Genomic DNA, 57,671 nt, shown 5'->3' with positions numbered 1-57,671 from the left:
TCGCGATTGAGCTGACGAGTCGCTTCGATTTCGTCATACGCCGACTCGATGGCTTCGTTGGAGCGTTCCAGCAACGTTTCCGATTGTGCGAGCTTTTCTTTCAAACGCTTGTTTTCAGCGTCCATCATGGCCAACTTGGCTTTCAGGTCACCGTTCTCTTCGATCAGGCGCAACGCATGTTGTGTCGCCGTGATCTGGTTGTCGCCCAGAACACTGCCGCGCGCCAGCGGAGCATTACTGTTGACGGCCGAGGCGGCATAGCGTGCCTCGGGTTGGCCGGCGTATCGTGGATCGGGGTAGCCCTGGCCGTGAATCTGCGCCGGAGGATTCCACCGGTTGCCACCAGTGGAGGGTTCGTGACGCTCCCCGGCGTACGGGCTGTTCGGCGGGGGCGACCCATCCCAACGCGGATACAGTTCTCCGCCGCCGTCTTGCAGGTGCGGCGCGGGCAGTTCGCCGGTCACCAATTCGGCAACCGGCTGCGGCAACGGTGTCTGAATCTGGTTGTACGCCGCCGGCCCGACCGCGTGCTGCTGGGACCGCCCGTCGACGTGCATCGGGTTTTGGACCGCCGGTGGCTGTTGGCTGTACTGCGCCGGAGGTTGGTATGGCTGCTGCGGTTCGTATTGCGTCTGCGGGTGGTACTGCGGCTGGTACTGTGGCTGCGGTTGATATTGCGGCTGCCGTTGATACTGCGGCGCTGCGGTGACTTCGTTGGGAGTCCAATTCGGTGGCGTGGTCCCCGCATCGATTTGTCCGCGCGGGGCGTCGGCGCCGCCGGCTACACGCTCATCCGTGCGAGCGTATGAATCGCGCGGGGCTTGGTCGTGGCCGCCGGTCGTGACACTGCCCGACTCTGACGAGGGCTGGGACACGCCCAGAGCAGTTTTCAGCCGGCGTTTGACACTCTGCTGCAGCAGATCGAGTTTCCGCAGCGTCGAATTCGGGTTTTGTTCGCGCTGCACACGCTGCCGCTCTTGGGCCGGGGCCGGCGTTGCGGCCCAGCATCCAAGTACCATTAGCAGCACCGCAACAGCGATCGGGCGCTTCGTCGGCGCGCATCGGCAGCCATCGGCGGGCGGGCCGTCGATCGCCGCGGCGTCTTGGTCGCGTGTTCGTTCGTTGCTGCGAGTCTTAATCACGTAGTCTGATTCTCGTCATAGCCGCAAACCACCGTGATCTCTTCGCCACAGGCGCAAGCGATCACGATCGATTCGATTCGATTCCCGTCTTTGACCACTCGAACTTCCGGTTCGGTGTTGCAGTGTTTGGTGGGGCCGACTCGGACACGTGGTCCGCCGACTCGTACGGTGCGTTCTTTCAAACCGATCCCTAGCTTGTCTTCCATCGAATGGCCTCTTTGAGTCGGAAGCGTGCTGCAGCCAACAGGCGTGAGGTACGCGATTCGGACAACCCCATCGCGGCGCCGATTTCAGCCAGGTTCAACTCTTCGGCGTAGTACAGCGTCATCACCAAGCGTTCCTTCTCTGGCAATTGCTCAATCAATTCTGCGAGCAGCTCTCCGATTTCTTCTTTTTCGGCCAAATCTTCCGGAGAATCGATACTGGTCCGCCAAGTTTTATGAACTACGTCCGAAAGATCGTTCCAGTCATCGGGCTTGATGAACCGCATCGCTTCCAGGCATTCCAGCACGACTTCGATCGACAGGCTGGATCGCTGGGCAAGTTGTTCGGGGGTGATCGGGGGCTCGAGTGTCTCGCACAGCCGTTTGATCGTGCCGACGTGCCGCATCATGCGCGGCGAGACGGGCGATTGTTTGCGCAATTCATCAACGATTGCGCCACGGATACGCGGGTAGGCGAAGGTGCGAAACGCGACCCCCTGGTCGGGGTCAAAACTGGCGGCGGCTTGCACGAGCCCCAGGATCCCGGCCGAGTGGAGGTTTTCCCGATGATCGTCGTTCTTGCTGAAGAACGTCATCGTGCTGAGGATCCGCCCGACGTAATCAATATTGTCCAGCACAAGCCGATCGCGATCGGATTGCGTCGAAGGGGATGCCTTGTACGTCGTTTCGAGCGTCGCTTTCATGAGTTAGCTGTTCAGTCCTTGTAGTCTGCGTCAGCGAGTCGAATCACGCCCACCCCGATCGAGACGACCGATCCGACCATCAACGCGGAAACGGCGGCACGTGTCAGGATCGTGGTCGATTCCACCCCCATGATGATTCCGGTCAACGTGACGGCGACCGCCGTCAACAACGCAACCAACGTTCCTACCGGAAACGCTTTTTGCATCCGCTGCGATGCCCGCCTGGTGGTTGGCTTTCGGCTCATTTCGTCTCTTCTTGATTACCTTCTTTCCCCTGAAGCCCGAGCACGAAGGGGTCCGGTGTGGCCGCGTCGCCCTCGCCCAAGACATCTTCGTATCGGATCATCCCCACCGATTCGATCCGCAAATCGGATGGCACCTCGCTGTAAGCGACCACACTGACCTCGGGCAACGATCGGAAGATCGTCCGATGAAGCGGAAAACGAACCGACGAATCTACCAGCACCGTGGCCATTTGATTCTTCAGTCGCGATGCTTCCCACTTTGCCTGCAGTTCCATGATCAATCGCTCCAGCTGGTCCGGTCGCAAAACGATCGCGTCTCCGTTTAAGTGTTCTCGAAAATAGTGTTCCAGCCGCGGTTCCAGAATGATCACCCTCACGTTGCCATTACTGTCTCGGAATCGATCACAAATGATGTGTCCGATCCCGCCTCTGATCTTTTCGGTCAACTGAATGGGGTCTTTGATTTGGGGACCGAACTGGACCGCGGATTCGACGATTTTTTCCAGTGCGGTGATGGAGATACGTTCGCGGAGCAGATTCAGCAGCACTTGGTGCAGGGTGGCGGGGCGGACGGTGTCCGGTTTGATTTCTTCGACGGTTGTCGGCGCGATCTCCTTCAGTTTTTCTAGCATGGACTGGAGGTCTTGGCGGCTCAAAAGTTCGTGGGCATGCTTGCGCAGACACTCACTGAGGTGCGTGATCAACACTGTCGGCGCGTCGACGACGGTAAACCCTAACACCTCGGCCCGGCGACGCTGTGATTCGGGGATCCACTTGGCCGGCAAATCGAATGCGGGGTCCCGAATCGGCTCGCCCTCCAGCTCCGCCTTGATACTGCCGGGGTTGATCGCCAAATAGTCGTTGACGAACACCTGGCCCCGTGCGATCTCACGACCGCAGATCAGGAAGCGATACTCGTTGACACCGATCTGCAAGTTGTCACGAATCCGCGCCGCGGGAACCCAAAACCCGTGCTCGATCGCCACGTCTTCGCGCAACGTCGAGATTCGTTCGGCGATGCCCTTGCCACGTTTGGGTTCGGCAAGCGCGATCAGCCCGGCACCGATTTCGATGATGATCCGCTCGGACTGGACGAACTTCTGCAACCCTTTCTCTTCGGGAGTTTGCGTCGGCTCGGCGACCTGAGGTTCTTCGGCGACCTCCGCCTCCTTGGCCAGTTCACGTTGCTTGGCAAAGAACACGAACGCGAACACCACGCCGGCCAGCAGGATGAAGGGCAATTTGGGGAACCCGGGCGTGAATCCGATCATCAGCAAGATCAGCGGGCCCAGGTACAGCGACCGATAGGCGCCGGAGACTTGGTTATTGATTTCATCGCCGAGGTTGGATTCCGACGCCGACTTGGTGACCAGGATGCCCGCACTGGTCGCGATGATCAGGGCCGGGATTTGCGAAACCAATCCGTCGCCGATCGTCAAAATGGAATAGATTTGAACAGCGTCGGTGATGGCTTGTCCGTCGCTGACGCCCAGGACCACACCGCCCAGGATGTTGACGACCATGATGATCAAGCCCGCGATCGCGTCGCCGCGGACGTACTTGCTGGCACCGTCCATGGCACCGTAGAACTCGGCTTCCTGGGTCAACCCCTTACGCCGATCCCGAGCCTCTTTCTCGTCGATCGCGCCGCTGTTGAGTTCGGCGTCGATCGCCATCTGTTTTCCGGGCATCGCATCGAGCGTGAACCGGGCGTTGACTTCGGAAATCCGCGTCGCACCCTTGGTGATCACGATGAATTGAATGGTGACCAAGATCAAAAAGATCACCAGACCGACGACCAGGTTTCCGCCGACGACAAAATCGCCGAACGTCAACACGATCTTGCCCGCATTGCCGTCCAACAGAATCAAACGCGTCGTGGCGACGTTGAGCGACAATCGAAACAGGGTCAGCAACAACAACAGCGACGGAAACGACGCGATGTCCAGCGGGCGTTTGGCACCCAGCGTGACCAACAACAACAGGATCGCCGCGGCGATGTTGCACGCCAGAAACATGTCCAGCAGGAACGTCGGCAAGGGGATGATCAGGACGATCAGCATCGCGAGGAACGAGGCCGAAAGCCACAGCTCACTCCGCTGAAGAAATCCGAAATTCGAATCCGTCTCTTTCATCTTGATTTGGTACGCCGGTTGACCCTTAGGCAAAACTTGCGACAAGTGCTTTGGAAATCAATTGCCAGCCGTCCACCAGCACGAACAACAGCAATTTGCAGGGCGTCGAAACGACGACCGGCGGCATCATCATCATTCCCAACGCCATCAAGATCGTTGAAATGACCAAGTCGATCAGCAGGAAGGGGATGTAGATGCAAAACCCCATGATGAACGCGGTTTTCAGTTCGCTGATGATGAACGCCGGCACCGCGATCTTCAGCGGCGTGTCCATCCGCTGTGACGGCGGAGCGGTTTCGGAAAGTTCATAGAACAACGCCAAGTCGTTCGTCCGTGTGTTGTGCAACATGAACACCTTCAGCTCTTCCGATGCAATTTTCCACGCATCGACGAAGCCGAATTCGGGTTCCTCGTCCGGCCCGGCCGCTTCCTGTGCCTCCAACAACGGGATCACCGCGTTGTCGTGAATTTTTTCAAACGTCGGGGCCATGACGAACAGCGTCAGAAACAGACTCAGCCCCATCATCACCTGGTTCGGCGGGATCTCTTGGGTGGACAGCGCCCGGCGGACGAAGGACAGAACGATGATGATTCGTGTGAACGCCGTGACACAGACCAACATGGCCGTGGCAAAGCTGAGCGCGCCGAGCAGCACCGCGACCTGCAACGGCGGCGCAAGATCCGAAAACAGCTGCGACGGGTCGCTGGCTGGGTCGGCGGACAACTGGGCGATCAACGCGAATTCCATTTCGGTTCCCAATTCGATCAGGCCGCTTCTTTCGATTTACTCAGAAGCAGCCGGATCAGGTTCTCATCGATCTCGGAGCTGGACGTCTTGTTGACGCTGCGGCGAGAGGCTTGACGGGTCGCGTTAGTCCCCCCGGCTCGCGCGGCCAATGCATCCGGCTCCTTGGGTCGGCTGAACGCTTCGGGGTCATCCAGTTCGTCCTCGAATCGCGAGGGAAGCACGCTGACGGATTTGATCCCTCCGCCGTCGACCGCCACCAGGATTTTGCTAGCCATCGAATCGACCAGGTACAAACTGACGCCGCGGGTGACTTGCAGGACCTGATCGATTTTCAGCCCGGCCAGATCGGTGGGCGTTGTCGCTTTGGAACCTTGCTTGCCCTTTTGAAGTTGTCGCACGAACAAAATCCCGCCGACGGCCAGTGCGAGGACGAAAACCAAGTTGATCCCGATCCGGCTGAGCATCTCCGTCGCGTCCGCTTTCTCTGACGGCGCTGCGGCCTGCTCGCGCTCGATGAACGATTGATAGTGTTCTTGCGCATTCAGCCGATCCAATTGCTGCCGCGACTGAAGTTGTGCTTGTTCGTCGGAATAGAGGCCGCCAAGCTGGTCGCTGGATTCAAAATTCGCCTGACGCACGGACATCGGTTGCGGTCGCAGCGCGACCACCGGCTCGCCGCCAGCGGACGGTCGAAGCGGGCTTTCCGGGATCACCGATCGGGTGTCGCGTTCGACGGTGCCGATATCGCCCGAGAGCACCGGTCGGCGGATGCTGACGGTCGACTCGCCACGCGAAAGTTGGTCGACCATGCCGCTGTGACGCGAGCTGCGCGACTCGATCCGATTGAGCCCCCGGTTATCAGCGTAAGGCTGGCCATCAGCGTAGCCTCGGCTATCCGCGTAACCTTGGCCGTGGGCCAGCGTCCCGAGGGTCGACGAAACCAGCAGTGCGTAAAAAACGCACTTCGTTTTTTGGGTGAAGCGGAAAGGCATGTTGACGTCCATGTGAATGCCGATTCGTTGGTGCTAGGAGGGATAGATTTCTTTGATTCGAATCGCGAATTGATTGTCAATCACGACCACCTCGCCGTTACCCATGGGAACGCCTTGGGCAACCAACTCGACCGGCGCGCTGATGGCCCGGTTTAATTCAACGACCGATCCTTCCGCCAGCCCGATTAATTCTTGAATCGTCAATTGGGTGCGTCCCAGCTCGGCCGCCAGGGTGACCTGGACTCCTCCGAAGCGGGAGAAATCGAGGTCCTTGGAGGCTTTGGGCGGATTCGGTTTTAATTGTTCGAATTCTGGAATCGTGTCATCGACCTGATCTTCCGCCGCATTCGCCGCGGCGTCTTGAGCGGTTTGCGGGTCGTCCGACACGGGCGTTTCTGTCTTGGCTTCAGCCATGAATCACTTTCCTCGGTTCTACTCGTTCAAACACTTCGAAACTTGGACCGCTTGCTTTTTTCCCAATCGGCCAGGCCAACACTCGAAAGCCGGCTCGCCGTCGACGTGGGAAACCATCGGTTGGTCGATGCGTTGATCCAGAACGATCAATTCGCCGGGTTTCAGCTTGCTCAGCTCGGACATGGGAATGCTTGCGGTCCCCAGCATCGTCACGACTTCCAAGGGCAACTGACCGATCAGTTCCTTGGACGGCGAGGCCGGTGCGCCGCCGTCGCGATTGTCGACGGTTTCGTCCAGCAATGCGGGCAATTTTTGTTTGGGCAACAACCAGTTCAATGTGGCCTTGCCGCCCTTGCACTCGACTTCGATACAGACCTTGGTGACTAGATCCTTGCCCCGGAACAGTCGCAGTTTTCGGGCGTCTTTTTCCAGATCCGTGACTTCGATTTCCAGGTCACCCTGGCCCATCCAACCGCGGCTGATCGAATCAGCAACACGTGCGATGAAGTAATTCGCCAGATCCGTCTCGATCGCACTGAGGTCCTTGTCGCTGCCCTCGTCGGAGGGAGTCAAACACAGCAGATCAGACAGGATGATGCGAAACTGATCACTCGACCCGTACCAGACCGACGACGATCGCTCCTTGATTTCAGCGACGCAACACAGGTCGTGCCTCGGGATTTCACTGAGAACCTTCTCGTACGACTCGGTGGTGATCGCCCCCAGTTCCAATTTGGCACTGAATCCGGTCGCCTCGACCCAATAGTCCGAGAAGAACGACGTCGACTTCGAAATCCAAGTTCGAATGGCAACGGCAGTGTCATCCAGGGCAGCAATGTCACGAAAATCGAACGGGCGAACGTTCATTGAACCTTGAAATCCTGGAAGAGGACGTCTTGAATTCGCTCGATGCCGTCGGTGAACAACATCGCGTTGAATTTGTCGTGAATCTCGCGGCGGAGCAGGTTGTGCCCCAGTTTTCCGCGGACATCTTCCAGCTTCTTGTCTCGCAGATGCGCAATCAACCAGTTCTTCAAGACAACGTTCTTGTCTTCCACCAGCTTGGTGATCGCCTCTTGCTGCGACGCGGCGATTTGCAGCGAAAACGTGCAGGTCAGATAGCGTGAATAACGGTCATCGTTCAGATTGACCACGACTTCGTCAAAATCGACGAACGCCAGTTGGTCATCCGCTTCGGGGATGTCCATGCGGTCTTCATCAACCGCCGCGGATTGACTGGCGTTTGAATCCGAGGGCAGAACAAACATCGGGACCGCAACACCGGTTCCGGCGCCCATCACAAAGACCGCCCCCCAAATCACCAGCTTGGAAAGCATGCCGGATTTCTTTTTGTCGTCCGCTCCGGACTCGTTGTCGTCTGCCATGAATCGGTTGAATTGTTGCGAGAGGGGAGGATCACGCGGCGCCGAGCCCGACGTCGCGTGTTGGTCGAGGGCCGAGCACTAGCCGCCGGCGGTCATCTTTGCGTGACCGGTTTATCTTTCCGTGTCGTTACAGCTTATCGTCCGGCCCGGGTGACGGAATTCAGTCGGGACTGCTCTTTCATTAGCCGATGAGGGCAAACCCTCACAATCTCATTACCCATGGGTACCTGCCCCCTTTTCTCCGCCGGTGTGGGTTAACCCTCGGGCGTTCTTGCCCAAGGCGACCCAATTCTCTCACCGCCAGACGCCGGATATTCGACACAACCAGTACCGCAGGATTGCTTTTGGTTTCCGTGTCTCCCAGCCATCGGTGATCCCCCCACGGACAGGAAGGTCGAATGATCAACGGACTCTACAGCGGCGCCGCCGCGATGCAGACATTGGCAAAGCACCAGGAGCTGATCAGCAGCAATCTGATGCATGTCAATTCCAGCGGGCACCGCCGCGTCCAGCCGGCCGTGAAACAGCGTTTCGAAGAAACATCCCCCAACACCACGATCGACCTCGGACCGGAAGTCGAAAAACTGACCTCCGACTTCACCCCCGGGCGGCTCACACCGACCGAGCGGCCTCTGGACCTGTCGATCGCCGGCGATGGCTTCTTCGTGTTCGAAGACGACGGCGGCCAGCCCTATCTGACGCGTAACGGCAGGTTGTTTCGCGACCCCCAGAGCAACATCCTGGTCAACGAGGACGGAATCCCGATCCGCGGTGAAACCGGTCCCATCACCATCGAACCAAACATTTCCGATCGCGAGATCACCGTCTCGGCCGACGGCACGGTGTCCGCCGGCGACCGCGAGGTCGGCCGGATTCAGCCGGTCGCCTATGAAAACAACGGAACCCTGATCCCGGTCGGCGCCCTCGGCTTTACCCCCGGTCCCGATGCGATCGAAAGCGACGTGCCGGTCAAGATCAACCAGTTCACCCACGAACTGTCAAACGTCCACCCGGTCACCGAACTGATCGCATTGATCGTCAACACGCGACAACACGAAGCGGTCGAGAAAGCAACCCGAACACTTTCCGATTCGCTGAAAGAATACATCCGCTCCTAGACCCGAATCGACAGCAGCATAGGTTCATCATGTTAAAAGCATTCTATTCCAGCGCGACCGGCATGCGCGCCCAGGAATTGATGATTGACAACACCGCCAACAACCTGGCCAACGTCAATACCACCGGTTTCAAGAAGAAACACATCAACTTTGCCGACTTGCTGTACGACACCAAGACGCCCCCCGGAGCCGCATCGGCCAACGGCGAGATCAAACCGATCGGATTGCAGATCGGAAGCGGCGTTCGCGCCGTCGGCACGACCAGCTTGTTCGCCCAAGGGACGCCCACCGAAACGGGTATCGACACCCACATGGCGATCGAAGGCGACGGCTTTTTCAAAGTCACCCAGGGAAACACGATCGCCTACACACGCGACGGTTCCTTCACGCTGAATGACCAAGGCCAGATGGTCAACGCGGACGGCTACCTGCTGGATCCCCAAGTCCAGGTCCCCCAGCAAGCCACCAACCTGTCGATTTCCTCGACCGGCGTGGTCAGCTACCAAATCGACGGCGTGTCGACCGTCGGCCCGACCATTCAATTGGCGCGTTTCGCCAACCCCGCCGGATTGCAAAACATCGGCAGCAACCTGTACGTCGAAACCGCAGCCTCCGGCCCGGAGATCCTCGGCGAACCAGGACAAGATGGCAACGGACAAATCCGCCAACAGTTCTTGGAAGGCTCCAACGTCGAAGTCGTTTCGGAGTTGGTGTCGCTGATCACCGCCCAACGCGCCTACGAAATCAACTCGCGGGCCATCCGCGCCGGCGACGAAATGCTGTCCTCCGCTAGTGATCTGGTTCGGTAAACGATGAATTCTGTTCGGATCTCAACGTTGTTGTTCGGCCTGCTGATCGGTTTGCCCGGCGGACTGATCGGCTTGGACGACCACCGCGCCGCGGTGGCGGGGGACGTCGTCGTTGCGCTGCACCAGACCTCATCGGCGGTCGCCGACACGACGGTGCGGATCGGCGACGTAGCCAACGTGCTGGGCGCCACCCCGTCGGACCGGCGTGCCATCGAACAGTTGGACCTGGAATCGCTGCGTGACCAGGACGATTGCTCGATCTCACGCAAGCAGATCGAAATGCGTCTGCTGTTGGCCGGGTTCCAGAGAGATGCGTTCAAGATCGTTGGGCCGTCGACGGTCTCGGCCCGACGTTCCTCGCCGGCCAAACTGCGGAGCAAATTGGAGCGGCTGCTGGAAACGAAACTCGCCCAACAATTTGCCATCGGCCTCGAACGGGTCGACATTCGGCTGACGCAAACGCCGCAGTTCGAAGCTCTGGAAACGCGTCTTGCCGCCGGTGACTTTTCCGTCGATCTGGTCCCCCACAATGAGTTCCCGATCGGCCGGACGCGGTTGGCGGTCGCGATCACCGATTCGTCGGGCAATCAATACTCGCATTCGTTCGATGCCCTGGTCAGCCTTTCCATGCGGGTCGCGATCGCACGAGCGCCGATCGCTCAAGGAGCCGTTTTGAAACCGGAGATGTTTCAAGCGGTCGATCGATTGATCACCGAAAAGTCGGACTATGCGAATCCGGACACCGCCGTGGGACGGACGGCCAGTCGCTATATCGCCAGCAATTCGATTCTATTGACCAATCATTTTCTCAGCACCCGCGGGCGGGCGTCCCAGACGGTCAAACGAAATGATCTGGTCGATGTGGTGATCAGTGTCGGTCGGGGCGAGATCCGATTGAAGAACGCCAGGGCAATGGAATCGGGCGACATCGGAGACACGATCGAGGTGCTCAACCCGCAAACCAACCGGCGCTTCAACGCCTCCATCCTGGGAAAGAACCTGGCAACCGTTTCAACGAACCTAAGGAGGCGCTAACGATGCACCATCACCTGACGCTGCGGCGAATCGTTCCGTTGCTGGTTGTCCTGGCCACTGCGGTGAGCGCGCAACCATCGAGCGGCCAAAGCTTGTTCGAGAGACGCAGTCACAATCAGATCGACCAGTACCGCGACTATGCGGCCCGCAACCGTGGGGACACGCTGTCGATCCTGATTGCCGAAAGCACGGACGTCGAAAACCGCGACGAACGGTCGATGGACAAGACGGGAAATTCCTCGTCCAGCCAAGGATTCGACTATGGCATCGGCGGCACGATCGGCAGCGGCAGCGGCAATGCCGCACTGGGCACCAACACCGCCAACCAACGCGCGTTCACCGGCGATGCGGAATTCCGCAGCGAACGACAGATCACCGACCGATTCAGCGTGATGGTGGTCGACGTGCTGCCCAACGGAAACCTGGTGGTCGAGGGCACGCGTAAGATTTCCGTCCAAGGCGATGAGCGTGATTTGAAACTGACGGGCATCGTCCGCCAGTACGACATCTTGCCCGGAAATACCGTTCCGTCGTATTTGGTGGCCGATTTGCGATTGACGCTCGATGCCGAGGGCGCCGAACAGTCGTTTACCAGCCAAGGCTGGTTGAGTCGCCGGTTCAATCGTTTCTGGCCTTTTTAACTCTCGCGGTCACTCGCCGATTCATGCAGATTTCTCAAACGCATTCACGACTCGCCTGCACCGCACTTTGCGTCGCCATGCTGTGGATCCACAGCGGCGGTGCGGTGGCGCATGCGCAGACGCTCCAGGACCCGCTGCCCCCGCCACCAACGTCGACCGCTCCGGTGCCCCCGACACTGCAGCCGCTCGCCCCGATGGGACAAGACCCCAGCGTCCGCATCAAAGACATTGCGTTCGTCGAGGGCGACCGCGTCAATCATGTTTCCGGCGAAGGGTTGGTGTTCGGTTTAAGCGGGACCGGTGGCAAGTCGCAACAAACGCGGCAAATGCTGACCAACTATTACCTGCGTCGCGGTGTTCGCGTCGGTCAAGTCGACACCAAAAACATTTCGGCGGTGATGGTTTCGGGGAAAATCCCCGCCTACGCGCGGCCCGGCGAGACGATTCTCGTGACCGTCTCGGTCGCCGACGACGCGTCCAGTTTGCGTGGCGGAACGCTGAATCAAACTGCACTGCGCGGCATCGACGACGAGATCTACGCGATCGCCCAAGGCGCGATCATCGGTGGCGGGATCTCGGCCGAAGGCGCCGCTGCCAACGTGCAAAAGAATCATCCGACCGTCGGGGTTTGCGAGGCGATCGTCGAGCGTGAGATTCCCTGCGGAACGATCGTTTCCAACGGCAGCATCAAGCTGATCCTGCGAAACAAGTCCTATGCCACGGCCACCGCGATCGGAAACGCGCTAAACCGGATCTTCCCCGGTCGCGCCCGTGCGCTCGACTCGGGCACCGTCCAGGTCTTCGTTCCGTCGACGTTCCGCAACAGCGTCACCGAATTCATTGCGACGATCGGCAATTTGCGTGTCGAACCGGATACGCCGGCGCGGGTCGTGATCAATCAAAAAACCGGATCGATCGTCTTGGGACACACCGTCAAGATCGCGCCGGTGTTGTTCGCCAGCGAAAACATCGTGATCGCGACGACCGAAACACCGGTCGCGTCCCAGCCCAACCCGCTGGCCGCCGGCGACACCGTCGTCTTGCCGCGGACGGGCATCGAACTGTTCGAATCCGGCGGACGCTACAACGTCTTGCCCGGCGGCATGACGGTCGGGGATCTGGCCACGGCGCTCAATTCCCTGGCCGTTTCACCGACCACGTTGATCAGCATCATGACAACGTTACGCAATCAAGGCGCCCTGAAAGCCGAATTGGTCATCGAGTAACTCGCACGAGGACAGATGCAATGGAATCGATCGGAAGCAACATCAGCGTCTCACTGCCCAGCCAGATCGCGGCGACGGCCAAAGGCGGCGATCCGTCAGCGGCCCAGGTTGAAGAACTGGGGACGGAATTCGAAAGCGTGTTTGTGTCGATGCTGATGAAAGAGCTGCGGAACTCGCTCGAAGACGGTCTGTTCGGGGGTGACGGCAGCGACTCTTTTGGCGGAATGTTCGACCTGTTTATCGGCCAACACCTCGCACAATCCAAAGCGATCGGGGTCAGCGATCTGCTGGTCCAACAGTATTCCAAAACACAAGCCGACGACGGACACGAGCAAACATCCGGCGTTTCGTTCTCGGCTTAATCACTTTCGGACATCTTTCACGGATGGTGAACCAACGATGAATCAACAAAAGGAACGGCTGGGCGTCCTCGTCGAGCGGCAACTGCGATTGGAATCCGGAGTGGTCGACGCGCTCGATGCGCTCAATAACGAAATGTCCGCATTATTGGACAATTCGGGGATCTACGGCCCGAACCCCGCTGACCTCAAAGAACTCTCGCCGCTGATCGAAACGCTGCAAAACCGTCAATCGGACAGCCGCAAGTCGCGTCAAGTCCTGCAGCGGTATGCCGGTACCGAAGCGATGGATGAAAGTGGTGCTTCGATCAAGTCGATTTTGAGCACACTGCCGAAGTCGGAATCGAAACGACTGGAATCCGACCGCCGCCGCATCCACGATCGGCTGAGTGCGGCGAGGCAAAAGCTGACGGCCAATCAAGTGGTCATTTTCTACTCCACCGAGTTTCATCGCCGTTATCTGCTTGGCGTGCTGCAGTGTGACGTCGACGAAGGTAATTACAAGGCCGATGGGCAGCCCTTCAAGCTGCCCCCGGAAAAGATCATCGGAAGGAACTGCTAACGATGCCCAACTTCTCAATCGGCCTGTCGGCCCTGCAGACCAGCCAGTTCGCCTTGGAAATGGTCTCCAACAACATTTCCAATGCCAATACGGACGGATACCACCGACGCAGTCTGACATTGCAAGCGACACACCCGGACATCGTCGGCGGATTTCGTGTCGGCACCGGTGTGACGATCTCGGGGATCAATCGGGTCCGTGATTCGGTCACCGAGGCGTCGTTGACCAGCGTGATCTCGGATTCCAGCGATGTCGAACAATTGTTGAACATCGAGCGAAAAATCGAATCGGCCCTGCTGACCGGAGACAACTCGATCGGCCGACAACTGGATGCGTTTTTTGCCGAATTCACCAATCTGTCGGCGTCCCCGAACGAACCCGCCCAACGATCCGCGCTGCTGGAAACCGGCAAGCAATTGACCGGCGGACTACGTGACGCGGCGCAGCAGTTGACCGAATTGAAAGGCAACATTCGGCTGCAGATCGAACACGAGATCGAATTGCTGAACGGCGATCTGGGGGAATTGCGCGATGTCAGTTTCCAAATCTTCAAATTCGAAGCTCAGGGAATCGAACACAATAACGAACTGGATCAACGCGATGCCGTGCTGAACCGGATCGCCGAGGTCGTCGGCATCCGGCGTAACGAACAACCCGGCGGGCAACTGCACCTGACCATCGGACATCATTCGATCGAGCAAGGCAGCCATCCGAGTTCGCTGTCGGTGATCGAATCGGGACAGCAATTAGAGATCTACCTGGACGACTCCGACAGGCCGCTGGCGATCGAAACCGGCCGACTGTCGGCGTTGGTCGAAGCCTACAACGAGATCATCCCGGCCTATGAAGAAAAGCTAGACCAGATCGCCGGGGAGTTGATTCAAAGTGTCAACCGCGTGCATTCGACGGGGATCGGCAGCGCCGGATCGTTCACCAACCTGGTCGGAAATGTCAGCGTTTCCCAAACCAACATTCCGCTCAACGAGGCGCTGCCCGACGCCGATTTGACGGCCGGTGAGTTGACGCTTTCGGTGACCGATGCCAACGGCGATCGACAGACGCACGTCATCACCATCGATCCCGACGTCGACACGCTGGAAGATGTCGCGGCACAGTTGAGCAGCATCCTGGGGATCACTTCGTCGATCCGGGCGGTCAGCAACCAATTCCAGATCACCACCGGTGCCGATGTGGAGTTTGACTTTGCCGGCGGCGTGGAAACCAATCCCGATCTGTCCCTGTTTACCGGCACCAGTGTTGCCAGCGTGTCCGGGACCTACACCGGAGAGGTCAACGAAGAACTGACCGTTCGAATCGAAGGGTCGGGCCAGGTCGGAAGCGCAGCAAACTTGTTCGCCAACGTGTATTCGTCCAGCGGGGCCTTGCTGTCCCGCGTGAATGTCGGCGACGGCTACGAAGCGGGGTCGCCGATCGAACTGGACGACGGCGTCTCCATCGCTTTCACCGCCGGCACGATGAATGATGCCGACGAGTTTTCGACGCGACTGACGGGAGAGCCCGACCAGACCGGTATCTTGGCCGCACTGGGAATCAATGCGTTTTTCAGCGGAACGGACGCGCATTCGATCGCGGTCGACCGCACCCTCGCGAGTCAGCCGGAGCGAATCGCAACGGGACGATCCGGTGAAGCCGCCGACACCAGCAATCTGTCCCGCTTCATCGCGATCGCCGACACCACGCTGATGCCTAGCAATCGGACGCTCGGCCAATTCGCCAGTGAAATGGGCACCGAGATCGGTTTCGAAATCAGTTCCAACACCTCGTTGAGCGCCAGTTTGACCACGTTCAAGTTGCGGTTGGAAACAGAACGCGATGCAATCTCCGGCGTCGACTTGAACGAAGAATTGGTCTACTTGCAGGAATACCAAAAGTCGTATGAGGCGGCCGTCCGAATCATTCAGGCGACCGATGAAATGCTCAGCGAATTGTTCAGAATCATAGGCTAAGATCGATGAATCCTCGAGTCACCTCCCAAACGTTTACACGAAACGCCATCCATTTCACGTCGCTGCATAGCAGTCGACTGTTGACGGCGCAAAAACAGATCACTTCGGGGATGCAGTTCGAACTGCCTTCGGAGGAACCGGTCGCATATCGACAAGTTCGTTCGTTGGAAACTCGCTACGTCGAATTGCAGGCCGACAAGAAGGTGATCAATCTGGCGACGTCGACGCTCAATGCCAGCGTCGCCCAGTTCCAGGATGTCAGCGATTTGATCACGCTGTCGAAAAACCTGGTGCAGCAGGGGATCCAAGCCTTGGATTCCGACGAGCGTGAGGCGTTGGCGATGGAAATCGACGCCTTGCTCGCCCAGGCTAAACAAATCGGGCTGGCCAAGTTCAACGAAAACTACCTGTACGGCGGCACGCGTTCCGATACGCCCCCATTCACGTTTGGGGAAACGCTGCGTGAAAACGGGATCATGGAAGTCACCTATCAAGGGTCGGGACATCGCAGTCAGACCCATATCGGTGACTCGATTTCGATCGACACCTACTACGACGGTTCGAAAATCTTCGGCGCCTCGGGACGCGAATCCACCGTACTGGTCGGAACGACGGGCGCCAAACATGGCGGCGGAACCGACACGCTGATCGGACGGGCCACGCTGCGTGTCCAGCACGACACGACGACCTACGCGGGAGGATCGGGGGTCGCAGCTGGAACCAGCTCGGCGGCACGGGATACGATTCTCGGTCCTTCCGGCGCCCACCAATTGACCATCGTGGACACCGCCGGTGACGGGTCCGCGGGCACCATCTCGCTCAACGGTGCCGATCCGGTTCCGTTTACAAATACCGACACAAATTTGCGGGTCGACGGTTTTGCCGGCCAAACGGTGTATCTGGATACGACCGCTATCGCGGCCGGTTTCAATGGCACCGTCAACATCACCTCGACCGGAACCCTCAGCGTCGACGACAACGCATCGACCATCCCGATCGACTTTACCACCAATCAAATCGTTTCCGATGTCGACAGCGGCAAATTTGTCACGATCGACTCGAGCAATATTCGTACGACCGGTGACGATTCCCTCGAGTTCCCGGGAACATCGAATCTGTTCCAGATTCTGCACGCCACCGCCGCGGACCTTCGCAACAGCCGCGAGCTAGGGTCGGCCGAATACTCCGCCGCACTCAATCGACGTTTGGACGAATTGGACCGCGCCGCCAGCAAGGTCTTCAGCGTGATGGGGGAGCAATCGAGCTCGCTGCAGACGATGCAAACGATGGAGTATCGCGTCGATGACTTGATGCTTTCGGTCGAATCAAACATCGGAGAAATCCAAGCCACCGACTTTCCCGACGCCGTGCTGAGGTTGGAGAATTCACAGACGCTGTTGCAGTACACGTATGCGGTGACGGCGAACCTGAATTCGCTGGGGCTGCTGGAATTCTTGCGATAAACATCAACACCCGCGAACCATCTCGCAACCCGAACATCGGATTGGAACGCAGCACGAGTAATCTAACGCTACTCAATTTGTGTATCTGACGACACGTTCGGAGTGTCGCCGTGTTCTCCGAACTCGGCGCGCGTCAAAGCGAAGCTTTTCCCCGAGCCGACCTCGGAGAGGACGGCGACTGTCCGACCCAATCGAAAACGGGCGTTCTCCCGTTAGGCGCCCGGCGGTTTGCGAAAACGCAGCAAGTAGTTCTCCTCGAACGCCGGGATCTGCACTTCATCGACAAATTCGAAACCGCCTTTTTCGATCTCGCCTCGAAACACGTCTTTGCCCGCTCGCACGTGACCGAGGATGAACTCCCGCGACTTTCCGGGAATTCGGTCGAAATCGATCACGATCAAGGATCCGCCCGGTTTGATCGCTTTAAAAATCGATTCGATCGTCGCGTACGGGTATTCGAAGTGATGGTAGGTATCGCAGATGAAAGCAACGTCGATCGACTTTGGTGGCAGGTTCACCGATCGGTCTGAACACAGCACTGCGGTCAGATTGTGCACCTGGTCTTGGCGTGCTTTGAAGTTGATGTGTTCGAGAAATCGCGGCGAGATGTCCACCGCGAATACCCAGCCATCGTTTCCGACCGCGTCGGCGAACAGTCGACTGTAAAACCCCGTTCCGGCTCCGATGTCCGCAACGCTGTCACCGGGCTTGATCCCGCACGCCTGCAGCACTTCCCGGCGGGCCGCATAGACCTCGCGACTCTCGATCTCGAATCGCGCCATCCATTCGCTGACGTCCAACTCGGGATCGACAAACTGGTCGTTGATCCCGGGTTTGACGCTCCGGCCAGCCGATCCGGTCGCATCCTGTGCAGACAGCGACGCAACGCAGATCAACAAAGCGCCCAATACCGCCCCGCAACGTTTTGCCGCGATCACGTCCGCGGCAATCCGAAACCACGCCTGAAAGCGCCATCGAATTGAGCCACGTCGATCTGCCTTGGAATCGTTATCGATCAAATCACTCATCGTTGGGATCACAATTGTTCAAAGGAGCGAACGATCCGCTGCGCGAGAGTCCGCTAGCAGGCATCACGTCTGACCTGAGGGAAAACCGTCGCGAATCAATAGCCAATTCAGGAGAAGCCAAAATAGCATCCGCGGATTCGTTTTGCACGCGGTTGTTTGAGGGTTACAGTTCAACGTGACTCGGATCTCCCCACGCGCAGGATACATGGCACGTTTGCACGGGAGTCTTCGAACACAAGGCAGACCGGATCATTCCAGACATTGGTTCCCAATTCATTCGACGAAGACCGCCGCATGATCGATTCGAATTCCCACCCGTTCAGCCACCGCCCCCTACGGGACAGCGCAGGCTCGATCTTCGCGTCGCCGAAGACTGCGATCGCCCAGGAAACGCCGGTCGAATGCCCTGACGGCGGTCTCAGTGTGCTGGTCGTGGAAGACAATGACGTCGATTTCATGCAAGTTGCAAAGAACTTGCGGTACGGCACACGGCGCATCGTCCTGTCCCACGCGACATCCCTGGGCGCGGCATTGCAGGAACTGGGCCTGCGACGATTCGACGTCATTCTGACCGATCTCAGCCTGCCCGATTCGAGCGGACTGGAAACCGTCAAACGCTTGCGAGCGCAGTGCGATGACGTCCCGATTTTGGTTTTGACGGGCTTGGACGATGAAACCGTGGAGAGGGAAATCCTTCAAGCCGGGGCGCAGGACTTTTTGCCCAAGGGGCTTGCAGGGAGCAGTTGGACTCGCAAAGCGATCGAGCATGCCGTCGAGCGTCAACACACCGTCAACGAGATGCATCGGGTCACCGAAGCACTTCAAACCAGCCACCGGTTGCTCCGCGAACAATCTGAGATGCGCAAGCAGGACAACCAAAAACTGGAACGATTGCATCAAACGGCGCACGAATTCCTCGCCAAAGCGTCGCACGACATCCGCAATCCCCTGACCGTCATCAAAGAACACATCTCGATCGTTCGCGAAGGTCTGGCAGGACGAATCAACTACGAACAAGCCGAGATGCTCGAAAAGGCTTTGATTCGAGCCGACGACGTCAACACCAAATTGGACGACTTGCTGGATTCGAGCAAACTGGATTCGGGGTTGCTGGACATCTGTCGCCAGCCATCCCACGTCGGCGAACTGATCGACTCGGTTCGCACGACGCTGGCCCAACGCGCCGCGATGCGAAACGTCGAACTTGAGATTCAAGCCGACGTCGATGTGCCGCTCGCGTACTGCGACGGGCAAAAGGTCTGCCGCGTTCTGATATGCCTGGCCGTCAACGCCATCAATGCCTGCCGGGATTCGGGCCACGTCCGCATCTGGGTTCGCCATGATGAATCGGAGCAACAGATCCGCATCGGAGTGACCGACGACGGCATCGGTATCGCCGCTGAGCAACGTGACCAGCTCGCCGCGCGGTTTGCCCGTCCCGGTCTGACGACCGATCCCGATGACAAGTTTCTTGGGCTCGGACTCTCGATTGCCGCACGGTTCTGCCGGCTGAATCTCGGGCGATTGCACATTGAATCTGAACCCGATTTGGGATCCATCTTTTGGTTCGGCCTCCCCGTCGCCGGAAGCGTCCAAATCTTTCCTCGCTGGCTGGAAATGCAGTCAGCCCCGATGAAATACGTGCAACTGATTTCGTTCCATCTGAACGAGTCCTGCACACCGGCCGAAAAACGCGACGGCGAGCTTTTGCTGACCTACCTGACTGAAAATGACGAACTGCTGATCCAGGCGTCGGATTCACAGTGGTGGCTGGCGACCAGTTCGATTTCTCGCAGCACCGATACGCGGCTCAAAAAGGCGACCGACGAAATCGCCCGATTGACCAAAGCACGCGCGGCCAATCCCGCACTGGACATCGGCATCCAACCGCGAGCGGTCTGGAGTCTGGAAACGCCGACCGCGGAAATCGATCAAGAGTACCAGCGTTTGGTACAACACGCGTGATCGCAAAAGAATGGATCGTCCGTATCCGCACTCGCTAACGGCGCCGCGCGGCCGCGGCAGGATGCCGCAAGCCATGAGGGTCGATTGATTTAGGCTTCGTCCCTCAACCCGTAGCGGAAGCCGCCAAGGCTTTCGACTCGCAGCAGTTCACACGGGAAGAAACGAAATTCTTGGCGAATTCCGCTACCGCAGAGGCCCCTTACTGGTTTAAGGGACGAAGCCTAGTCGTACCGCGGCGTGAGCAATGGACGCAGCAGATCCACTCGCTCACGCATCGGGTGAGTATTCACCTGCTCATTGCAACTATCAGACATTGCAACTATCAGATCACAAGCCGTTTCCGTTATCCGCCGCGATTCATCCGGAGCAGACGACTTCTTGGGGCACGATTTTGGCACGCAGGTCCAGGTCGGTGTACTGCAGCAGGGCGCGTTTCAACTGCTCCCAAGAAACCGGTTTGGTCAAAAACTCGCTCGCCCCGGCAGCCATCATCCGACGCTTCAACGAGGCATCACGCATGCCGGTGACCACGATCACCGGCACCGAATCGGTTGCGTTGGACTCCTTCAAACGACGCAGGATGTATTCGCCATTTCCGTCGGGCATCTGATAATCCAACAGAATCGCCGCGGGACGTCGCTGGAAGGCGCTGCGATAGCCGTCCATGCCGCGATAGGCCCTCACCAGTTGGACGCCGACGCTGAGCAGTCGTTTTTGCAGCCCGATGGAAAAGTCGGGGTCATCATCGATCGCCAACACCCACGGCGTCCCCGCGTCCTGCTCACGCTCTGCGGTCGATGAGGTTGGGTCATCCAACCATCCCCATTCCTGCAGCATCGACAACAGCGATTCTTGATCCCCTGGTTCGCTCGGCGGTGCGCCGTCACGCAACTCGGTTGGCGGCGTGGTGTCGTCCGTTGATTCCTGGGCGATCAGCTCTTTCAACATCGGCTCCAACCGCGTCCAGATCTGTTGGTCCTTTCTGACCAGCCGGGCCCCCATTTCCTGACAGCGTTGCTGGACTTTCTCGTTCGGGTCACCGGTCATCACGATCACCGAGGTCCGGCTGAGCCGCTCGTCGGTGGCCATCATTTCGGAAACACTGATGCCATTTCCCCCGGGCATGCGAACATCCAACAGGGCAATCTCCGGTGCACAGACATCGGCCGTTGATAAAGCATCCATCGCGTTGTCCGCCACGACCACGGCAAGGCCCAATTGCTGACAGCGCAGGCTCAGCAATTCCAACAGGTCTTGATCATCGTCGGCGATCAGGATTTGTTTCTCACTCATGATTGTTCTCCAGGGTCGGTTGATATGTCGGAGGATTCGTTGGTTTTTTGCATTAACGCGATACCCGGTCGACGCGACGCGGCGACTGCAGGCGGCGAAGGCCTGCACACCTAGACGGATGCCGATGTGGGCAGGACCGACGCGATGGCATCGATCAAATCGCTGCTGCGATAGGGTTTGGTCAGGAAATAGTGTGCCCCGGCATCGAGCGCCGTTTGTTGATCTTGCAGACTGGCCGACAGCATGATCACCGGGGGCGTGACCACGTCGGGGTCTTCGCGAAGACACTTCAGCACCGCCAACCCGTCCAGGTTCGGCATCTGGACATCCAGCAGCACCAGGTCGGGGTTCTGTGAGCGGATCAGTTCCAGGCCTTCGGTGCCGTCGTAAGCGACCGAGACGTCGAATCCCGCGTGGCGGAGCCGCATTTGCACGCCCAGAACGATCCCGCGGTCGTCATCGATCACCACAATCTTGGATTCATGCGACACAGTACTGCTCTTGATCGAGTTGTTGATTGACCATCTGGACGACGTCGCGTGGGTGCCGGGAAACGTCCCAGGTTCCCTCCACGTCGATTCGGAAATCCGGCAACGGGCCGCGGGGACGATTGCGATTGATTTGCTGTCGTTCCTTGTCCAGTCGCGCCAAGAACTCCTCCAACGCGATCTCCGGCACAGACACCAACAGCAGCCATTGCCGTTGGGGGAGCGGAAAGATCAAATCGTTTTGTCGAAGGATGTGAACCAGAAACCGCTCGACATCCAAAACCGCCGACTCACTTGCGTCTTCTTGTAACGTGGCACGGATGGCCGTGACACTTTGCGGACCGTCCGGCACTTCGGCCAGGCGATCGACGAATCGCCGCGTCACTTCACCGGGGCAATTCACCGGCAAAGTAAAACTGAACGTACTTCCCACCCCCTCGGTGCTTTCGACATCCATTTTGCCGAAATTGATTTCCACCAACTCCTGTGCGATATTTAATCCCAGTCCGAACCCTTTCGTGCTGTCACGCACCTCGGTTTTGACCTGTGCGAATCGATTGAAGATCTCACGCTGGCGGTCAATCGGGATTCCGACGCCGTTGTCCGTGACGGCGATCGACACATCCGTCTCACCGTGACGCCGGGCGGAGATGCAGACTTGACCGGGATTGCGAGTGAACTTGATCGCGTTGATGGCAAGATTGACGATCACGCGGCCGACCTTGGCTGAATCGCAAAACACGTCGGGCAAGTCGTCGTCGATCTGCAGTTCCAGACGAACATCGCGAACCATTGCTTTGCGTCGAATCGCCGGCAAGACGTGCTCAATGATTTCGGCCACCGTGCACTGGGAACGCGATGCCCCGAGCAGCCCCGATTCCAGCTTGCTGACATCAAGCATGTCGTCGACCATGTTGTTCAGATCACTGGCACGATCATCGATCACGCCCAGCAATTTGGCCTGTTCGTCACTGACCGGCCCGGCGATGCCATCTTCCAGCAGCGAGGCATATTCCATGATCACGGTCAGCGGTGTTCGAAACTCATGCGAGACGTTGTCGACAAACTTCTGCGCCGTCCGGCATGCCTTTTCGAGCTTTTTGTTCTTGGTCTGCAACAACAGATCTCGCTCACGGAGGGTCTGCAACAATTGGTCGTTGTTTCTCGCCATCGCGTGTCGTTGGATCGCATAGCGAATCGAGCGTTGCAGCAGTTCCGGATTGATGCGTCCCTTGACCAGGTAGTCTTGAGCCCCTTCGGCGATTGCCGCGAGCGACAGTTCGTCGTCGGCATGCCCGGTCAACACGATCAAGGGGTTTTGAGGACAGGCCTGGACCATGCTGACCACGGAATCCAGCCCCCGGCTATCGGGCAGCGACAGATCGGCGAGCACGACATCAAATAACGATTCATTGACCGCGGCAAGTGCATCGCCCAGACACGATGCACGGAGGATGCCACAATCCGGAAACGCCTTGTGCAGCGATCGCGTGATCGATTCACCGTCGACCAAATCGTCCTCGATCAACAAGATGCTCAGCTGCGTCTTCTGTTCTGCTATCACCATGGCACTCTCCCATGCTGCGGTTGGCTGTTAAAAAAAAGCGTCCCGCCGCCACGCCCCCGATTCGTGACGGTACGGCCGCATTTGACCGCTAGTGCGACGATGGATCGCGTTTTGAAAGGTCGACAAAGGCCCGCATTTCGCGGAGCAACACATCGAAATGGACCGGTTTGTTCAGGAAACAGTCTGCCCCCAAGGCCATCATTTCCGATCGCAGGTCGGGTGAACGCATGCCGGTAAGCACGATGACCGGAATCCGCCGCGTCGCCTGGTTGTTGCGTAGTGATTCCAGCACGAATCGCCCGTCGCCACTGGGCATCGAGACGTCCATCAAAATCAGATCGGGATGATCGGTGATCGCTTCCCAGAAACCTTGCGTCCCGAAATAGGCGACTTGGACCTCGGCCCGGTAGGTGCTGAGCCGCATTTCCAAGGTTCGGCAAATCTCCGGATCGTCGTCGATGCACAGAATTCGAGGCGTGTGTGCGATTGCCGACGGAGCAAGCAAATCCTTACCGACTTTGCTCTCGATCCGCTTGGACCGGTGTGCCTGCATGACCTGTTGTAGCGGACGTTTGCGAGTCTGTGGGGCTGGGGTGACCACGCTTGTCATTTCGGTTCTCCAGGTGGGTTGACGGGAGGGGGGATTGGAGAGCAATCGGAGCGCGCCCGCGTGGGTGAATCACCGGTGGCACAGGTTGGTGGGATGCCGGGGGGAGTGATCGGGACGCGCAATTGCCGCCTGATTAACAGGTAGATCGTGTCGCGGTCGGATGCGTGTTCGTTCAGCGGAGTTGGCTGAACACCGACAATCAGACCGGTTGCAGAGACACCACAGGAGGGAATTTCACGTGATCGAGATAAATCGCCAGGGTTTCCAACAAACCGTCCACGTTTGATTTCAAGAAGTACCCCGCCACGTTGCGATCGTAGGCGCGTGAGATATCACGAGGGTGATCCGATGTGGTGAGGATGAAAACGATCGTGCGTCTTAGGGTTTCATCAGCCCTGATCGCCTCCAAGAACTGATGCCCGTTCATCCCAGGCATGTTGATGTCCAGCAAGACGATCAATTGTGACCGCTGCTGGTCGGTCAAGCAATCCGACCGCAACAATTCCAGAGCGGAATTCCCGTCGGCGGCGTTGATGATGCCGACCTCCATCTGCTTCTTCGCGACGCCCCGCTTGACGATTTCCAGATCGACGAAGTCGTCTTCGACGACCACCAGGGTTGGAACGACATTGCTCATCACACTGCTCCACAGACGACTTCGGACGGCGTTGTCTGCAATTGACAAGGCCACGTAAAATTGAACCGGGTTCCCTGGCCGATTTGTGACGTCACACGAATCCGGCCGCCAAAGAACTCCACTTGTTTCTTGACGATCGCAAGGCCCATGCCGCTGCCTTCGATCGAGGTATCGCCGACACGTTGATACATCTGAAAGATGCGGTCGAAATTGGCCGCGTCGATTCCGGGACCGTTGTCTTGCACTGCAAACTCATAACGATCCCCCTCGGCGGACCAGGTCACTTCGACCGCCCCGTCGGGGCCTTTGTCGTTGTGTTTGATCGCGTTGCCGATCAAGTTCATAAACACTTGCTCCAGCGGTGCGCGGACGGTTTCGAATTCGGGAAGATCGCCCGGCCAATCGATGCGGATCTCGTTGGGGTTGCTGACCATGTCAACGATGTTTTCCAGCACCGATTCGACGGCAACCGTCTCCGACGCAGGTTCGATGCGTCCGACACGCGAAAAGTCCAGCAAATCCTCCAGCAGAACCTCAAGCTTACCCACCCGGGTTTTCAGATTGTTCAAGTAGACTTCACCTTCGCTGGACAAGTCGCCACGAACATCTTCTTCGATCCATTGTGCCAGGTGCTTGATTCCTCGCAGCGGGGAACGCAGATCGTGAGACGCCACATAGGCGAAGCTGTCGAGTTCTTCGTTGGTCGCCTGGAGCAGGTTTGCCTGTTCGCGAAGCTCGATCCCCAGTTGCTGTGACTGCTCGAGCAATTCTCGCGTCCGTAGGTTCTGGTCGCTAAAGATGCGGGCCGCCGTCGCCATCTTGCCGATCTCGTCCTTGCGCCGTGTCCCCGGCACATCGGACAGCACTTCGCCACTGGACAGGCGCTCGAACGTGTTGGTCAAGTCCGAGATCGGGGTGACGATCGCCAATGCCAGCCGAGTGGCGATCAACAGCGACAATCCGACCGCCGTCACAACGATTGCCCAGGAAAACAGGCCGACGCGATTGGAGGTGGCCGCCAATTCCGATGCGATGAATTCCCGTCGCGATTCGGCGCGCGAACGCAGCTGTGCCGAATAGTACGACACCTCCGATTCCTCGCCGGCGATCACGACGTTTCGAAGGAACAGGTAGCTTCGAGTCGCCTGCACCGCGCGCAATCCGACACTTTCGAACTCTCGGATCGCTCCGACGACGGCATCGACCTCGCGTTGCAGCCCTTCAATTTCCGCCAGTTGCCCCACGGCATCGTTGATCTCTGCCACCGCTGACTCGACCAGTTCGCCGTCTGGATTTTCGAAATACCGCAGCAGAAGTTTTTCGGCCTTGGAAAATGCGGATTGGGATCGCACCAGTGCCAATCGTTGATCGGTCGTCTCCGCCCCGTTCAACCACGTGGACAGACCCGCCATCTGTTGTTCGATCTGTCGCACCAGCACCGGTAACTGCTGTTCGACCAGATCTTGCCGGATTTTCCGCTCGACGATCACGGCGTCAAAGTGTTTGGCATACTCCGTCACGCGCGAATCGATTTGACGGAACAGCGTGACCATTTCAGGATCGGTCTGCTGTCGTGTCGCCGCGTCGATGTTGACCCGCAATCGCTCGAAGATCTCTTTGGCCGCATTGGATTGTGATTCGCGGCCGGAATAAACGAACCGGTCGGCTCGCAATCGCAGCTCTTGTACATCGCGGTCCAATCGCAGCACGACGGCGTTGATCGCCTCGATCTCGCTCATTCGGTCAAAGACTTGGGCGATCCGTTTGGAGCCGAAGTAGACCGCCAGCGCATTGCCGAACACCAGCATCAAAATGATGCCGAATCCGAGGTAGATCTTTCGTTTAAGCGACAGCTGAAACATACTTGTCAAACGCGGGCGATTGATTAAGTCGCGGTCAGAAACTCGTTCCAACCGCTTAACGTGAATTCGTAGTTCTCCATCACGGTGTTCCAGACCGCGACGTTGCTGAATCGTCGCTCGTACGATCCGCCGGTGCGGGTTTCGCCGCGTCGCACGACGGTGCGTCCGTCGGTCCCCGTCAGGTCGGTCACCGCGGTTTTCCCGGCATACCAATAGTCCCACTCCTGGGCGGTCATTTCGCGACGAGATCGCTGGGGGTTGGAGATGTAGTAACCTTGTCGAGCGACAAACGCTCCCGGCCAACCGGACAGCCACCAATTCATGTACTCGTACGCCGCATCCTTGGATGCGTTGGAGGCGGCCGAAGAAAGGCACATCACACCGTGCCAGGCGCGATAGCCTTCTTTCGGTGCCGCGTACACACAGTCAATGTTCTCGGCGCGCAGGGCAGACACGCCCGGCGAAAACATGCTTTCGATGACCGCCTCTCCGCCCCGCATCAATTCCACCGATCGTGGCACGCTGTTCCAAACACCGCGAAAGTGTCCTTCCCGCCTCAATTGGACCAACACGCGAAACAAGGCCGTGATTTCGGACTTGGACATGTTGCCGATGTCCTCGATTTCCACCAACCCTTTCGACTTTGCGGCCAGCGCGATGTCGAACAACCCGATCGTCGGCTCATTGCACAACGCAACTCGTCCCGCCCAGCGAGAATCCAACAACCAACTCCAGCTTTCCGTTTGATAGGCGACACCACGAGGGACGACCGACGCGTCATAGGCAAACGAATCGACGTTGTGGACATACGGCAGAAAACTGATCCGCCGCGTTTCGTCCGCCCCGAGGGCTCCGTTGTTCTGAACGTACAGCAGTTTGTTCGGCGCATCCCCGGCACCGATCCGCCCGTGCGGTGTCAGCTTTCCCGTCTTGGTCAGGCTGTTGATCTCGTCCCAGTAGACCAAACGCGACGTCTCGATCGGCTCAATCGCCCCGGCCTGCCACAGCAAGCGGATGCTATTGGACCATTGTTCGTACAGATCAAACGATTCCGGCCGCGTGGATGCCTGGTGCAAGACCGAGGCGCTGCCTCCGGGCTGGAAGTGGATCTCGATCCCCAAATCCTTTTCCGCTTTCTGGCGAATCGGTTCCTGAAGCGTGACGTGCGTTCCCAGGACGCGCAACGTTCGCTTCTGCCGAACGAAGCCGTAGGGGGCATCGCCGAAAACGCGTTGCGACGCGGCACCTGCGGCAAGCGTGGCCGAGGCGTTGGTCAGGAACGTACGTCGGGATTGCTTCATGGATCTCGCTCGGAACAGAATCGCTCACATCGGGGGAGGGGGCTGAAAAACGTGTCTTGCGGGTACCTCGACGGCCCGCAAGGTCTGTGGAAATCAGCCGGAATGCGGGACAACGGACCGGCAGAACAGCGGTCTGTCGGTTGACGCCGCGGGGAAATCATTCCCCTCTCACGTTCGAGGTCGCGAGCCCAGTGGACCGGACCGCTTGAAGGGATCGCATCGGTCGCGGGCTTGACGCCGATGATTCAGCTTGGCGCGTGTGGCGAAGCGATAATCCCTTGGCTTTGGCTCGCGTGAAACGCCGGTCTTGCCGATCGGGAAAGATGATTGCGTCCTGCCCGTCGCCAGCGCGACATAGTGCACACACCGTTTCATCCCCGTGAGGGCGGTCATTTCGCCGCTGTCCGGCGTCGCCGCTCTCCCGCTTGTTTCTCGGCCGGTTGCACCTTATGACAAGGTGTTGAGCCTGCCACTGTCTGTCTAAGACTTGTCAGTCTGAGAATTGACTCGGATCCCAATAGCCCCTCGATCTTACCGATGCAAAAGACTCTCGATTCCGCTGTCTCATCTGCTCCTGAAACCGACGACGTGCTGCTGGGCTCTCTGTCGCACGAGCTACGCCGGCACCTGCTATTCACCCTGGGACGCGACGAGATCGATTCTGACCCCGGCTATTGCTTTCGTGCCGCGGCCATCACCATCCGTGACCGAATCAGCCGCGACTGGCGGCGGACCCGCGAGCTGCTGGCATCGAGCGACACCCGTCACGTGAATTACTTGTCGCTGGAATTCCTGCTGGGTCGCTCACTCAACAACGCGATCCAGAACATGGACCTGGACGAACCGATGCGCAAGGCGCTGCATCGGTTCGGCGTCCAGCTGGAAGAAGTCCTGGACAAAGAACACGACGCCGGACTGGGCAACGGCGGCCTGGGGCGGCTGGCGGCTTGCTTTCTGGACAGCTGTGCCAATCTGCAGCTGCCGGTCTCGGGATACGGCATCCGCTACGAATACGGCATGTTCCACCAGCTGATCGACGGCGGCCGCCAGGTCGAAGCCCCCGACCACTGGCTGCGCGACGGAAACCCCTGGGAAATCGAACGCCCCGAGGACACCAAGCGGATTCGCCTGTACGGACGGACCGAACGCTACGTCGATGACCAAGGGAAACCCCACAGCCGCTGGGTGGAATCCTACGACATCTTGGCCGTTCCCTATGACATGCCGATTCCGGGTTATCGCAACGGCACGGTCAACACGCTCCGACTGTGGAAAGCGACGGCGACCGACGCCTTTGATCTGGGCGAATTCAATGCCGGCAGCTACACCGAATCGGTCGCACAAAAGAACAACGCCGAACAAATCTCGATGGTGTTGTACCCCAACGACGCCAGCGAAAACGGAAAAGAGCTGCGTTTGAAACAGCAGTACTTCCTGGTCTCGGCCAGCCTGCAAGACGTCTTGGCCAATTGGGTCGAACGCCACGGCGAAGATTTTTCGGAGTTCGGCAAAAAGAATTGTTTCCAGCTGAACGACACCCACCCCGCCTGTGCCGTTCCCGAGCTGATGCGGTTGTTGATGGACGAGCATCAACTGGAATGGGATGAAGCGTGGAAGATCACGACACAATGCATGGCCTACACCAATCACACGCTGCTACCGGAAGCCCTGGAACGCTGGTCGGTCAGCCTGTTCGGACAACTCCTGCCGCGGGTGTTGGAAATCATCTTTGAAATCAACCAGCGGTTTATCGCGGAAGTCGCCGAAAAATTCCCCAACGAACCCGAACTGCTGAAACGCGTTTCGTTGATCGAAGAAGGCCACACGCCGCATATCCGAATGGCGTACCTGTCCATCGTCGGAAGCTTTTCCGTCAACGGTGTCGCACAGCTGCACACCGACCTGCTGAAATCGGGACTGTTCGCCGATTTCGATCGCATCTGGCCCGACAAGATCAACAACAAAACCAACGGCGTCACGCAACGTCGCTGGCTGTCACACTGCAACCCGGCGCTACGTGACTTGATGAACGAAACGATCGGTCGACGCTGGGAGTCCGATTTGGAGCAGATCTCGGCGTTGGCCCCGCTGGCCGACGACGCCGATTTCCGCAAGCGTTGGCGCGAAGTCAAAAACGCCAACAAAGAACGCCTGTCCAAATACGTCAAACAACACACCGGAGTCGACTTCGCCCCGACCATGCTGTTTGATGTTCAGGTCAAACGGATTCACGAATACAAACGACAATTGATGAACGTCTTGCACGTCATCCATCTGTACGACCGGATCCTCCGTGGCGAAACCGCCGGCATGGTTCCCCGCTGCGTGCTGATCGGGGGCAAAGCCGCGCCGGGTTATCACATCGCAAAGATGATCGTCAAACTGATCAATAACGTCGCCGGCGTGATCAACAACGATCCCCGCGCCCACGACCTCTTGCGACTCGTCTTTTTCCCCAACTATCGCGTTTCCGCGATGGAAATCATTTGCCCCGGAACCGAACTTTCCGAACAGATTTCCACCGCCGGCAAAGAAGCGTCGGGAACGGGGAACATGAAATTCATGATGAATGGTGCACTGACCATCGGAACGCTCGACGGTGCGAACATCGAGATCCGCGAGAAGGCCGGCGAGGAAAACTTCTTCCTGTTCGGACTCAACGCGGCCGAGGCCCAGGAGACGCGCAAGAGCTACGATCCAAACGCAATCATTGCCGCCGACCCGGCCATCGCCCGCGTCATGGAACTGCTCGAAGGCGGACGTTTCCACGAATCCGAGCCCGGTGTGTTCGGAGAGCTGATCTCGGGTCTGAGGAGTCCGCAGGACCAATGGCTGACCATCGCCGATCTGCGTAGCTTTATCGACGCCCAGGACCGCGTGGCGAAAACCTATCAAGACCCGGACACCTGGGATCGCATGAGCATTCTGAATACCGCCCACAGCGGTTGGTTCTCCAGCGATCGCACGATCCAACAGTACGCCGACGAAATCTGGCGCGTCAAACCCCTGACCGCCTAACGATTGGTGATCCACAGGCACTGGTACGGCGCGACGTTCAAGACGGCGTTTTGGTCGTCCAGCCGCGTTCCCGAAATCGCGTCGTACCATGAATCCATCAGGATCAGGTTCAGATCGGAAAGCTTCAATTCCTGAACCGCGTCGGTCAGGTTGTGCACACAAAATACGCTTTGGCTGCGGTCGGTGCTCTGACGCCAAAAGGCGAAGTAGGGCTCGCTTAGCTGGAGCGTGAACTGGGTGGCGTTGGGGTGAAACGGCGCCATCCGACGACGCAGCTGGATCCGCCGCGACAGTTCTTCAAAGACCCGGTGATGGACCGACCCTTTGTCGCTCAAGCGTTGCTGCAAATCCGACCAATCCCATTTGTGGCGATTGATGCTGCGATTATGGTTCGTCGCGGCGACGCCGTCCTGGTCGTTGGGGGTGGCCAACAGGCTGTGGATGTAAAACGCCGGAATGCCTTCCAGCCCCATCATCACGGTCTGGGAGCATAAGAAGCGTTCCACTTGCCACGGGTCTTCGCCATCGACCGTGCCCCGCAACGCGTCGAACAACGACACGTTCAGTTCGTAAACGCGTTCTCCACCGTCGGCGGTGCGTCGGGTTGAAACGCGGCCGCCGAACCGGCGTACGGTTTCCACCAGTTGCAGTTGTTCTTCGTCTGACAACAGACCTTCGGCGGGCCGCATGCCGATGCCGTCATGTGACGCGGTGAAGTTCAGGTACGTGCACCCGACCGGCGCCGGCGGCATCGTCATCATCCACCGTTTCAGGTATTCCGACTTGCCGGTCAACAGGGCATGCACCAGCAGCGGCGCCAGGCTGAAGTTGTAGATGACGTGAGCTTCGTTGCGGTTTCCAAAGTAGGTCAGGTTCTCGTGGTTGGGCACATTGGTTTCGGTGATCAACAGCGTGCCCGGTGCAAAGTAATCGGTGATCGTGCGAATCAGCCGCACCACCTCGTGCGTCTGGGGCAGGTGGATACACGACGTTCCCGGTTCCTTCCATAAAAACCCGACCGCATCGAGCCGAAAGATGCTGACGCCGTGCTGCAGGTACAACCGGATGATTCTCAGGAACTCCATCAAGACCTGCGGATTGCGAAAATCCAAATCGATTTGATCGTGGCTGAACGTGCACCAGACGTGCTTCAGGCCCCGGGAGGTTTCGGTCGGTCGCAGCAGCGAGGAGGCGCGGGGCCGTACGACGGCCGACAGGTCATCCCCGGCATTGGCTTCCATGAAATAGGTCGCACCGGGTTCGACGCCCTCGCGGTAGTTTTTGAACCACTCGCTTTCGGAGGACACGTGATTGATCACAATGTCGGCCATCAACCGGTAGTTGCCCGCGATTTCCGAGATCTCCGACCAGTCGCCCAGCTTCGGATTGACTTTGGTGTAGTCGATCACGGCGAACCCGTCGTCGGAGCTGAACGGGCAAAACGGCAACACGTGGACCGACGAAATCGAATCCTTTAAATACTCGTTGAGAAACTGGTGTAACGTGTCCAGCGGTGCCGAGCCGTTGTCGACGATCGAATCCCCATAGGTGATCAGCAGGGAGTCCTCTTGCGACCACAATTGGTGCAGCGGCAATGGGCCTTGCGGCTGGAACTGGTCGAAGATCGCGATGACTTCGTCAGCCAGTTGTTCCGGGTCTGAATCCGGGTAGAGGAAGGCGAGGTGTTGAGCAAGGGGCGCGCGGACGGGCGATTCGTCAAAATCCGTTGGTAATGCCATGGAAACGATTTCTTGATGCGTGAGAATCAAAGTTGAAGTTGATTGGGTCAGGCATTGTCCGCTTCTACCGCGCCCAGGAGTTGGTCATAGATGTCCGGCACCGCGCTCGTCACGCGGGACCAGTTGTCAATGAAGGGGCTTTCGTCGGGGCGATTGAGAAACTCGTCGCCCGCCGCCACGATGACTCGGCTGAACAGTTCCACCGTGGCTTCTTCTCGGTGGCGGTCCAGGTTCAACCCGCTCATCACGGCATCGTTGTGGTAATGGTCCACCACGTCCAGCGCCGTCCGGTAATAACAGGCTTTCAGCGTTCTCAGCATGCTGTTGCTGATCACGAAGCCTTGGACGGCCAGTTTTCGAATGAAGGCCTTGCAGATGTCGTTGGCCATGCGATGCAAACCACCGGTGCGATCGTCCTCGGAGACCGGTTGGTGTTTGTGATCGTAGGCATCGGCGATGTCCACTTGGCAGATCCGGTTCAGGTTGCAGTTGCGATACATCTCGGACAACGTCCCGATTTCCAGCCCCCAATCGCTGGGGATCCGTAGCGACGTGACGACCTCCGATCGCATCGAAAACTCACCGGAAAGCGCGTACCGAAAACTGCCCATGTAGTCCAAATACTCGACCCGTCCGAGCACGGTCTTGAGGGCGCGGATCAGCGGCACGACCAGCAATCGGAACACGCGACCGTTCAATTTTCCCTGGGCCGCTCGGTAGTAATAGCCTTTGCAAAACTGGTAATGGAACGACGGATGCGCCAGCGGGTACAGCAATCGCGCGGGCATCGATCGGTCGTAGGTCAGGATGTCGCAGTCATGCAGTGCGATCGCCTTGGATTTCCCCGACGCCAGGAAGTACCCCAGGCAATACCAGACGTTGCGTCCCTTGCCCGGGTCCATGGGTGCAAGCCCCGCCGATTGCAGGGCGGCATCGACGTGTCTCAGTCGGGTTCCGTCATTCCACAGCACGACATAGTTTTGTGGCAGTTTGTCAAAAAACCGCTTCGCCGCGTGGAACTGTTCTTCATTGGCTCGGTCCAGCCCGATGATGATCTCACTCAAATAAGGAATCTTGGCCAGTTCTTCGACGATCGGCCCCATCGCCGGACCTTCCAATTCCGAATACAGGCAGGGCAACAGCAACGCCATCGGAGTTTCCGCGGAGAACTCGACCAACTCCGATTCGAGGTCTTCGGTGGATCGGTTTCGCAAATTGTGAAGCGTTCCGATAATTCCGTTCTGGGCAAAGTCCGCCATGGTTTCGCTATGACCGGGGAAGAGGATTTGGAAGAGAGTCTGCCGTGGGAATATCGATCCGAGCCAGCAGTTCGGTGACGGCTTCGGCCCAACCCGCCGCTCCGGGCGCCGAGGCAACGATGCCGCGATCCGGGGCGACGTCGACACCTAACCCGCTGGCCGTCGGAATTCCGATCGGGACGTCGGCAAGGTCCAACATGCTCTGGTCGATGGGACTGTCACCGATCGCCGCGATGATCGGTGGGTTGCCGGATTCGCAACCCGCCATGACCAGCGATAATCGCTCCGCGACGACCTGCATCGCCTTGCCCTTGCTGGTCGGCCCGGCGACGTGCCAAAAACGCCCCCCCTTGGTCAACGTCAGCTGGTGAGCGTCCAGGTGTCGCTCAAACGCAACTCGGTTCTCGTCGCTGTCGTCCCACAGCAAGGGCTCGGTGCCTTGCCGCGCGAGTGCCAGCTGCGACCTGTCCTCGGACAACTGGGTTGCGCGGATCACTCCATCGAGCCCCAGATCCGCAAAGGAACGGAAGCGAAAGCTTTGCTTCAGAGGCCGCAGCACCTCCAAAATCTGATCGCGAGCCGCACCGATGATTTCGATCTCGCCGCTCCGATCACCGGCGTCCTGTCCCCAACGAATCACCGATCCGTTTTCGGAGACGAATGTGTTGTCGGAGAGTCCTAGTTCATCGGCCAGAAGCGTCATTTCCGGCACGGTCTTGCTGGAATTCATGACCACCGGAATCTGCCGTTGACGCAATCGATCCAGCGTTGCAGACGCCGGGGACCAGTCATAGTCGTGCTTATTCAGCAGGCAGCCATCGAGGTCCGTAAACAGGATCAGTGGTGAAGCGGTGGGCAGCATGGCGCCGATTTTACGCAATCGCCCCCCTGGTCGCCACCGCGACTTGTCACCGGGCAGGATCGCAGACCTCACGGCTGGCTAAGGGCAGAGTGGGTCGCGTCTGGGCATTGTTTTGCAACCGTCACGGTTTACCGCTACCCTGACGGCCTGTTGATTGACGATTGCCGCAGCGCAATCGAGGCGCGCAGCAGATCCACTCGCTCGCGCTTCGTACCTAGTACCGTCCCATTCATTCATCGAAAACGATTCAATCCACAAGCCGTTGATGAATCGGCAATCGCGACGAGCGATCCACCGGTCCTGATTCGACTCACCGGCCAACGCACCTACCTGCCCTTCGCCGAAAAATGGATTCCCGACGTCGTCCACGCTCTGCCGAGCGCAGCGAAGTCGATGCGGCGTTCCCTACCACAGTCGGACCGTCTGGCGTGAACGCGCCAATGCAGAGAATTCTCTGGCGGGTCCGACGAAATTGTTTTGATTTACCTAATGGACTCTGTTCGGCACGGCGCGAACCGACGGAGAGGTCAGACGATTGCCGAATGCCTTTCCCGCGTCCCCCGCCTTGATTGACGCCCCAACCGATGCCCCATGTCAAAATACGATGTCATTGATTGTCGACAAATCGAACGCGATGACGGCAAACGCTGCATCGTCGCGATCATCAATTGGGACGACGGTCGGACCATCCTGATCCGTCAGACGAAGGACGAAAACGACGAATACTCCTGGGAACGGATCCTGATGTACGGCATCCGCCAGACCGACACCCTCGATGCGTTGCTACCGGGTATCGAGCGTTTCTTTGACGACAGCGACGTGAAACGTCGCATGATGGTCTCCTCCGCCCAACTCCGTCGCGAACTGATCGCTGCGACGAACCACTTGCTGGGTTAACCTCGATCCGGGACATCACGCGACCGCAGCGTCGTTTTCGATTGGGCCGACCAGTCGCCGTCCTCTCCGAGGTCGGCGCGGGGTAAAGCTTCGCTTGTCCGCGCACGCCGAGTTCGGAGAACACGGCGACCCTCGGAACACATTGTCAAGTACGCAAATTGAGCTGCGATCCTGCGCTACCGTGGTTTGCTCATCATCAGGCGATAGTTCCCCGAGCCGAGCAGGTCGTCGATCCGCGATCGCATTTCCGGAGTCACTTGGACTTTGAACTTGTCGGCTTTCAGGTGAACCAATTCGCCTTCGGCCAATAACATGCTGAACAGCAATTCCTGATTGCCCGGATAGCCGCGGATGATTTCACGGAGGCGTGAGATCGTTTGGCCGTCGTGTTTGGATTCGTCCAATCGGATCCGCATGCCGTGGGTGTAGCGGTTGTCCAGATCGTTTAGCGGAATGAGTTCGTCGATGATCAAGTTGGCTTCGTCGCCGCCGCCGCGCCGATCGACTTTGCCTTTGGCCAAGACGACCGCATCGGGGATGACTTTTTCTCCGTGGTCGGCAAAGCCGCGTGGCCACAGGATGCAGCGGATCGCTCCCTGCATGTCTTCCAGGTCAAAGTTGGCGTACTTGGACGGCTGGCCCGGCTTGGGGTTCTTGGTGTGGGCGATCTTGATCGAGCTGATCATGCCGCCCAAAACCACTTCGCCGCGGTCCTGGATCTCGGCCAGCGAGTCGGTGGTGTGGGTGCGAAACGTGGCGAGTTTGGGTTCGTACTCGGCCAGCGGGTGGGAATCCAGGTAATAACCGAGGACTTCTTTTTCATACCCCAGTTTTTCTCGTTCGGGCCACTCGTCCATGTCGGGCAAGACGACCGCCGGCGCGTCACCGGAACTTTCCTCTTCGTCTTCAAAGGCGCCGAACAGGCTGGCTTGTCCGCTTTTCTTGTCCGCTTGGACGGCGGCCCCGGCCTGCATCGCTTTTTCGATCACGGCAACCAACTGGCTGCGTTTGGCGTTGAAGCAATCCATCGCCCCGGCTTTGATCAGCGTTTCGATCGCAGACTTGTTACAGGCGTGCGGATCGACGCGTTCACAGAAGTCGAAGATGTCTTTGTAGGGGCCGTTCTTCTTACGCTCTTCTTCGATCGAAATCGCGGTCGAACCGCCGCAGGCCTTGATGGCCGAAAGGGCGAAATGGATCTTTCCGTCGGCGACGCTAAAGTCGGCTTCGGAGGTATTCACGCTCGGCGGCACCACTTCGATGCCCATCCGGTCGCAGTCCTCCATGTGCTCGACGAGCGCGTCCTTGCGTTTGAAGTTCCGACCGTCGATGTCGCTGGACAGCAACGACGCCATGAACTCCACCGGGTAGTGCGCCTTCAAGTACCCGGTCTGGAATGCAACGAGGGCGTAGGCGGTGCTATGGGACTTATTAAAACCGTAGCCCGCAAACTTGACGATCAGGTTCCAAATGTCTTCGGCGTCTTTTTGGGCCAGCCCGTTTTCGACGGCACCTTTTAAAAAGACTTCCTGATTCTGGTTGATCAGCGCTTCCTTCTTTTTACTGATCGCCTTGATGCACGTGTACGCTTTGGCCAGCGGGACGCCGCCGAGGCGGTTGAGGATCCGCATGACCTGTTCCTGGTAAACCATCACGCTGTTGGTTTCTTCCAGGATTTCTTTCAGCACCGGGTGTTTGTATTCCGGTGTCTGGCGACCGTGTTTGATGTTCACGTAGTCGTCGACCATGCCGCCTTCGAGCGGACCGGGCCGGTACAACGCGGCGGTCGCGATGATGTCGTGGAAACAGTCGGGCTTCATCCGTGTCAGCAGGTCACGGATGCCGCCGGATTCGAGCTGAAAGACGCCTTTGGTTTCTCCCCGCTGCAGTAGCGCGTAGGTCTTCTTGTCATCGAGCGGAAACTTCAGCGGGTCGACGTCTTTGCCGGTCGTCTGTTTGATGAACTTCACCGACCGGCTGAGCATCGTCAGGTTGCGCAGGCCCAGGAAGTCCATTTTCAACAAACCGCTCGCTTCGACGTCCCCCATCGACCACTGGGTGATCACGTCTTGTTTGCCGGGAACACGCGTCAGCGGGACGTATTCCGACAGCGGTTTGTCGGCGATCACGACGGCGGCGGCGTGGGTGCCGACGTTCCGCGCCAGACCTTCGATTTTCATCGCCAGGTCCAACAGCTCGCGGATTTCCGGATCACCGTCATAGGTTTGTTTCAGATCGGCACTTTTTTCCAGTGCCTTGCCGATCGTGATCTTCAGTTCGTCGGGGACCATCTCGGTGATCTGGTTGACCCGCGAGAGCGGAATCCCCAGTGCCCGTCCGGTGTCCTTGATCGCGGCCCGCGCGGCCAGCGTTCCGAACGTCCCGATCTGGCACACGTTGTCGCTGCCGTAGCGTTCTTTCACATACTCGATGACTTCGACGCGGCGTTCCTTTTCGAAGTCGATATCGATATCCGGCGGCTCGGTCCGGCTTTCGTCGAGGAACCGTTCGAACAGCAAGTCATAGCGGAGCGGACAAACGTGTGACATGTAGAGGGCGTAGCACACGATGGCGCCCACGCCGCTGCCCCGTGCGGTCGCCGAGATCCCCTTTTTCCGAGCGTGGATGACGAAATCCCAAACGATCAAGAAGTACGTCGGGTAGTTCAGCTTCTCGATGACGCCGAGTTCGCGATCGAGCCGCGCCATCACTTCGTCGGACAGTTTGCCGTCGACGATCCGCTGGTCATCGCCTTCGTAGCGTTCCAGCAAGCCCTTGATGCACAGCTCGCGCAGGTAGTCGATCGGCTTCATCTGGTTGGGGCATTCGAACTTGGGGAAGTAATACTTGCCCAATTCGATGTCGATGTCGACGCTGTCGGCGATCTCCTGGCTGCGCGCGACGCAGTCCTCCATGCCCGGGAAATGCTCGTACATTTGTTCGGGGCTGCGCAGGAAGAACTGGTCGTTCTCCATCTTCATCCGCGACGTGTCCGTTCGGAAACGCCCGGTGTTGATGCACAGCATGATGTCTTGGGCTTCGGCGTCTTCCTGATTGACGTAGTGGCAATCGCTGGTGGTGACGACGGGCAGCCCCATCTTGTTGGCGATGTCGACGGCGCCTTCGAGTTGCAGCCGCTGGATTTCCAACCCGTTGTTCATCACTTCGATGAAGTAGCGGTCGCCGAAGACCTTGTGGAACCAGCCGGCGATCTCCATCGCCTCTTTCTCGTGCTCGCCGGTATCGCTGGCCTTCATCACCGTGCGGCTGAATTCGCTGCTGACGCATCCCGACAAACAGATAATGCCTTCGTTGTACGTTTGCAGGATTTCTTTATCGATCCGCGGCTTGAAATAAAACCCTTCCAGCGACGCGGCACTGGCCAGTTTGATCAGATTCTTGAATCCCGTCCGGTTCTTGGCCAGCAGCGTCAGGTGGTAACTGGCGTCCTTGCTGCGCCCGGCGCCGCCCTTGTCGAAGCGGCTGCCCGGGGCGATGTAGGCTTCGTAGCCGATGATCGGATTGATGCCGGCCCCCTTGGCCGCCCGGTAGAACTCCAGCGCCCCGTGCAGGTTGCCGTGATCGGTCAACGCCAACGCGTTCATTCCGTGGTCGACGGCCCGGTTGACCAGCCGTTTGATGTCTCCGGCACCGTCCAGCAAGCTGTAATGGCTGTGGCAGTGCAGGTGGACGAAGGGTTTGGCGGGCGTGACGATGGAGTCGTTGCTGGCGGTGTCCGACATGCGAAAAGGCTCTTCCGTGGGTGGCTGGCTGGGCGCGGTTGCCCGTCATTCTAGCAGTCTGCTTCAGGCCCGATAATTGGTCGGACCGGAGGAGAGAGAGGGGGCAAAACGATGGGGGCAAAACGATTCAATGCGCGGATTAGATGCCTGTTTCGAGGAATCTCGCGATGGTACCGATCCCGAGCCTTGATCGAGCACATAATTGTTTTGCCCCCATCGTTTTGCCCCTCCCCATCCACTCAACGTTTCTCGTACCTAACGCGATAGACCGGGATTTGGTTTTGTCGGCTGCGGCGTTCGAAATGCGTCCGGTAATCCAGGTCGTGGGACGAGGGTGATTTTTCTTCGGGGATCGGCACGCCGAATTCCGGGGCGATTTCCGCGATCATCTCGATGGTGGCTTCGAAGTAGTCCAGCACGTCGGTCCAAAAATGGAAACGCCCGCCGGATCGCAGGGCCGTCAAAAAGCTTTGGACGCTACCCTCATTGACCACCCGCCGCTTGCGATGTCGCTTTTTCCACCAGGGGTCGGGAAAATAAACGTGGACCGCTTCGAGTGATCCGGCGGGCACCCGATCGGCCAGCAGCGGCTGGGCGTTACCGGAAATCATCTTGGCGTTGGATCGGCCCGCTTTGGCCAAACGAGCCGCGGAGTGTTTCGCGTACTTGTGGATGATTTCGATGCCCAGAAAATTGTGCTCGCCGTTGCGTTCCGATTCGTTGGTCAAAAACAGACCTTTTCCGCTGCCGACTTCGATTTCCAACGGCCGGTCGTTGCCAAAGACGGTTTCGCTGGTGATCGTCGGTGGCACCTCGGGGAACGGCAATTCAGACCCGGTGTCGCTGCCCGAAGCCAATTCGCCGGGAACGGGCTGGCGAAACACGTACAGATGGTCGGACAGGTCGAGCGTCGGCTTGGGTGCGCGGATGGGGCTGCGGGGCATCGGAACAATCGGAACCGGTCGGCGGGGGAGGATGGCATTTGGTCGTCAAGAGGTAATCGTAACGACCGCGAAAACGTCTACAATGCCGGAACGGATCTCGGTTGCCGCCCCGACCCCCCCTTCGACATTCAACAGCACAAAAAACGACCTATGCCCAACGACGCCGATTTCGCCGGCCTTCATGTCGCTTCCTTAGAAAGCCGCCGCGCCGACGACATGCGGCGATTGATCGAACGGCACGGGGGTGTCAGCCATGTCAGCCCCTCGATGCGGGAGGTCCCGATCGAGCCCAACCGGGCGGCCATCGATTTCGCCTATCGTGTGATGACCGGCGAAATCAGCACCGTGATCTTCATGACCGGCGTCGGGTTTCGCTTTTTGATGCGTTCGCTGGACAAGCACGTCAACACCCAGCGATTCCTGGATTCGCTGTCCGACATCACCACCATTTGCCGCGGCCCCAAGCCCGTCGCGGCGCTGCGTGAGGCCGGTGTCAAACCAACGCACCGGATCGGTGAACCGAACACCTGGCGCGAAATCTTGCGGTACATCGATGACAATAAAGTCGCCGTGGCGAACCAAGAGATCGGGCTACAGGAATACGGCATCTCCAACGCCTCGCTGGTCGCCGGATTGGAGGCCCGCGGCGCATCGGTCCGACCGGTGCGTGTTTACGGCTGGGACTTTCCCGAGCAAACCGATCCGCTCCGCGAGAACATCCAAGCGATCGCCGACGGCCAGCGTGACCTGTTGCTGCTGACCAGCGCCCACCAGATCGTCAACATGATGCGGATGGCCGAACAAATGGGCATCACCGACCAACTTCGAACGGGATTGCGGACCACCGCGATCGCGTCGATCGGCCCGACGACCTCGCAAATGCTGACCGAGTGTGACCTGCACGCCGACATCGAGCCGTCGCACCCCAAGATGGGACATCTGGTCGTGGAAACGGCCAAGCGTTCGGCCCAATTGGTTGCCGCAAAAAAACGCCTGAAGGAAACCGACGAAAAGATTCAACAATCGATTTCGTTCGCGACCGAGTCACCCGCGACGGCGGACAAGCACCCTTCGCACGACAGTCTGTTCCTGAAAGCCTGTCGCGGTGAACCGACCGAACGCACCCCGATCTGGTTGATGCGACAAGCCGGACGTTACATGAGCGAGTACCGCGAGGTCCGCGCCAAACAGACTTTCTTGGAACTGTGCGCCAATCCGGCGTTGTGCAGCGAAGTGATGTGCACCGCGGTCGACCGATTGGGCGTCGATGCGGCGATCATCTTTTCCGACTTGTTGCCGTTGCTGCAGCCGCTCGGGTTTGACCTGGAGTTTGTCGCCGGCGACGGACCGGTGATTCACAATCCGATTCGCAGCGACGCGGATCTGACACGACTGAAACGCTTGGACGATCCCCAGTCGCTAGGGTTCGTGTATGAGACGGTGCGACAAACACGTGCCGATCTGCCCGAGGGAATCCCGTTGATCGGGTTTGCCGGATCGCCGTTCACGTTGGCCAGCTATGCGATCGAAGGCGGCGGCAGCAAGGTTTACACGAACACGAAGAAGTTGATGTACGAATCGTGCTCTCAATCATCCGGCGGTGCCTGGGCGGAATTGATGAGCACCTTGTCCGAGGCGATCACGGTTTACTTGAACCATCAAATCGCCGCAGGAGCGCAGTGTGTGCAGCTGTTCGACAGCTGGGCCGGGTGCCTGTCGCCGATCGAATACAGCGAATTCGTGTTGCCCTGGATGAATCAGATCATTGCGGGGATCGCGCCCGGCGTGCCGGTGATCAATTTTGCGACCGGCAACCCGGAATTGTTGCCGTTGCTCCGCGGCGACAGCCGGACGGTGGTGGGCGTCGATTGGCGCGTCCCACTGGCGACCGCGTGGGACCGGATCGGGCGTGACAAGAGTGTGCAAGGCAACCTGGACCCGGCGGTTTTGTTGGCCGATCCCGAGGTGATTCGCGACCGCGCCGCAGCCGTGCTCAGCAGTGTCGCCGGCCGCAACGGGCACATCTTCAATCTCGGCCACGGTGTGTTCAAAGAAACCCCGGTCGAAAACGCCATCGCCCTGGTCGAAACCGTCAAAGAACTCAGCGCCCGATAGGCGGGAGGTGGTAGCGTTTTCGTGTTGCGCCCGATCTAGAATAAGGGACCTGACGAACGCGGATGTCGCGGGCGGCTTGCTGATTTACCCGGCTGGACGGTCACAATGCTAGCCCGACGCGTAAGCGAGGGGCCACACACCGCCCCTCGCTCACGCGTCGGGCTGGCATCAAGATGGGGCGCAGTTCTGATTCGCTCAAGAACACATTGGAGGAGATGGAATATGTCTCGGACCACATGCCTGACGTTTTACATCTCACTTTTCGCATCCTGCACCTTTGCCGGTGGGCCGGAAATGCGTTTGGTGCCGGAGCAGCCGACCGAAGGGCGGTTCGTGGAGACGCCGCGGGGGTTCATGGTGGCGTACGATCAGCCGATTCCGGGATCGAACGCGGTGATCAAAATGCTGCCGGTCCCCGGCGGGACGGTGACGATCCAGCCCCCGCCATCGCTGGAGCAGGTCGACGAATACGGCAAGCCGCTGACGACCGAACGGCCGACAGGTGCCGGACAACAGGTTTCCTTCGGCCCGTACTGGATCGGCAAGTACGAGATCACGATAGAGCAGTACCTTCCCTATCGTCAGCTGTACTACCGGCAAAAGAAGGACGCATCGGAAGGAATCAATCAAGCAAATTCTCCCACGGATGTCGATGCGGTGACGGGGCCGACCGATGTTTATGACCCCGACTACAACTTCGAATACTCCGACGCGCCGGATTCCCCGGTGCCGACGGTCAGCCAATTTGCCGCGCGGCAGTACACCAAGTACCTGACGTTGCTGACCGGACAAACTTATCGACTGCCGCTGCGGAGCGAGTGGCAGCACGCCTGTCTGGCGGGCAGTGATTCACGCTACTGTTTCGGAGACGACGCGACGCGGTTGGGCGAATTTGCCGTCTACCTGGCGAACACCTCGGACGATTCATTATCGCTGCGCGTGGGGACGAAGAAGCCGAACGTTTGGGGGCTTTACGATGTCCACGGCAACGTTGCCGAGTTGGTGATCGAAGACACCGCGGTCACGGGACTGCGCGAAGGGCATGTCGCGTGCGGCGGCGATCGTGACAGCACCGCGGCCGAGTGCACGGCGGAATCGGTGGTTCGCACGACCGAATCCTGGTGGGACCAAGATCCAGATTTCCCACGCAGTTCGTGGTGGATGACGTCCGAAACGAGCCGCACGACGGGATTTCGAATCATCGCACCGCTGCAGCCGATGACCGACGCCCAGAAACACGCCTACTGGGATGCCGACAGCCAGGAACTGGCCCAGGACGTGCAATCACGCTTGGAATCCGGTCGCGGCAGCCTGGGCCGAGTGACGCCGCCACAACCGACCACGCGGCGCATCGACTCGCCGGATTTGGAAAAATAAAGCGCTCCAACGCATCGGGAAAATTGTCTTAAGAAATGCGTCAACTTTTTCCGCGAAAAAGGATGGGCCACTCGCGCTGGCGCGATCCGGCTGATGTCAAACGATTATCAGCCGTTTGGCGCGAGCCCAATGGCACCTACTTGATGAGCCGACGGCGCTAGCCGCGGGCCTTGGATTGCCCTTCTTCAAGACTTGAAAGGCCCGAGGCTAGCGATAACGGCTCAGTTTATGATCGAAAGTCAGCGCCGTTTTAACGCAGATACGCTCGCCAGAGCGTGGAACCTTTGACGTAATGGAAACCCCCGGAGGTCCACCTGCTGGCGAAGGTAGTTACGTTTGACCTTCACCGCCCCCGTCCCAAGAGTCCTCCAAAATCGGGCCCCGATGACGTGACAAGACGCGACGAAACACCGAATCTGGAACAGTATCGTCGGTACCTGAGAGTGCTTGCGGACATGCAGCTGAACCCGCGTTTGCGATCCAAGGAAGACGTTTCCGATGTCATCCAGTCGACGCTGCTGCGCGCACACCAGGATCTGGACGGGTTTCGAGGATCCACGGAGGCCGAACTGCGAGGCTGGCTGAAAACGATCTTGACGCACACTTTGATCAATCTGGCGAAAAAGTACCAAGCGCAAAAGCGTGACATTCGTCTGGAACGCTCGATCGACCAACAGTTGCAAGAATCCGCGATTCGAATCGTCGGCGAGCTGCCGGCCGAGCAGACTTCACCCAGCCAATTCCTGATCCGTCAGGAGCGTGCCGAACAGCTTGCCGACGCGATGGCGACGTTGCTGGAAGACGAATACACCGCGGTGATGCTCAAGCACGTTCACGGTTGGAAAGTCGCTGATATCGCAACCCACATCGATCGTTCCTCCGAAGCGGTCGCGGGCCTGCTTCGCCGCGGGTTGAAGAAGCTTCGAGTCAAATTGAACGCGGCGGAACACCATGGCTGAAGCGAACGACAAACCAGAACGCGACGAGGCTTTTGATCGCATCGTCCATGAATACTACCGGTCGATCGAAAACGGAGAATCGATCCCGCGACAGGCCTTCATCAATCGGCACCGAGAGTTCGAGCAAGAGCTTCATTCGTTCTTTGCAGACCTGGATCAATTCGACCAAGCGGTCGAGGACCGCGAGGTCACACCCGACGACGCGATCGACGCCACTCACGTCACGCCACTCGGGCGATCGTCCTTGGATCCGCGCGTTGCGGTTCGATACATTGGCGAGTATCGCGTTCTCAGCGAGGTGGCTCGCGGTGGCATGGGCATCGTATTCAAAGCACGCCAAGAATCGCTCCGTCGAACGGTAGCGCTGAAGATGATTCTGAGCGGTCGGCTGGCCAACGAGGCCCAGGTGGAACGGTTTTATCGCGAAGCACGCTCGGCGGCCGCATTGAAGCACCCGCGGATCGTCGCTGTCCATGAAATCGGTAAACATGAAGGCCATCACTACTTCACGATGGATTTCATCGAAGGTGAAAGTCTTGCCGAGACGCTTCGCGAAGACTCACTGCCACCACGTCGTGCAGCGGAACTGGTCGCCACGCTGGCCGACGCGATTCATTTTGCGCACCAGCGGGGCGTGTTGCATCGCGACCTTAAACCGGCCAACGTGCTGTTGGATGGCGACGGCCAGCCCCACATCACCGACTTCGGACTCTCCAAGCCGCTTTTCGACGCCGACGCTGATCTGGGAGCGATCACGTATTCCGGGCAGATCCTGGGAACGCCGCGTTTTATGGCGCCCGAGCAGGCGGCAGCCGAACACGGTCGCGTCGGGGTCCCGAGCGACGTTTATTCCCTCGGCGCGATTCTCTACACAAGTCTGGTCGGCCGAGCCCCGTTTGTCGCCGAGTCGACGGTCGAAACGATTCGCCAAGTCATCGAGAAAGACCCCGTCCGACCGCGGCTGCTCAATCCCGCCGTGCCTAAAGACCTGGAAACGATCTGTTTGAAATGCCTTGAGAAGGTTCCGGAATCCAGGTATCGCAGCGCAGCCGACCTACGGGACGATCTGCGGCGATTCTTAGACGGACACGCCATCCATGCCAAACCGATCGGCTGGTCGTCGCGCGCGTGGAAGTGGTGCAGGCGACGGCCCGAGGTTGCCTCGTTACTCTCGTTGCTGATGCTCGCTCTGCTGACCGGTCTGGTCGCGGTTGGATTCTGGTGGCGGATGGCGGAGTACCGGCGTGCCGAGGCCGAGAAAGCGACTGCCGAAGCGAAGCAGAACCTGTATGCGTCCTTGATCGGCGAAGCCGAAGCGACGCGCCGGGCGCGACTGAGTGGGTATCGGTCGCGGGTATTAGCGCTGCTGCAACAGGCGTTCGGTTTGACGGGCGTTCAAAAGGATGACTTCCGGATTCGCCAAGAAGCCATTCTATGTTTCGGCGATTTTGTTGGGAATCAACCGACGACGGTCGAAGGTCCGGAGCTGGCCGATTCACCGGGGGCGGCAACGTTCTTGGATGACCAGCGGATCGCCGTTGCGGTCGCCGGCGGAGACGTCGTGGTGCGGGATGTCGCCGACGGGAGTGAACAGTCGCGTGTGTATCGAATCGGACTGGACATTCGTGCGATGGCCATGGCCAACGATGGTTCGACGATTTTGATGGTCGATAAAGACTCCTTGGAGCGATGGGACCAACAACAAGACGGCGATTGGATCCGGCAATGGGAATGCCCGGCGGCGTATTCCAGCCACTACATGGACATCGGTGTGGGACCGGATCAGATCGCCTTGATCGATCGATTTCAGATCCGGTTGATCGGACTTTCCGATGGCGAACCCGCCCGTAGCGTTCAGGCACCTGCGGACTATGGTTTTCTGTTTCCCCAGCACGGCTTTCTGACCACCGCGATCAGCCCGGATCAACACTACGTGGCAGCTGCCGATTCGCCCGAGTCCGTCTTTCTTTGGGATGCGGCGACGGGTGAATTGGTGAAAAGAATCCGTGCACCAGGGACGGGGGTGCCGAATGTGCAATTCTCCACCGATGGACAATTCCTGGTCGTCGGATCGGACCAGGGTTTCGCGACGTATCGCTGTGATGATTTTTCACAGTGGTCCGTCATTCAGACCGATCCGATTTTCAGCTTGGCGGTCAGCGCCGATGCCACGCGGCTGATCACCGTGACCGAAGTGGGGGCGGTTCATCTATGGAATTTGCTGACCGGACGACTGATTGCGACGTTGTCGCACCCCGGTTCCCCGCCTCTGGGTTCGGCGGGGTTCAGCCCCGGCGGGACGCGTGTGTTTTCATGCGGAGCCGAACGATTGCGGATCTGGAGCCTGGCCGATACCCCCGAACGAATCGTCTTGCACGGACATCAACGCCCGGTCAACTGCGTCGCATTCCATCCCTCGACCGATGTGTTGGCGTCCGGCAGTCAAGACGGAACGGTCCGGTTTTGGGACACCGCTGCTGCCACAGAACTCTCGAAGCTGGCACTCGGCGAGGCCGTGAAATCGGTCAAGTTCTCCGTGGACGGCTCGCTGGTTGCCGCCGCCACCTCACGATCGCTTGTGGTTTGGCAACACTCTGATAACGGGAATCTCAATCCTGTCCTGCAGCTCAATCGAAACCGGCCGGCGTTCAATGATATCGATTTCAGCCCGGATGGACGACTTTTTGCCTCCTGCGGTCCCGAGGGCATCCAGCTTTGGGAGATCCGACGCGCTGGCGACGGCACCATTGAACTCCGCCAGACACGACGAGAATCGGTCTTCGGCCAATCGATGACTTTTGACGCTTCGTCAAAGTACATTGCCGTCAACGCCAGGCTACTGTTCGGATGGATCGACCTGTCCGCCCCCGGTTCCAAACCGCGCACGATTGCCAAACGTGTTTTTTCCAGCAATCTCGTCGCGTCGCCGAAGGATCAAAACCTGATCGCCGTTTCGGCCGATGGAACTCTGTTGGAATGGCACATCGAAACCGAACGAGCCAATCGCAAAATCGCAGAACTCGGTCGTCTGAGCTCACCTGTCATCGCGATCTCCCCATCCGGTGATGTCCTGGCAGTCCAAGCGAGCCACGGAAACGTGCGTCTCCTGGATCTGCAGACGCGTAGGACGTTGTTCGATCTGGCAGACGAACACGCGTCAATCAACGCGATCAAGTGGGCCCCGGGAGGGCGACGCCTAGCGATCGGGCTGACCGACGGAGGCGTGGCGATTTGGGATCTGACACGCATCTCGGAACAACTGGTTTACGCCGGCCTGTCGTCGGGCCTGGAACGTTTTAAGATTCCCGGCGACAAACCCGCCTCACCTCCACCAACCATCCTTGCACGTCAGGTCTGGCAGCCGTCAAAGCTCGATTCGACCAACGAAGTTCAAGCGAAAAAGTATCTGGCGTCATGGGGAATCGAAACGCGGCGCGAGGCGATCATGGACGAGCCGTCCATCGACGCGCCGATTGATCAGTCGATTCGCGAAGAAATCAGCCAATGGCACGGAGGTGCCAGTCGACACGGGGCGTTCGTGCTCGGTATCCCCGGCTCCAGATTCGAACCTTTAGCGCAACAACTTTCCGCCGCCGGGTACGGTCTGTCCTCGATATCACCGGTGTGGAGCGGAGACCAAGTCGTTGTTTCGGCGGGGTGGCACGCCGGTGATTTCGATGCGGTTTGGGAGCTGGACATGAGTGCGGAATCACTGAAGCAGAGACAGCAAGAAATGACCGCTTTGGGATACCGTCTGGCCGATGTCGGCGGATACGTCGAAGATCGCCCCGAATCGATCGAGCGTTTCTATGCCCTCTGGCGAAATGATCTGCCGAGCACCGCAACACAATGGCTGGCCCTGGGTGAAACACCCCAACAGGCACACGACACCTTTCACGGCAAAATGAACGACTACGAACCCATCTTGCGGCAATGTTATTACGATGCCGACAACCAGCTACGCTACTGCGAGCTGTGGGAACAGTTCGATCTTCCGGCGCTCGAACCTTGGTTTGCCTACACCAATTCATATGACGTGATGTTTGGTGAAATCAGGCGATCCGGGATGGACCGCTATCCCTGCCGATCGTTCAAAGTGTCACGATCGCACGATGAGAACGCGACGTTCTACTCCGGTGTCTGGCGGAGCGACGAAACGGGGGTCACAACGCGTTTGGTTTTTGGCGAATCGCCTCGCACCGCCCAGTTGGTCGGAACGGAAATGCTGCACAGCGGATATCGACCACGCTGCGTCTCGATGACTGCTTCACACCATCAAGCTCCCGTCGCTGCTGTCGTTTGGGAAAAAGCAATGGCGCTTAAAAATTAGTCCGCTCGATTGGAGTGGTCTTACTGTCTAATGAAGGGAGGGTCCGTAGGCTGGCGCCAAACGGCTGATCATTGTTTGACATCAGCCGGTTCGCGCCAGCGTCCGGACCTTAATCGAGTGGTATCGGGCTGAAGCCTGCACACCAGCGGTTGTTGCATCCCCTTCGACTTGTCCCCCTGCCGTTCGCATCAGGAATTTGTTGCAACCATCGGAAGCGCGCCGTCGTCCCCATTCCGGCCCACAACCATGAAACGCATCTGTTTGCGACACTCGGTTGCACAAGATCTAATGATCAGCAGCCTGATCGTGGCCTCAGCGGTGGTGCTGATGGCCCTGTCGACGCTTCCACTGAGTGCCGATGAGCGAGCCGAGTCTTCCGAAAATCCGCCACAGAACGCGGTTGAGACAAAGCCCGTCCATGGCGAAGCGGACACCTCGGACGGACCGATCGAACCGCCACGATCGGTCGACCTTCTGGACGCCGAAATCGACGTCACGGATTTGCCACGACCACCTCGACAGTCGACATCGCTCGAGGGCCCCGCGGCATTGATTCGTGGATTGAGCGATGGGCAATTGGCGGCGTTGGCACGTGGCGAGCAACCCAACGCGGCGTTGGCCAAGCAACTCGAGCTGACCGGGGCCGACCTGCATCAGCTGCTGTTGGACGAATTGGCGGAACGATTAAGCAGAGAGCACCAAAAGACGCCCGAACCGCTCGTGAAGCCCGCGGCGAAGGTCGATTCGGACGGTCAATCACAGAATCCGTCGCCACCGAATCCCGACCTCGATCCGGGGATCGACCGACAGGATTTGTTGGATCAGGGGCCGGTGGAAGTTCGATTGCAGGAGGTCGTGGTCCAGGCACAACAAGGGACACCGGCCGGAGCGGTCGTGATTGAACTGGTGTATGCCGAAGGACAGGGGCCGATCCTGTTTCCAGACCAACCGTTGTTTCTGGTCGAAAAACAAGCTCGCGCGAAATACGTCACGTTTGATATCCGCTATCAACAATCGTCCAAACGATCGCCTTTTGAAGTGGACCGCATCCTGGCGGCGTTCCTGGTGAACGGGCAAGAGCCGTTGGATGTAACGCTGATGACTCGTGACGAAGTGCTGCTGGAGCGAGTGGATGTCAAACTTGTCGGCCAGGTGGCGGCGCTGGCACCGCTGAAAAGTCGCTGGTGGAAATCGTTTTCAAAGATCCCAGATGAACTCGGCGACGAACAGAAATTGTTCCGCAGGTCCTTGGCCGCGATGCTGGCCAGACGCTACGCAGTGGCGAGCCCATGGCCGGTACCGCACGACGACGACGGGCAACAAGGCAGCGGGTTGGAAGCACAATTCGAACGCGCCGTCGGCATGTTGTTTGGGATGGAATCCGTCAAACTGGCCATGCAAGAGGACGTCACACTGAATGAATCCACACGCACCGAAATCGCCGACCAGCCTGTGCCCCCCAAGCCCCGATTGGCAAGTGTCGCGATTCCCGCGTTTCAAGACATTGCGATCGAACCAATGGCGATGCATGTCCCCGAAGAGTGTTTCTATTTGCGGACGGGCAGCTTGGACAACTACAAGAACCTGCGGCAATTCCTGACCGGATGGGGAGGCGACCTGAGCGATGTTGTCAACTCGGGATCTCTGGATCGACGCACTCGAGACAAGATCGAGTTCCAACTCGCACTGGCCCCCGCACACACCGCATCGGGTACCTTTGATCAGTTGATTTCTGACATGGCCTTGGTCGGTTGTGATCCGCTGTTCAGCGACGGTGCTGCGGTGGGAGTTGCCTTTGAAGCGGTCGACAGTTTTCAGCTCGCCGATGAAATCAAGCGGCAACGCCGACAGATGCTCGACAGGTTTCCCGAAGTTTCCGAACGCCGCCTGAATGTTGCCAATCATCGCGTTTCGTTGCTTTCGACCGATGACAACCGCGTCCGTTCCTTCTATGCGATCGACGGGAAATACCACCTGGTGACGAACTCGCAGTCCCTTTTGAATCGGTTCTTCCAAGCCGGACGCGGTGACAGGTCGTTGGGAAAGTTGCGTGAGTTTCGCTATGCCAGGCGCAAAGCGGATGCCGCAGGGCATCAATTTGCATTTCTCTACCTTTCCGATCCGTTCTTTCAAAATCTGGTCAGTCCGCACTATCGAATCGAGCTGACGCGCCGGTCGCGTGCGGCGCAGGAGCTTCAGCAATTTCGACTGGCCAAACTGTTGGCGAAATCGGAAGGCATCGATACGGCATCGATCGACGAACTGGTCAAAGCGAAACTGCTGCCGCGAGGATTCGGCGATCGCGCCGATGGCAGTCGGCCGATCCAGATGGACGATCGCTTTCAAGACTCACTTCGCGGCGTCCCAGGTGCATTCCTTCCCATTCCGGACGTCCCGATCGACAAGGCGACGCGCAGTGAAGTGATCGCGTACCGAGGCTTTGTGCGTGATTACAACCGCGAGTGGCGCCGCGTCGATCCGGTGACCGTCGTCTTTACTGAGAAAGAAAACTCTGCCCCGGGGATGCGCCGCATCGGCATCGAGATCGTCATCACGCCGTACGCGCGGCAGAAATATGCGCTGCTGGAACGCCATCTGGCCGATCCCGGACGTCGTCGATTCGCTGCGGATGACCGCGACCTGTTGAGTGTCGATACGGCGGTCAGGATGCGACGCGGCAGCCCAGCTCATCTGCTTTATATCGGGCTGCGCGACGATCAGGTGGCGTTCGAAATGAATAACGGACAAGTGCGGCTACTGGACCAAGAGCAAGACGCGACGTTTGCCAAGCTTCGATCGTTCGGTGTGATCTCGCCGCCGAGCACCGATATTCTGCGGATGCTCGCTTCGGTGCTGCTCAACGGCCAGCCGTTGCCAGAGCACACGACGCCTCGGTCGCCACCTCCGCCGCCCCGTTCACTCATGCCCTGGTCGACCGCCGCGCTGCCATTCGGATCGCCTCCCGCCGGGCAACTGTTCTATTACTTTGCCTGGGGCATCGCCAATCTGCCGCCCGGAGGAGCCTCAGCGGCGAAGTATTTGAAGATGATCGAGAGCCGCGGTGATTTGACAACTGTCGCCATGCAACCGGACCTGCGCGACGAAGTGTTTCACGGTATTTCTCGTGAAAACATTGCCAACCCGCCCAAAGTCCGATTGCGGATGCGTTCACTTTCCGGGGCTGACATCGAACCATACATCCAAGCGTACACCTACCTTGCATCGCGTCAGACTTCTTATCAAAACGCGCGGTTTCTGGCCGATCTCACGGATTGGCTGAACCTGCCGACACAGGAATCTCAAGGGGTCATTGAAAGCCTGTTGAACGCCAAGATCGCTTGCCCGCTGGGCGGAGCGTTTCAATTGAAGCAAGTCGCCGGACGCACCGATTGCGTCGGCACCGCCTGGAATGAATCAAGTCTGTATCAGCTCCATCAAACTCCGGAAACGTGGAAGTTTCCGTTTTTGGATTGGCTCCGCGAGATGGACCTGCGCTTCGATCTGGACCAAAACACGCTGCATGCCAAGGTGGATTTAACGATCCGAGCGGATCCACTTGGTGTGGATCAGGTGAAGGTTGCATCGCAGTGACGTCGTCACCGGTCATCTGGCGGTTACGCTCTTCGCCCTCCCTGCCTCGTTCCAATGGCTCCGGCTTGGAACGCACTGCAGGTGTGGCTCCAGCCACACACACCGCGTGCAAACTGAGCCGTAGGTTGGGCTGCGCAAAAACGCGGGGCATGCCACCTTTTCTTACCCGCATGAGGAAATTGGGTAAGAAGATTTCATGGGTAAGAAAATGATGTATTGCACTCTCCATTGAGTCTCATCAATTCTCCTACCCCTAAAATCTTCCTACCTCCCCGTCTGACACGTCGACCGGGAGCACGAGAGGGATGGCAGAATGATTCGGGGCAGAATGATGAAACGCCGGTGGGCAGACGTCGGAACGCTGATCTGAAGGGAGTTCAGCGGTATCGAAATCTCACAACCGAAAACTCGCACGAATTGCATCGTCCTGTGCAGCCCAGGCAATACCCGGGAACGAGGGAAGGACGCTACCGAGATAACCTTCCATCGTCAATCGAATTGATACTTTGTGTACGGGTCGGTGGCGGAGTAGATTTCCGCGGAAGTCAGCCGCGGGACGTCCCAGAGTTCCTGCTGGTTGTACCGGGCACGCATGGCCAGAAAATTGGACCGTGCGATCGCGTAATGCCATTCCGGTTGATCGGTCTGGTCGCGTGCCTCGATCAGCAACAGCGCCTCCGGGTCGGTGGCTTTGGCAAGCGCGAACAGCCCGCCGTCGACCACATCGGCATCTGGACTCTGGTAGCGGAGCAGTGGTTGGGATAAAAGTCGCAGACGGGTTTGCGTGCCGTCTTTTTCGGTCATCTCAAATTCGAACCGCTTCGCCAAGCCCCGCATCTGCACCATGCGTTGTGATGCCGTTCGGCCCGGCGGTGGAGCGTCGGGAATCGGCTTCCAAGTCACGCCGGGTGTCGAAGTGTGCCAGTCCTTCTGCCCCGAGCGCGTCGCCCGGATCGGGACACCGGCCAACGATTGGAATTCGTGGCTGCTGTGGGTGAAGGGGCGGTACCATTTGTAAAATGATGCGATCGCAAGCGGGCGGCCCTGACGCGTCCAGACGTACACGCCGCCGTAAATCTCTCCGACCAACGGGTTGGTCCAAGTCAGCACCGCATCTGGTTGCAACTGCGACGGTTGGCCGTCAGTTGTGATCACATATTCCCTGGCGATTTGATCGGCCAGCTTTGCGAACGCTGCCGCATTGTCGGCCTCTTGGGCCGAACAAATCGATGCAGTGAAGACCGAAACGCAAACCGCCGCCGCTAGAATTTGTGGACGCATCTTCGTTGCCTGCATCGAGGGATCGTGTTGCCAACGATGCCAGGATAAGACACGGCGTCTGAAACTGCAAGTATTCACGCGTCTCAGGTAGCGGAAGCCGCGGAGGCTTTCGGCGTCCCGCGCGGCCGGAAGCGAAACTCTTGGCGAGTTCCGCTACGGGAACGACGGGTGGGCCGGCGGACTATTCGCTCAATTCCAATTCATCAAGAGTCGGCATGGGCTGCTCGATCACCTCCGCCGGCGCCGGTGCGTCGGCCGGGACGAACTGCTGGTCGGGGACGATCGCACCGTCTTGCATCATCAACCCTGCGCCGCTGGATTGGATTTGGGACGGATCGAAGGAGCGTCGTGTCACCGGCGGGGTCATCGTCACTTCGGACGGATCGTGGCGCGGCGTCAGGAATAGCCCCTTCTCATACGCGTCACGTTGTGCACCGGCTCCCCATGCCCCCTCGGCGAGTTGGACTTGGTTGTACGCCAACAACGATCCCTTTTCACGATGCAGGTCGCGGATCGCCAAGTTGTAGTCCGCCAGGGCTTGATAGAATGCAACTTCGCTTTGCACGACCGACCGTTGGGCTTGCAGCAAGAAGTTGATGTTGTCGGTTCCATCCAGGTAACGACGCACCAACACGTCGACTTGACGCAGGTCGGCTTGGTAACGATTGTAATTGGTTTCGACCAGCTGATGCGTCAATTCGACGTTTCGTGCGGCATCGGAAAGATCATGACTGATCCTCAACTCGGTTTCGGCCAAGACGGCGCGTTCACGCTGCAGCTGCAAATTCGCATTTGCGACCGCCGCACTGGCTTGTCGAAGGCCGACCGGGAGTGTGAATTCGACGCCCGCCCGCCATTCTTGGAATTCGCCGTTGAGAATGGACGAGCTGAGCCCATCAAAACGACCATCATCGATATCGCCGATCAGGTTGTCCCCGAGACCACGGTAGCGATACAGCCCGACAAAGTCGAGTTGCGGTCGCTTGTTCAGCCGCGACGCGTAGAGTTCAAACTCACGCTGTTTCACCCTGAAACGTTGACGCCGGATTTCGACGCGACGCTGGAGTGCTTGTGACAGTGTTGAGTTCCAGTCGAAGACGACCTTGGAGTCGACGGGGTCGGTGGTCGGCTTGATCAGTTTGCCATCGGAGGCCGGCATGCCGAGCAGGTAACGGAGTTTCTGCTCGGTGGCGTACAGCCCGGCTGGTCCGCCCAACTGACTCTGGACGCTGGCTTCGAATTGATAGTACTGCGACTGGGCTTGCGCTTCTTCGTCTTGGCGTCCGGCACCGACATCCAATCGGACTTTCTGATACTGATAGGTTCGCAGCGCCGATTCACGCCCTTTGATATTGGCTTCGAGCAATCGGTAGGCGGTGGAAAGTTCCCAATACGCTTGTTCGACATCGGCGACCAATCCGACAACCGCGTTTTCGAAGTCGGCCAGCGCGACGTCCTCATTGATCCGTGCGATCAAGACGCCGTTGTAAACGCCCGGCACCTGGCCGGATCCGACGATCCGGTTGTATTGCAGCCCCGCACCACGCAGGATCGGCTGTCGCCATTCCGCTTCAACCCAACCGACAAAATCACTGGAAAAGTCTCGGTTCGGGTTGTTGTTGCGCGTGTAGTTCACGACGTGGCGGATCGAGAACTGAGATCCCAACGCCGACCGCTTGGTCAGTTCACTGGCGTATTCTGCCGACGTCCCTTCATCGACTTGTCGCTGAAAGACCTGAGTGAAGGGGTTGATCAGAATGTTCCTTGGCGTGTCGGTTCCGAACCAGTTGAGCGAATTGCTGTATTGCGCATCAAAGGCCGACAAAGCCGCTTCGGTTCCCTGGGCCGACGAGGCGACTTGACCGGGATCAAAGATCGTTTGTGCCGTTGCGGCGTTGGTGACACTGGCACCCAACGATCGGATCACCGGGCTGTCCCGCATCGCCATCGAAACGGCTTCTTGCAGCGTCAATTCCAACGCGGGAAGTTTAGAGGGGTCTTCCAGCGAATGCGGAGCTTCGGCGGCGTCGGCGGCGATCGTCACCGCGGTGGCACATTCGGCCACTTCGGGATACTCGATCGAAAGCCCCACGCCGCGGTGATACGACGTCGTCGTGTCGTGCGGCCCCGGCCCGATCCGATCCCAGACGTGGCAGCCGACGCTTGCCGGAAGCGTCGTCGCGATCGTCATCGCCGTGACGAGGTTTCGCAGGAGTCGACGTTTGGTGTTCGTTGAACGCGTGGTGGATCTGGTCATCAATGTCTGCCGCGTAGGATGGCGAATGGCCGGCGGTGCCTGAAATAATCCGGACGAACCCGCCATCGGGTCGAATTGGTGTTTGTCCTATCGACCATCCGCACGGCAAAACTGGAACAACCCGACCATGAAATCATGCCGAGCCATCGGCACAACCGACAAACTCGCGCCGTCGATGTCAAACCGGAACGGTTCTGCTGGTCATGACAGCATCGATTTCATCCGCGGCGAGTTGCGGGCCAGACGGCCCCCCAAATCGCGAGCGAATCACTCGCAACGATTCCGACAACTTGAGATCCTGTAGAACAAATGCCAACCTGCCTGCAAGGTCTCGATCGCTTTGCAAGCAAACACCGCCGCCGAGCGCCGCCACTCGCTCGGCGTTGTCAAATTGGTCAAACGCCAGCGGGCGAATGATCTGCGGGATTCCCGCTCGCAGGGCTTGCGACGTCGTGCCGATGCCGCCGTGGTGCACGATCGCGCAACAGTGCGGCAACAGTTTTTCCAGCGACACGTAACCCGACGTGCGCACGTTGTCGGGCAATTCGGATGGAAAGCAACGCGGATCGCCCCCCAGAAGCAAACCGGCGTGGCCCAGTTTCACGCACACATCGCGGGCCTGCCGAAAAAATTCGTGTGTGTGCCAATTGGCCGAACCGCCGGTGAACACGATCGGGCGATCGGGCGGCGGTTCGGCGAGTTCATCGCCCCCATCACGCGGCGGCCCGTCAGACAACGGAAATCCGACGTGTCGAAGCTGCGGCAGAATGCCGACCGTCGATGGGGCAAACCAATCGGGATAACACGCCAGGACTCGATCCGGCGAGAGCCACCAGCGGTGCATGACGCGGCGGACCGGTCCGAGCCCCTGCGCGCGTCGAATTCGATTGATCGGCCCGGCGAGCAGCGGGTCCAAGATGATTTTGTCTCCCAACCAGTAAGACAATCGAAACGTTCGCCGGTGCCGTGTCGGTTCAAATCGCCAAGGCGTCAGTCGAGCGGGCTGATCGGGGGTTCGCAACATGACCGGGGCCAGATGAACGTCCACCAGCGGGATCGTCGGATCCAGATCGCGAACGATGCGTGAGGAGAAGTCCAGCGGGTGGGAAACCAGGATGGTTCGCCCCGGACGATGCAGCGTTCGGATCAGGTCGAAGTGGGGGCGAAGAAACTGTGCAGCGATCCCGCCCATCACTTTGCGCATCCCACGCAGCAGCGTCCAGACCGCGGGGTCAGCCAGCATGTCATCGAACTGTTGCCGGTCGATCAATGAAAAAGGCTGCAGGCCGGCGGCTTCGGCCAGTTCGGCGTAGGGCTGAGCCAACGAGATCGCGACGTCGTACCCGCGTCGACGAAGCTGCGTGCCGATCGCAAGCATCGGATTGACGTCGCCGCGGGAG

Annotated in this window: 43 protein-coding genes (2 of these 43 running past the window's edge); 17 read left to right on the top strand and 26 right to left on the bottom strand. The window is 58.7% G+C overall.

Annotated elements, in window-relative coordinates; all coding sequences use genetic code 11:
• The 10 genes in view from Mal15_RS12370 to Mal15_RS12325 are tightly spaced (at most 33 nt apart) and all read right to left on the bottom strand, a layout consistent with a single transcriptional unit that may run on beyond the window.
• Positions 1 to 1,142: the 5' portion of a hypothetical protein gene (locus Mal15_RS12370; RefSeq protein WP_147868050.1), read on the bottom strand. 133 nt of this gene lie to the left of the window's left edge; 1,142 of the gene's 1,275 nt are visible here — the first part of the coding sequence; the start codon lies at positions 1,140 to 1,142; its stop codon lies beyond the left edge, outside the window.
• Entirely contained in the window at positions 1,139 to 1,348 is a 210-nt protein-coding gene (locus Mal15_RS12365) for a hypothetical protein (protein ID WP_147868049.1), read from the bottom strand. Before Mal15_RS12365 ends, Mal15_RS12370 begins: the two co-directional genes overlap by 4 nt.
• On the bottom strand, positions 1,333 to 2,049 hold the full coding sequence (locus tag Mal15_RS12360; protein WP_147868048.1) for a sigma-70 family RNA polymerase sigma factor: 717 nt from the start codon (positions 2,047 to 2,049) through the stop codon (positions 1,333 to 1,335). Before Mal15_RS12360 ends, Mal15_RS12365 begins: the two co-directional genes overlap by 16 nt.
• 11 nt (positions 2,050 to 2,060) lie before the next feature.
• Complete coding sequence (locus tag Mal15_RS12355; RefSeq protein ID WP_147868047.1) at positions 2,061 to 2,294, bottom strand: hypothetical protein; 234 nt, start codon at positions 2,292 to 2,294, stop codon at positions 2,061 to 2,063.
• A complete protein-coding gene (gene flhA / locus Mal15_RS12350; RefSeq protein ID WP_147868046.1) occupies positions 2,291 to 4,429 on the bottom strand; it encodes a flagellar biosynthesis protein FlhA in 2,139 nt (712 codons plus the stop codon). Before flhA ends, Mal15_RS12355 begins: the two co-directional genes overlap by 4 nt.
• Before the next feature lie 25 nt (positions 4,430 to 4,454).
• A complete protein-coding gene (gene fliP / locus Mal15_RS12345; RefSeq protein WP_147868045.1) occupies positions 4,455 to 5,177 on the bottom strand; it encodes a flagellar type III secretion system pore protein FliP in 723 nt (240 codons plus the stop codon).
• A gap of 17 nt (positions 5,178 to 5,194) precedes the next feature.
• Positions 5,195 to 6,169, bottom strand: coding sequence for a hypothetical protein (locus tag Mal15_RS12340; protein ID WP_147868044.1), 975 nt, complete (start codon positions 6,167 to 6,169; stop codon positions 5,195 to 5,197).
• Between the two features lie 33 nt (positions 6,170 to 6,202).
• A complete protein-coding gene (locus Mal15_RS12335; protein ID WP_147868043.1) occupies positions 6,203 to 6,583 on the bottom strand; it encodes a FliM/FliN family flagellar motor switch protein in 381 nt (126 codons plus the stop codon).
• 18 nt (positions 6,584 to 6,601) lie between these two features.
• Positions 6,602 to 7,450 (bottom strand): FliM/FliN family flagellar motor switch protein, encoded by an 849-nt coding sequence (locus tag Mal15_RS12330; RefSeq protein WP_147868042.1) that lies wholly within the window; start codon positions 7,448 to 7,450, stop codon positions 6,602 to 6,604.
• On the bottom strand, positions 7,447 to 7,968 hold the full coding sequence (locus tag Mal15_RS12325) for a flagellar basal body-associated FliL family protein (RefSeq protein WP_147868041.1): 522 nt from the start codon (positions 7,966 to 7,968) through the stop codon (positions 7,447 to 7,449). Before Mal15_RS12325 ends, Mal15_RS12330 begins: the two co-directional genes overlap by 4 nt.
• 398 nt (positions 7,969 to 8,366) lie before the next feature.
• Here Mal15_RS12325 and Mal15_RS12320 point away from each other — a divergent pair, with 398 nt between their 5' ends.
• From Mal15_RS12320 to flgL, 9 genes are read left to right on the top strand one after another with little or no spacing between them, the layout of a single operon-like run.
• Positions 8,367 to 9,086 carry a flagellar hook basal-body protein gene (locus Mal15_RS12320; protein WP_147868040.1) on the top strand — a complete coding sequence of 240 codons (720 nt, stop codon included), beginning with the start codon at positions 8,367 to 8,369 and terminating at the stop codon, positions 9,084 to 9,086.
• A 29-nt stretch (positions 9,087 to 9,115) separates the two neighbouring features.
• Entirely contained in the window at positions 9,116 to 9,895 is a 780-nt protein-coding gene (gene flgG, locus Mal15_RS12315) for a flagellar basal-body rod protein FlgG (protein WP_147868039.1), read from the top strand.
• A gap of 3 nt (positions 9,896 to 9,898) precedes the next feature.
• Positions 9,899 to 10,930, top strand: coding sequence for a flagellar basal body P-ring formation chaperone FlgA (gene flgA, locus Mal15_RS12310; protein ID WP_147868038.1), 1,032 nt, complete (start codon positions 9,899 to 9,901; stop codon positions 10,928 to 10,930).
• A 2-nt stretch (positions 10,931 to 10,932) separates the two neighbouring features.
• Positions 10,933 to 11,571 carry a flagellar basal body L-ring protein FlgH gene (locus Mal15_RS12305; protein ID WP_147868037.1) on the top strand — a complete coding sequence of 213 codons (639 nt, stop codon included), beginning with the start codon at positions 10,933 to 10,935 and terminating at the stop codon, positions 11,569 to 11,571.
• A gap of 23 nt (positions 11,572 to 11,594) precedes the next feature.
• A complete protein-coding gene (flgI, locus tag Mal15_RS12300) occupies positions 11,595 to 12,797 on the top strand; it encodes a flagellar basal body P-ring protein FlgI (protein WP_147868036.1) in 1,203 nt (400 codons plus the stop codon).
• Between the two features lie 20 nt (positions 12,798 to 12,817).
• A complete protein-coding gene (locus tag Mal15_RS12295; protein WP_147868035.1) occupies positions 12,818 to 13,159 on the top strand; it encodes a rod-binding protein in 342 nt (113 codons plus the stop codon).
• 37 nt (positions 13,160 to 13,196) lie between these two features.
• Entirely contained in the window at positions 13,197 to 13,718 is a 522-nt protein-coding gene (locus Mal15_RS12290) for a hypothetical protein (protein ID WP_147868034.1), read from the top strand.
• Between the two features lie 2 nt (positions 13,719 to 13,720).
• On the top strand, positions 13,721 to 15,685 hold the full coding sequence (gene flgK, locus Mal15_RS12285; RefSeq protein ID WP_147868033.1) for a flagellar hook-associated protein FlgK: 1,965 nt from the start codon (positions 13,721 to 13,723) through the stop codon (positions 15,683 to 15,685).
• Positions 15,686 to 15,690: 5 nt separating this feature from the next.
• Positions 15,691 to 17,148, top strand: a complete 1,458-nt coding sequence (gene flgL, locus Mal15_RS12280; RefSeq protein WP_147868032.1) for a flagellar hook-associated protein FlgL — start codon at positions 15,691 to 15,693, stop codon at positions 17,146 to 17,148.
• 212 nt (positions 17,149 to 17,360) lie between these two features.
• Here flgL and Mal15_RS12275 read toward each other — a convergent pair whose 3' ends face one another.
• Positions 17,361 to 18,176 carry a class I SAM-dependent methyltransferase gene (locus Mal15_RS12275; RefSeq protein WP_147868031.1) on the bottom strand — a complete coding sequence of 272 codons (816 nt, stop codon included), beginning with the start codon at positions 18,174 to 18,176 and terminating at the stop codon, positions 17,361 to 17,363.
• Positions 18,177 to 18,470: 294 nt separating this feature from the next.
• Between Mal15_RS12275 and Mal15_RS12270 the strand changes: the two genes are divergently transcribed.
• Complete coding sequence (locus Mal15_RS12270) at positions 18,471 to 20,141, top strand: ATP-binding response regulator (RefSeq protein ID WP_147868030.1); 1,671 nt, start codon at positions 18,471 to 18,473, stop codon at positions 20,139 to 20,141.
• A 357-nt stretch (positions 20,142 to 20,498) separates the two neighbouring features.
• Here the strand turns inward: Mal15_RS12270 and Mal15_RS12265 are convergent, their stop codons facing one another.
• From Mal15_RS12265 to Mal15_RS12235, 7 genes are all read right to left on the bottom strand, one after another.
• Entirely contained in the window at positions 20,499 to 21,434 is a 936-nt protein-coding gene (locus Mal15_RS12265) for a response regulator (RefSeq protein ID WP_147868029.1), read from the bottom strand.
• A 110-nt stretch (positions 21,435 to 21,544) separates the two neighbouring features.
• Positions 21,545 to 21,925, bottom strand: coding sequence for a response regulator transcription factor (locus Mal15_RS12260; protein ID WP_147868028.1), 381 nt, complete (start codon positions 21,923 to 21,925; stop codon positions 21,545 to 21,547).
• Complete coding sequence (locus Mal15_RS12255) at positions 21,915 to 23,489, bottom strand: hybrid sensor histidine kinase/response regulator (RefSeq protein WP_147868027.1); 1,575 nt, start codon at positions 23,487 to 23,489, stop codon at positions 21,915 to 21,917. The genes Mal15_RS12260 and Mal15_RS12255 overlap by 11 nt, the downstream gene beginning before the upstream one ends.
• An 88-nt stretch (positions 23,490 to 23,577) precedes the next feature.
• Positions 23,578 to 24,099 carry a response regulator gene (locus Mal15_RS12250; protein WP_147868026.1) on the bottom strand — a complete coding sequence of 174 codons (522 nt, stop codon included), beginning with the start codon at positions 24,097 to 24,099 and terminating at the stop codon, positions 23,578 to 23,580.
• A gap of 199 nt (positions 24,100 to 24,298) precedes the next feature.
• The gene (locus Mal15_RS12245) at positions 24,299 to 24,736 is read right to left on the bottom strand and encodes a response regulator (RefSeq protein ID WP_147868025.1); all 438 of its coding nucleotides are present in this window, start codon (positions 24,734 to 24,736) and stop codon (positions 24,299 to 24,301) included.
• Positions 24,736 to 26,598, bottom strand: a complete 1,863-nt coding sequence (locus Mal15_RS12240) for a sensor histidine kinase (RefSeq protein WP_147868024.1) — start codon at positions 26,596 to 26,598, stop codon at positions 24,736 to 24,738. Before Mal15_RS12240 ends, Mal15_RS12245 begins: the two co-directional genes overlap by 1 nt.
• A gap of 23 nt (positions 26,599 to 26,621) precedes the next feature.
• On the bottom strand, positions 26,622 to 27,899 hold the full coding sequence (locus tag Mal15_RS12235) for an ABC transporter substrate-binding protein (protein WP_147868023.1): 1,278 nt from the start codon (positions 27,897 to 27,899) through the stop codon (positions 26,622 to 26,624).
• A gap of 537 nt (positions 27,900 to 28,436) precedes the next feature.
• On the opposite strand from Mal15_RS12235, the gene Mal15_RS12230 reads away from it, so the two are divergent.
• Positions 28,437 to 30,917 carry a glycogen/starch/alpha-glucan phosphorylase gene (locus tag Mal15_RS12230; RefSeq protein ID WP_147868022.1) on the top strand — a complete coding sequence of 827 codons (2,481 nt, stop codon included), beginning with the start codon at positions 28,437 to 28,439 and terminating at the stop codon, positions 30,915 to 30,917.
• Here the strand turns inward: Mal15_RS12230 and Mal15_RS12225 are convergent.
• Genes Mal15_RS12225 through Mal15_RS12215 form a run of 3 tightly spaced genes read right to left on the bottom strand, consistent with a single transcriptional unit; the run spans position 30,914 to position 34,777 of the window.
• A complete protein-coding gene (locus Mal15_RS12225; protein WP_147868021.1) occupies positions 30,914 to 32,656 on the bottom strand; it encodes a sugar phosphorylase in 1,743 nt (580 codons plus the stop codon). The two genes, Mal15_RS12230 and Mal15_RS12225, sit on opposite strands and share 4 nt — an antisense overlap.
• Before the next feature lie 47 nt (positions 32,657 to 32,703).
• On the bottom strand, positions 32,704 to 33,915 hold the full coding sequence (locus Mal15_RS12220; protein WP_147868020.1) for a glycosyltransferase family protein: 1,212 nt from the start codon (positions 33,913 to 33,915) through the stop codon (positions 32,704 to 32,706).
• Between the two features lie 7 nt (positions 33,916 to 33,922).
• The gene (locus Mal15_RS12215) at positions 33,923 to 34,777 is read right to left on the bottom strand and encodes an HAD-IIB family hydrolase (protein WP_147868019.1); all 855 of its coding nucleotides are present in this window, start codon (positions 34,775 to 34,777) and stop codon (positions 33,923 to 33,925) included.
• A 591-nt stretch (positions 34,778 to 35,368) separates the two neighbouring features.
• Between Mal15_RS12215 and Mal15_RS12210 the strand changes: the two genes are divergently transcribed.
• The gene (locus Mal15_RS12210) at positions 35,369 to 35,674 is read left to right on the top strand and encodes a hypothetical protein (RefSeq protein ID WP_147868018.1); all 306 of its coding nucleotides are present in this window, start codon (positions 35,369 to 35,371) and stop codon (positions 35,672 to 35,674) included.
• A 176-nt stretch (positions 35,675 to 35,850) separates the two neighbouring features.
• Here the strand turns inward: Mal15_RS12210 and dnaE are convergent, their stop codons facing one another.
• A complete protein-coding gene (dnaE, locus tag Mal15_RS12205; RefSeq protein WP_147868017.1) occupies positions 35,851 to 39,417 on the bottom strand; it encodes a DNA polymerase III subunit alpha in 3,567 nt (1,188 codons plus the stop codon).
• A gap of 239 nt (positions 39,418 to 39,656) precedes the next feature.
• Entirely contained in the window at positions 39,657 to 40,361 is a 705-nt protein-coding gene (gene trmB / locus Mal15_RS12200) for a tRNA (guanosine(46)-N7)-methyltransferase TrmB (protein ID WP_147868016.1), read from the bottom strand.
• 150 nt (positions 40,362 to 40,511) lie between these two features.
• Here trmB and hemE point away from each other — a divergent pair, with 150 nt between their 5' ends.
• The 5 genes from hemE to Mal15_RS12175 all read left to right on the top strand — a co-directional run bounded on the left by hemE (position 40,512) and on the right by Mal15_RS12175 (position 52,733).
• Positions 40,512 to 42,476 (top strand): uroporphyrinogen decarboxylase, encoded by a 1,965-nt coding sequence (gene hemE / locus Mal15_RS12195; RefSeq protein WP_147868015.1) that lies wholly within the window; start codon positions 40,512 to 40,514, stop codon positions 42,474 to 42,476.
• 222 nt (positions 42,477 to 42,698) lie between these two features.
• Complete coding sequence (locus Mal15_RS12190) at positions 42,699 to 43,853, top strand: formylglycine-generating enzyme family protein (RefSeq protein WP_167546756.1); 1,155 nt, start codon at positions 42,699 to 42,701, stop codon at positions 43,851 to 43,853.
• 389 nt (positions 43,854 to 44,242) lie between these two features.
• Entirely contained in the window at positions 44,243 to 44,812 is a 570-nt protein-coding gene (locus Mal15_RS12185) for a sigma-70 family RNA polymerase sigma factor (RefSeq protein ID WP_147868013.1), read from the top strand.
• Positions 44,805 to 49,142, top strand: a complete 4,338-nt coding sequence (locus tag Mal15_RS12180) for a WD40 repeat domain-containing serine/threonine-protein kinase (protein ID WP_147868012.1) — start codon at positions 44,805 to 44,807, stop codon at positions 49,140 to 49,142. The genes Mal15_RS12185 and Mal15_RS12180 overlap by 8 nt, the downstream gene beginning before the upstream one ends.
• 246 nt (positions 49,143 to 49,388) lie before the next feature.
• On the top strand, positions 49,389 to 52,733 hold the full coding sequence (locus Mal15_RS12175) for a hypothetical protein (protein ID WP_147868011.1): 3,345 nt from the start codon (positions 49,389 to 49,391) through the stop codon (positions 52,731 to 52,733).
• Between the two features lie 489 nt (positions 52,734 to 53,222).
• Here the strand turns inward: Mal15_RS12175 and Mal15_RS12170 are convergent, their stop codons facing one another.
• From Mal15_RS12170 to Mal15_RS12160, 3 genes are all read right to left on the bottom strand, one after another.
• Entirely contained in the window at positions 53,223 to 54,014 is a 792-nt protein-coding gene (locus Mal15_RS12170) for a hypothetical protein (protein WP_147868010.1), read from the bottom strand.
• Between the two features lie 181 nt (positions 54,015 to 54,195).
• Positions 54,196 to 56,271, bottom strand: a complete 2,076-nt coding sequence (locus Mal15_RS12165; protein ID WP_147868009.1) for a TolC family protein — start codon at positions 56,269 to 56,271, stop codon at positions 54,196 to 54,198.
• Between the two features lie 178 nt (positions 56,272 to 56,449).
• On the bottom strand, positions 56,450 to 57,671 hold the 3' portion of the coding sequence (locus tag Mal15_RS12160) for a glycosyltransferase (RefSeq protein ID WP_147868008.1). 125 nt of this gene lie beyond the right edge of the window; only the last 1,222 of its 1,347 coding nucleotides appear in the window; its start codon lies off the right edge, out of view — the gene reads right to left on this strand; its stop codon occupies positions 56,450 to 56,452.

The organism is Stieleria maiorica (assembly GCF_008035925.1).
Classification (GTDB): domain Bacteria; phylum Planctomycetota; class Planctomycetia; order Pirellulales; family Pirellulaceae; genus Stieleria; species Stieleria maiorica.
The sequence above is the reverse complement of the archived record's forward strand: the minus strand, read 5'-3'. Positions and strand labels throughout refer to the sequence as shown.

Coding starts and splice junctions, on each gene's coding strand:
- flgL (WP_147868032.1), top strand. CDS start 15,691: ATGAATCCTCGAGTCACCTCCCAAACGTTTACACGAAACGCCATCCAT.
- Mal15_RS12235 (WP_147868023.1), bottom strand. CDS start 27,899: ATGAAGCAATCCCGACGTACGTTCCTGACCAACGCCTCGGCCACGCTT.
- Mal15_RS12255 (WP_147868027.1), bottom strand. CDS start 23,489: ATGGTGATAGCAGAACAGAAGACGCAGCTGAGCATCTTGTTGATCGAG.
- Mal15_RS12250 (WP_147868026.1), bottom strand. CDS start 24,099: ATGACAAGCGTGGTCACCCCAGCCCCACAGACTCGCAAACGTCCGCTA.
- Mal15_RS12215 (WP_147868019.1), bottom strand. CDS start 34,777: ATGCTGCCCACCGCTTCACCACTGATCCTGTTTACGGACCTCGATGGC.
- Mal15_RS12335 (WP_147868043.1), bottom strand. CDS start 6,583: ATGGCTGAAGCCAAGACAGAAACGCCCGTGTCGGACGACCCGCAAACC.
- Mal15_RS12320 (WP_147868040.1), top strand. CDS start 8,367: ATGATCAACGGACTCTACAGCGGCGCCGCCGCGATGCAGACATTGGCA.
- Mal15_RS12175 (WP_147868011.1), top strand. CDS start 49,389: ATGAAACGCATCTGTTTGCGACACTCGGTTGCACAAGATCTAATGATC.
- Mal15_RS12340 (WP_147868044.1), bottom strand. CDS start 6,169: ATGCCTTTCCGCTTCACCCAAAAAACGAAGTGCGTTTTTTACGCACTG.
- flgA (WP_147868038.1), top strand. CDS start 9,899: ATGAATTCTGTTCGGATCTCAACGTTGTTGTTCGGCCTGCTGATCGGT.
- Mal15_RS12295 (WP_147868035.1), top strand. CDS start 12,818: ATGGAATCGATCGGAAGCAACATCAGCGTCTCACTGCCCAGCCAGATC.
- flgG (WP_147868039.1), top strand. CDS start 9,116: ATGTTAAAAGCATTCTATTCCAGCGCGACCGGCATGCGCGCCCAGGAA.
- fliP (WP_147868045.1), bottom strand. CDS start 5,177: ATGGAATTCGCGTTGATCGCCCAGTTGTCCGCCGACCCAGCCAGCGAC.
- Mal15_RS12275 (WP_147868031.1), bottom strand. CDS start 18,176: ATGAGTGATTTGATCGATAACGATTCCAAGGCAGATCGACGTGGCTCA.
- Mal15_RS12190 (WP_167546756.1), top strand. CDS start 42,699: ATGTCTCGGACCACATGCCTGACGTTTTACATCTCACTTTTCGCATCC.
- Mal15_RS12225 (WP_147868021.1), bottom strand. CDS start 32,656: ATGGCATTACCAACGGATTTTGACGAATCGCCCGTCCGCGCGCCCCTT.
- Mal15_RS12325 (WP_147868041.1), bottom strand. CDS start 7,968: ATGGCAGACGACAACGAGTCCGGAGCGGACGACAAAAAGAAATCCGGC.
- Mal15_RS12180 (WP_147868012.1), top strand. CDS start 44,805: ATGGCTGAAGCGAACGACAAACCAGAACGCGACGAGGCTTTTGATCGC.
- Mal15_RS12165 (WP_147868009.1), bottom strand. CDS start 56,271: ATGACCAGATCCACCACGCGTTCAACGAACACCAAACGTCGACTCCTG.
- Mal15_RS12355 (WP_147868047.1), bottom strand. CDS start 2,294: ATGAGCCGAAAGCCAACCACCAGGCGGGCATCGCAGCGGATGCAAAAA.
- Mal15_RS12210 (WP_147868018.1), top strand. CDS start 35,369: ATGTCAAAATACGATGTCATTGATTGTCGACAAATCGAACGCGATGAC.
- flgI (WP_147868036.1), top strand. CDS start 11,595: ATGCAGATTTCTCAAACGCATTCACGACTCGCCTGCACCGCACTTTGC.
- Mal15_RS12330 (WP_147868042.1), bottom strand. CDS start 7,450: ATGAACGTTCGCCCGTTCGATTTTCGTGACATTGCTGCCCTGGATGAC.
- Mal15_RS12220 (WP_147868020.1), bottom strand. CDS start 33,915: ATGGCGGACTTTGCCCAGAACGGAATTATCGGAACGCTTCACAATTTG.
- Mal15_RS12170 (WP_147868010.1), bottom strand. CDS start 54,014: ATGCGTCCACAAATTCTAGCGGCGGCGGTTTGCGTTTCGGTCTTCACT.
- Mal15_RS12240 (WP_147868024.1), bottom strand. CDS start 26,598: ATGTTTCAGCTGTCGCTTAAACGAAAGATCTACCTCGGATTCGGCATC.
- Mal15_RS12290 (WP_147868034.1), top strand. CDS start 13,197: ATGAATCAACAAAAGGAACGGCTGGGCGTCCTCGTCGAGCGGCAACTG.
- Mal15_RS12245 (WP_147868025.1), bottom strand. CDS start 24,736: ATGAGCAATGTCGTTCCAACCCTGGTGGTCGTCGAAGACGACTTCGTC.
- flhA (WP_147868046.1), bottom strand. CDS start 4,429: ATGAAAGAGACGGATTCGAATTTCGGATTTCTTCAGCGGAGTGAGCTG.
- Mal15_RS12270 (WP_147868030.1), top strand. CDS start 18,471: ATGATCGATTCGAATTCCCACCCGTTCAGCCACCGCCCCCTACGGGAC.
- Mal15_RS12230 (WP_147868022.1), top strand. CDS start 28,437: ATGCAAAAGACTCTCGATTCCGCTGTCTCATCTGCTCCTGAAACCGAC.
- Mal15_RS12265 (WP_147868029.1), bottom strand. CDS start 21,434: ATGAGTGAGAAACAAATCCTGATCGCCGACGATGATCAAGACCTGTTG.
- trmB (WP_147868016.1), bottom strand. CDS start 40,361: ATGCCCCGCAGCCCCATCCGCGCACCCAAGCCGACGCTCGACCTGTCC.
- dnaE (WP_147868017.1), bottom strand. CDS start 39,417: ATGTCGGACACCGCCAGCAACGACTCCATCGTCACGCCCGCCAAACCC.
- hemE (WP_147868015.1), top strand. CDS start 40,512: ATGCCCAACGACGCCGATTTCGCCGGCCTTCATGTCGCTTCCTTAGAA.
- Mal15_RS12305 (WP_147868037.1), top strand. CDS start 10,933: ATGCACCATCACCTGACGCTGCGGCGAATCGTTCCGTTGCTGGTTGTC.
- Mal15_RS12365 (WP_147868049.1), bottom strand. CDS start 1,348: ATGGAAGACAAGCTAGGGATCGGTTTGAAAGAACGCACCGTACGAGTC.
- Mal15_RS12360 (WP_147868048.1), bottom strand. CDS start 2,049: ATGAAAGCGACGCTCGAAACGACGTACAAGGCATCCCCTTCGACGCAA.
- flgK (WP_147868033.1), top strand. CDS start 13,721: ATGCCCAACTTCTCAATCGGCCTGTCGGCCCTGCAGACCAGCCAGTTC.